This window comes from Streptomyces sp. NPDC005281 (assembly GCF_040607495.1).
Classification (GTDB): Bacteria; Actinomycetota; Actinomycetes; order Streptomycetales; family Streptomycetaceae; genus Streptomyces.
In genome coordinates this window covers 115,344-169,988 of record NZ_JBEXGX010000015.1, presented here as the reverse complement: position 1 = coordinate 169,988, position 54,645 = coordinate 115,344, and the positions used below count along the sequence as shown (strand labels likewise).

Here is a 54,645-nt window from a genome sequence, read left to right as displayed (position 1 = left end):
GCCCTGGTCGAAGAGCCAGGCGGTGACGAAGAGCAGCAGACCCGAGAGCAGATAGGTCGAGGAGATCATCACCCGGCGGCCCAGGGTGTCGAAGAGTTTGCCGAGCAGCAGCGGGCCGAGGAAGTTGCCGGCCGCGATGACGGCGAAGTAGTAGCCGGTGCCGCCGGTGGGCACGTCGAAGAACGTGGTGAGGATGGAGCCGAAGCCGAAGGTGATCGCGTTGTAGAGGAAGGCCTGGCCGACGAAGAGGGCGAGGCCGAGCACGGCGCGTTTCGGGTACCGGCCGAAGACCGTCTTCGCGATCACGCCGAAGCCGATGCTCTTGCGCTGCTCGATGGTGATCTCGCCCTCCGCCGGTGGCAGCGGTTCACCCCGTTCCTCCTCGATCTCCTCCTCGACGGAGGCGACCAGTTCCTCCGCCTGCCCACCGCGGCCGTGGATGAACTGCCAGCGCGGACTTTCCGGCACATGCCGCCTGACCAGCAGGATCACCAGACCGAGGACCACACCGAGGCCGAAGGTCAGCCGCCAGCCGAGGTCCTTGGGGAAGATGTCCGTGTTCAGCATGACGATCGACAGCAGCGCACCGCCGATCGCTCCGAGCCAGTAGGTGCCGTTGATGATCAGGTCGACGCGGCCGCGGAACCGGGCCGGGATGAGCTCGTCGATCGCCGAGTTGATCGCCGCGTACTCGCCGCCGATGCCGAAGCCGGTGAGGAAGCGGAAGGTGAAGAACCACCAGGCGTCGAAGGACAGGGCGGTGAGGGCCGTCGCCGAGAGGTAGACGACCAGCGTGATCATGAAGAGCTTCTTGCGGCCGTGCCGGTCGGTCAGCCAGCCGAAGAACAGGGCGCCCGCGCAGGCACCCGCCACATAGAGCGCCGCCGCGATACCGGTGACCTGCGCCGAGGAGATGGACAGGCCGCTGCCCGGCTCGGAGAGCCGGCCCGCGATGTTGCCGACGGTCGTGACCTCCAGGCCGTCCAGGATCCAGACGGTCCCCAGGCCGATCACGATCATCCAGTGCCAGCGGGACCAGGGCAGCCGGTCCAGGCGGGAGGGCACGTTCGTGGTGACCGTGCCGGTGGCAGCGGGGACGGGGGCCGATGCGGCCGGGTCGGACATGGGGTTCCCTCTCCGTCGGGCGAACCCCGTCCGTGTTCCCGCAGTTCGGCCGGTCAAGCCCCCAGGGCCCGCGACACCACGTAGATGAGCAGTCCGGCCAGCGAGCCGACCACCGTGCCGTTGATGCGGATGAACTGGAGGTCGCGGCCGATGTGCGCCTCGATCTTCCGTGTGGTGTGCTCGGCGTCCCAGCCCGCGACCGTGTCCGTGATGAGCGAGGTGATCTCCTTGCGATACGTCGTCACGACATACACCGCGGCGCCCTCCACCCAGCTGTCGACCTTGGCCTGGAGCTTGGGTTCGGTGGCCATCCGGGCGCCCAGGGACAGCAGGGACGCCCGTACGCGCAGCCGCAGTTCACTGCGCTCGTCCTCGGCCGCGGACACGATCATCGACCGTACGGCCGTCCAGGCGGAGGCGATCAGGTCCTGGACCTCGCCGCGGCCCAGCACCTCGCCCTTGAGGCGCTCCACGCGCGCGCGGGTGTCGGTGTCGGACTGGAGATCGGAGGCGAAGTCGGTGAGGAACCGGTCGAGGGCGCCGCGGGCCGGGTGGGACGGGGAGTCGCGCATCTCGGTGACGAAGCGGAGCAGCTCGCGGTAGACGCGTTCGCCGACCTTCTTGTCGACGAAACGGGGGGTCCAGCCGGGCGCGCCGCCCTGGACGGCGTCCATCACCTGGGCGTCGTGGAAGACCAGCCAGTCGTGGGCGCGGGCGACCACCAGGTCGACGAAGCGTCTGTGGCCGCCGTCCACGACGATCTTCTCCAGCATCTTCCCCATGCCGGGCGCGATCTCCTGGGCGTCCGCGCGGCGGGTGATCGCCTCGCCGACGACGGCCTGGACGTCGGAGTCGCGGAGCACGGTCAGCGCGCCCCTGAGCGCGGCGGCCAGTTCGGCCGTGACCCGGTCCGCGTGATCGGGGTCGGCGAGCCAGGCTCCCAGTCTGCTGCCGATGCCCACCGCGCGCAGCCGCTGGCGGACGACCTCCTCGGAGAGGAAGTTCTCGCCGACGAACTCGCCCAGCGAGACGCCCAGCTGGTCCTTCTTGGTGGGGATGATCGCCGTGTGCGGGATGGGCAGGCCGAGCGGGTGCCGGAAGAGGGCCGTGACCGCGAACCAGTCGGCCAGCGCGCCGACCATGCCCGCCTCGGCGGCCGCCGCGACATAGCCGGCCCAGGCGCCCGCGCCCTCGTTGGAGGCCCACTTGGCCAGGACGTAGACGAGGGCGACGAAGAGCAGCAGGCCGGTCGCGGTCGCCTTCATCCGGCGCACTCCGCGGCGCTTCTCCTCGTCGGCGGGGCTGAAGGTGTTCATCGCCCGCCCCGGCGGCCCGGAGGCCGTCCGGCCGGTCACCGGGTCCGAAGCGGTTCCGGCATCCCCGGTGCGCCCGGCGTGCCCAACCTGTCCGGAAACTCCGGCGTCCGCCGAGTCCCCGGTGTTGCCGCCGGAGGCGCCTGCGTTCGTCGTGGTGTCGGGGTGGGCATGCTGCTCCGTGCCGTCCGCTTCACCCGAATTCGTGCGTTCCATTCACTCCACCCGTTCGCAGGCCACGTCGCACCCCGTACACATTGTCCCTTTCTCCCTTTCTCCCTCTCTTCCTCACCGACTCCTGGAACGGCGCAGGAGTTCCCGGCGTCTGTTCGGATGGGGAATCGACCAGGGGGCCCAGGGGGCGCGTCGAGGTCCTCCCACCCCATGACGCATCATGGAGTGATCACATCGGAGCCTCGGGCTCCCTCGTCCGAGGAGAAACGCACCGCATGACCAAGCGTCACGGTTATGCCCTGCTCGCCGCGATCCTTGCCGCGGTCGTGGTCCTTTCCGCAGCCATATACATCGGCGTCGCGGCCGACGACGGCCACGCCGCCAAGGCAGCCGTCGCCGGTGGCCGTACGTCGCACGACGCCGCACCCGCCTCCACCGGCACCTGGGTCGGCGCCTGGTCCGCCTCCCCGGCCGGAGCCGAGCCCGGCACGGAGCCGGACGGACTGGCGGGCCGCTCCGTACGCAACGTCGTGCACACGGCCGCCGGGGGTACGAGTGCCCGCATCACGCTGTCCAATCTCTACGGACAGACTCCCTTGGTCGTCACGCACGCCACGATCGCCGTCGCCGCCACCGCGAACGACGCCGCCGCCGCGGCCGGCACCATGCGCCGCCTCACGTTCGACGGCGCCACGACGGCCGTCGTCGCGGCCGGCGGACAGGTCATGAGCGACGCCGTACGCGTGCGCATCCCGCACGGCGTGGACGTCCTCGTCACGACGTACTCGCCGACCCCGTCGGGACCGGTCACCTACCACCCGCGCGCCCAGCAGATCTCGTACGTGGCCGAAGGCGACCGCACGGAGGACGTGAGCGCCGGCCCGTACACCCAACAGAGCCCGTACTGGCGCTATCTGACCGCGCTCGACGTGCTCAGCGACGAGTCCGTGGGCACCGTCGTCGCCCTCGGCGACTCGCTCACCGACGGCATCACCTCCACCGTGGGAGCCGACCGCCGCTGGACCGACGTCCTCGCGGAGCGGCTGCGCGCCTCGGCCGGATCCGGTGACACGCCCCGCTACAGCGTCGTCAACCAGGGCATCAGCGGGAACCAGATCCTCGCCGCGGGGTCCGGCCGGCCGGCCGACAACCCCAGCGGGCTGAGCCGGTTCGGACGTGACGTGCTCGACCGTACGAACGTCAAGGCCGTCGTCATCGACCTCGGCGTCAACGACATCCTGCGCAACCCGAACCAGGTCGACCCGAGCACCGTGACCGACGGACTACGGACCCTGGTGCGACAGGCGCACGCCCGTGGACTGCGGGTCGTCGGCGCCACCCTGATGCCCTTCCAGGGGCACCGCGGCTCCACGGACGCGCGGGAGGCCGTACGCCAGGCCGTGAACGCGGAGATCCGGGCCGGGAAGGTGTACGACGCCTACGTCGACTTCGACGCGGCGCTGCGGGACCCGTACAACCCGCGCAGGCTGCGGCCCGACTACGACTCGGGCGATCATCTGCACCCCAGCGACAAGGGGTTCAGGCGGATGGCCGAGGTGTTCGACCTGAAGGCCCTGAAGGGATCGGTTCCGGCGGAACTGTGATCCGCGAGGAGGGCAACTGTTCCGGCGGAACTGTGATCCGCGAGAAGGCCGCACCACCGTAACCGCCTCCGCACTCACGGGAGTTCAACAGCCGCCGGCGCGAGAGTTTCAGTAGTCGTCGCGCCGCCGGTGGCGGTCCTCCCGGCGTTCGCGGTGCCGCTCCCTGCGCTCCTCGTGACGATCACGGCGCTCGTCGTGGTGCTCGCGCATCAGGTCACGGGCCTCGTCGAGCGCGTCGTACATGTCACCGAGGCCACCGTCCCGCGAGCCCTGCAACTCCTTGCGGGCCTCGCGGCGCTCCAGCTTCTCCTGGCGGCGCTCGTCCTTGAGACGCTGGCGCTCGGCACGGGTGACCTTGCGCTCGACGCCCACACCACCCCAGAAGGCGAAGCCCGTGACGACCACCCGAGGCGCGCCCGGGTCGCCCGGCCGGCCCTCCTCACGATGGTCGAAGCCGCCCATGATGCCGATACCGCGGACGACGACCTCGACCCCGGGCGGCACGACGACGTTCAACCCGCCCATGAAAGCGACACAGTTGATGACGACCTCACGGTCCGCGAAGTTCGCCTCGCGCAGGTCGATCTCACCACCGCCCATGAAGGCGAAGCAGTTGAAACGCCTCGGCACCGTCCAGCGGCCCTTGCGCTCGAACCCGGAAAGAACCGCCACGCCCCACGAGGACGAACCCTCACCACCGACGATACGAGAGCCCCAACTACCGTCGTCCAAAGGCTCCTTGACCATGGAGACCCGAGGGGCCGGCACCGCCCCCGGCAGATCACGGGTGATCGGCGCCAACTCCCCGTAGGTACGGGCCGCGTACGTCGCCTCCAGCCGCTCCTCGAACTCCTCCATGTCAAGACGGCCCTCCGCGAGGGCGTCCCTCAGCTGCTCGGAGACTCGTTCACGATCGGCGTCGGAGGCACGCAGCTCCGGGAGTTCGTCGGCCATGGACAGCAGCCTACGAGGTCCCCCGCCCTCGCAACCGCCCCCTACAGCACCGTCTTCCCCGCGTACATACGGCTGATGACCGCCTCGATGTCCGGCTCCCGCACCGAGAGGTCCACCAGCGGATACTCCGCCGCGATCCGTGCCACCAGCGGAGCGGCCGACATCGAGGCCGGGAACGCGAGCCACTGGCGCGGCCCCTCCACCTTCACCACGCGCGCCGACTCCGCCTCGATCGGGGGCAGTTCCCGCTCCAGATCCACGACCAGGGTCCGCTCGCTCTCCCCCACCTCGTGCAGCCCGCTCAGCGCGCCGTCGTACATCAGCCGCCCGTGGTCGATGACCATCACCCGTCGGCACAGCTGCTCGATGTCGGTCAGATCGTGCGTGGTGAGCAGGACGGTCGTGCCGCGCTCGGCGTTCAGGTCCCGCAGGAACTCCCGGACCCGCACCTTGCTGACCACGTCCAGCCCGATCGTCGGCTCGTCGAGATAGAGCACCTCGGGATCGTGCAGCAGGGCCGCCGCGATGTCACCGCGCATCCGCTGCCCCAGCGACAGCTGGCGCACGGGCACGTCCAACAGGGGCCCCAGCTCAAGGAGTTCGACACAGCGGTCGAGATTCTCCCGGAACCGCGCGTCCGGCACCCGGTACATCCGGTGCATGAGCCGGTAGGAGTCGATCAGCGGAAGGTCCCACCACAGCGTCGTACGCTGCCCGAACACGACCCCGATCCGGCGCGCGACCCGGGTGCGCTCCCGCGACGGGTCGAGACCGGCGACCCGCAGCCGGCCGGCGGACGGGGTGAGGATGCCGGTGAGCATCTTGATCGTGGTCGACTTGCCGGCACCGTTCGGGCCGATGTAACCGACCATCTCGCCGCGCGCGACGGAGAACGAGATCGAGTCGACGGCCCGCACCTGCCGCCGCTCGCCGCGCAGGAACCCCGTCTTCTTGCGCACGTCGAAGACCTTCTCGACCCCGTCCAGTTCGATGAACCCGGGCCGCGGCCCCGGCTCCCCGCCCGGACCGGCCGACTGACTGTCTGTGGCGATGGCCACGCCCAATTCTCCTAACTTCCCGTACTCCGGTAGGCGCGCAGCCCCGCGCGCCAGGCGATCCCGGCGAGCGCGCAGCACAGCGCCGCCACTAGCGGTGGCGCGAACGCGACCCACTCCGGCAGGTCGAGCGGATAGGGCCGCCCCAGCACGTACAGCGCGGGCAGCCAGTTGACGAAGGCGAGCGGGAGGACGAACGTCACCCCGCGCAGCATGTCCTTGGCGAAGACGGTCGGCGGGTACTGAAGGAGCGTATTGCCGCCGTACGTGAAGGAGTTCTGCACCTCGGAGGCGTCCTGGGCGACGAACTGGAAGGCCGCGCCCGCCACGAACACCGCCGAGAAGATCGCCGCGCCGCTGAGCAGCATCATCGGCATCATCAGCACCTTCAGCGGTGTCCAGTGGATGTCGAGGACGGTGAGCGCGTACCCGAGGACGAGCAGTCCCTGGGTGATGCGGCCGAGGCGGCGCAGCGCGAAACGGTCCGCGGCGACCTGCGCGAGCACGGGCACGGGACGCACCAGCAGGGTGTCCAGCGTGCCGTCGCGCACCCGGCGCCCGAGCCTGTCCATCGAGCCGAGCGCGAGGTCCGCGAACCCGAACGCCACACCGGACACCCCGTAGAGCAGGGCGACCTCGGGCAGGCTGTAACCGCCGAGCCGCTCGACCCGCGAGAACATCAGCAGGATCGCCGCGAAATCGAGGGCGGTCGCCGCGAAGTTCCCGAAGGCGGTCATCACGAAGGAGGCCCGGTAGGCCATCGTGGAGCGGATCCACATCGCGGTGATCAGCCGGTAGGCACGCAGCCCGTCCCGCAACCGCTCGTACGCGCCCTGCCGCTCGAACGGGTGGGGGTCCACCGCCCGGACCGCTGCCTCACGACCAGCCGTCTCGCGGACCGCTGCCTCACGACCTGGCGTCTCATGGACCGCTGCCTCACGAACCGACGTCTCATGGACCGCCGTCTCATGGACCTCCGCCGGACCTTTCACGACTCCCGTCCCTCGATCCTCCGCCGGACCTGTCACGACTCCCGCCCCCCGATCCTCCGCCGGACCCGTCACGACCCCCGTCCCCCGATCCACCGGGTCAGCCACCCTGGACCACCACCCTTCGCGTCGCCACCGACTGCACCAGCCGTCCGGCCGCCAGCAGTCCGACCGCCCAGGCGGCCTGCGCCGCGTACGTGCTCAGCGGATCCGCCGTGCCGAGCAGGACGTCCACCGGTGCCTGGATCAGCGACGACCAGGGCAGCGCCCGTACGACCTCGCCGAGCGCGCCCGGAAAGACGTTCAGCGGCAGCAGCATCCCCGAGCAGAAGATGCCCGCGATGGAGGTCAGCTGAGCGACCCCCGCACCGTCCAGCAGCCAGAACGCGGACAGGGCCACCAGGAAACGGATCGCGAACCCGACGACCACCCCGAGCGCAACCGCGACCAGGAAGGCGAGCCACGTCAGCGGGTCCGAGGGCAGCGCGAGGTCGAAGACGAGCGCCCCGAACAGGAGCGGGACCACTCCGCGGCCCAGCAGATGGAACAGCGCCCGGCCCATGTCCTGCGCGAGCCACCACAGCTGGAGGTCGGCCGGCCGGTACAGGTCGATCGCGATGTCACCCGTACGGATGCGCTCGATCAGTTCGTCCTCGAAGCCGCCGCCCATCATCGCGACGACCATCAGCAGACCCTGGCTGACCCACACATAGGTGAGCGCCTGCGCCTGGTCGTAGCCGCCGAGGTGCGGCTTGCTGTCCCACAGGGCCATGAACAGATACGCCAGGATCAGGCCGAAAACCGTGTTGGTGAAGACGCCCGCGGCGGTGGCGACCCGATAGGTGGCGTACCGCCGGAACCCGCTGCCCGCGACAGCCGCGTACAACCGCGCCGTGCCCACAACCCGTCCCTTTCGTCGGCGTTGAGCCAAAACGCAGGAGCCTAGTCCCGGCCGGACACGGCCCGCCAGGCATTTTCCGGCGCGACGCGTGCCGGATCGGGGAACAGAACACATGGTGCGAGAGTCTTCAATACGGGGCGCACCAGACATACGAGGGCGTACGGGACCGTACGACGCGAAACAGGAGTCCGGCGATCAGATGAGCGACGAGCCGCAGCAGCGCAGCCAGGGCTGGGCGCCCAGGGAACCGGAGGCGGGCGCCCGCCCGGACCCGGCCCCCGCGGCGGGACCGCAGACAGGCCCGCGGCCGGGGTCGGGAGCCGGACCGGGCAGCCCCGGCACGAAGCAGAAGCCGAAAGGAAAGCCGAAAGGGAAAGGGAAGGGGAAACAGCGGCCGAAGCGGACCGGGCTGCGCCGGCTCCTCCCGACCTGGCGCATGGTGCTCGGCACGATCCTCGGCACGGCACTGCTCCTGACCGGCCTCTTCGCGCTCGGCTACTTCCTCGTCCGCATCCCCTCCGCGAACGCCGCCGCGGTCAAGCAGAGCAACGTCTTCCTGTACGCCGACGGCAGCCAGCTCGCCCGCGACGGCGACGTCAACCGCGAGAACGTCGCACTCGAGCACATCTCCAAGGACGCCCAGCACGCCACCCTCGCCGCCGAGGACCGCGACTTCTACAGCGAGTCCGCCATCGACCCCAAGGCGATGCTCCGCGCCGGCTGGAACACCGTCACCGGCAAGGGCAGACAGTCCGGCTCGACCATCACCCAGCAGTACGTCAAGAACTACTACCTGGGCCAGGAACAGACCGTCACCCGGAAGGTGAAGGAGTTCTTCATCTCCGTCAAGCTCGACCGGGAGAAGAGCAAGGACGAGATCCTGGAGGGCTACCTCAACACCAGCTACTACGGCCGCAACGCCTACGGCATCCAGGCCGCGGCCCAGGCCTACTACGGCGTGAACGCCCGGGACCTCACCGTCGGCCAGGGCGCCTATCTCGCCGCCCTGCTCAACGCGCCCAGCGAGTACGACGTGATCGCACACCCCGAGAACAGGGCCGGGGCCCTCGCCCGCTGGAACTACGTCCTCGACGGCATGGTCAAACAGAAGTGGCTGACCCGGGCCGCGCGCGACCGGGTCTCCTTCCCGATGCCCCGGCAGGCCAAGGGATCGGCGGGTCTGTCGGGCCAGCGCGGCTACCTCGTCCAGGCCGTGACCGCCTATCTGACCTCGAACGGGATTCTCGACGAGGACACCCTCACCCGCGGCGGCTACCGCATCACCACCACCCTCCAGAAGCCCAAGCAGGACGCCTTCGTACAGGCCGTGAACGACCAGGTGATGGACCGGCTCGACAAGAAGAACCGCAAGGTGGACACCTACGTCCGCGCCGGCGGCGTCGCCATCGACCCCTCAAGCGGCAAGGTCCGCGCGATGTACGGCGGCATCGACTACACCAAGCAGTACGTCAACAACGCCACCCGCCGCGACTACCAGGTCGGCTCCACCTTCAAGCCGTTCGTCTTCGCCTCGGCCGTCCAGAACGGCTCACAGACCGAGGACGGCCGCCCCATCAACCCGAACACCGTCTACGACGGCACCGACCGGCGTCCCGTGCGGGGCTGGAACGGCGGCGCCTACGCACCGGAGAACGAAGACGGCGAGTCCTACGGCGACATCTCCGTACGCACCGCCACCGACAGGTCGGTCAACTCGGTGTACGCGCAGATGGCCGTCGACGTCGGCCCCGTGAACGTGGAGCACACCGCCGTGGCCCTGGGCCTGCCCGCCGACACCCCCGACCTGACCGCCTCCCCCTCCATCGCGCTCGGCCCGGCCACCGCCAGCGTCCTCGACATGGCGGAGGCGTACGCCACGCTCGCCAACCACGGCAGGCACGGGGCGTACACCCTCGTCGAGAAGATCACCAAGGAGGGGTCGGAGAACGTGAAACTGCCGGCCCAGGGCCCGGCCGACCGGCAGGCCGTGAGCCGCGAGGCGGCCGACACGACGACCTCCATGCTCCAGAGCGTCGTCGACGGCGGCACCGGACAGGCCGCGCAGAACGCGGGCCGGCCCGCCGCCGGCAAGACCGGCACGGCGGAGGAGGACACGGCCGCGTGGTTCGCCGGCTACACCCCCGACCTCGCCACCGTCGTCGCCGTCATGGGCCAGGACCCCGGCACCGGCGCCCACAAGTCCCTGTACGGCGCGCTCGGCCAGGCCCGCGTCAACGGCGGCGGCTACCCCGCGCAGATCTGGGCCCAGTTCACCCAGGAAGCCCTGAGCGGGACCGAGGCCGCGGACTTCGACCTCCAGCTCCAGCCGGGCGCGGAGGAACCGGACGACTCGTTCTACGACCCCGGCACGACCGACACCACCGGCGGCCAGGACAGCGGCGGCACCGCCGACGGCGGCCAGGGCCTGGACGGAACCCAGGGAGGGGCCAACGGCAGCAGGCCGGCGCCGCCGAACGGACGGACACCGGGCCACGGCCCGACGCGGGGACAGACCCACGGCCGGACCACAGGCGACACCGACACCTCGGGCGGCTCGACCGGCACGACCGGCGCCGCGGGTGGCACGCACACGGGCGGCACTCGCACCGGTGGCACCACCACGGGCGGCGGTGCCACCGGATCAACCACGACCGGCGGCACCAAGCAGGGCGGCGCCACCGGCACGACAGCGGGCCGGGAACCGGGGAGCGGGCTCACACCGGGGCATCCGAGGCACTGAACCGGCCCGCACCCCGCGAAGCCGTCAGATCCCCAGATCCTTGATGATCTTCGCCACGTGACCGGTCGCCTTCACGTTGTACAGCGCCCGCTCGACCTTGCCCTCCTCGTCCACGACCACCGTGGAACGGATGACACCGACGACCGTCTTGCCGTACAGCTTCTTCTCGCCGAAGGCCCCGTACGCCTCCAGGACCGTCTTGTCCGGGTCGCCGACCAGGGTGACCTTCAGGGACTCCTTCTCACGGAACTTGGCCAGCTTCTCGGGCTTGTCCGGGGAGACACCGATCACGTCGTAACCGGCGCCCGCCAGCAGCTCCAGGTTGTCCGTGAAGTCGCAGGCCTGCTTCGTGCAGCCGGGAGTCAGGGCCGCCGGGTAGAAGTAGACGATGACCTTGCGGCCCTTGTGGTCGGCCAGGGAGACCTCGTTGCCGTCGGCGTCGGGCAGGCTGAAGGCGGGGGCGGTGTCGCCGGGCTGAAGTCGCTCACTCATCGGAACCTCACGTGGCCGGGAAGATGAAATGGATACGGACGAGCGTAATGGGGGGTGCCGAGGGGTGCGGTCCGGTACGAACTGACAGACTGTCCGAATCAGGGAGTCACAACACGACCACGGAGGCAGCGCGGTGTCGGATACGTCGAGAACGCCGGATACCAGGACTCCGGCGCAGATCGAGGCGGACATCAAGCACCGCCGCACAACGCTCGCCGACACGCTCGACGAGATCGGCGTACGGGTGCACCCGAAGACGATCGTCGGAGACGCCAGGGCGAAGGTCGCCTCGAACATCGACCACACCCTGGGACGCGCCTACGTCGGTGTCAACCGTGTCGTCGGCGACGTGAAGGGGCAGTTCGTCACGGAGGAGGGCGCGCCCCGGCTGGAGCGCATCGTGCCGGTGGCCCTGGCCGCGGCCGGACTCGTCGGACTGCTCGTGGTGGGCGCGCGGCGCCGCAAGGGCTGACCCGCGCGCGTACGAAAGCGGCCGGGACAGGTAGGTTCAGGGCGTGAGCGCCAACCGTGAAACGCACAGCACCCATGACGACAAGCTGCCCATCCGGATGCTGCACGACCGCGTGCTGGTGCGGCAGGACGCCGCCGAGGGCGAGCGGCGCTCGGGCGGCGGCATCCTGATCCCCGCGACGGCGGCCGTGGGCCGCCGCCTCGCCTGGGCCGACGTCGTCGCGGTCGGGCAGAACGTCCGTACGGTCGAGCCGGGCGACCGGGTCCTGTACGACCCCGAGGACCGGGCCGAGGTCGAGGTGCGCGGGATCGCCTACGTGCTGATGCGCGAGCGGGATCTGCACGCCGTGGCCGCGGACCGCTTCGAGGGCTCCGAGGACTCGACGGGCCTGTATTTGTAGGGCGCAGAACGCCTGGAGGGGCTGGTGACCATGGTCACCGGCCCCTTTTGCCATTCTTTTGCTACCATGGAAGGACCCCGACGAGACGCGCCGTACCGGGCCTGGCAAAGACGACGCACCCCGCCGCCCGTCTCTCGGAGGTATGCGTCATGGCCTGGGTTCTGCTGATCGTCGCCGGTCTCCTCGAAGTGGGCTGGTCGATCGGGATGAAGTACACCGACGGCTTCACCCGCCCGGTCCCGAGCATCCTCACCGGCGCGGGCATCGTGGCGAGCATGGTCCTTCTCTCGTACGCCGCCAAGTCCCTCCCCATCGGCACGGCCTACGGCGTCTGGGTAGGCATCGGCGCGGCGGGCGCGGCGATCCTGGGCATGACCATCCTCGGCGAACCCATGACGGCGGCCCGCATCTTCTTCATCTGCCTGCTCCTGGTGTCGGTAGTGGGCCTGAAGGCGACATCGGGGCACTGATCCCACCCCGAACACCCCTCACAGGGCGTAACCGTCCGATAAACGGTTCGTCAGCCCGTACGAGGCCGCGAACGCGCGGCCGAGAACGGAGGGGTGCATGAGCGGGCGGAGAACAGCGGAACGGGCGACGAAGACCGCTCCTGGCCATGTCGTGCCGGAACCGGACCCGTACGACAGGGAACGCCTCGCGCCGGTCGTCGCAGAGGCGCGCAACTGGACCGATCTGATGCGGCGGCTCGATCTCAGGCCGAGTGGAGGCCAACGCCGCGTGCTCCAGGAGAAGGTGGCGTTCCACGGACTCGACACACGCCACTTCGCCAAGCAGCCCGTGGCGCAAGTACCCGGATGCGGCCATCTCGGAAGCCGCCGCCTCGTCGTCCTCGCTGCGCGAAGTGGCCCTGAAACTGGGTGCCACCCCGGCCACAGGAACGCTTTCCCACATTCGACGCCGCATCAGCGCGGCAGGCATCGACATCAGGCACTTCCCGGGCATGGATCGGCCCGAGTTGGACCTGCCCTTCACTTCGGAGGAACTCAGGACAGCCGCGGCCACGGCTGCGAGCGTGCGGGGCGTGGCTCGCGCTCTGGGCGTTCCGGACGACAGCCGGTCGCGCGCGACTCTGAGCCGGATGCCGGCAGTCCACGGTGTCGAAATCGGGCACTTCTCCTACCGGCGTACACCGATTCCCGAGGACAGGTTGCGCAGTGCCGTGCGGGGCTCCACCAGCTATGCCGATGTCATGCGCGATCTCGGTATGGACGTCAACGACACGAATCACCGGCGCGTCCGGCGCGCAGCCTCCCGTCTCCGTATCGACACCAGCCATTTCAAGCGTCGTGCCTGGGGGAGGCCGGAGCGCCCGCCTTCCTCGCCAACTGCGCATCGGGTACTGGTTGTCCTGCCGGACCAGGCCGGACGGACCAACAGGACCCGGCTCCACCGAGCCATGAGCGAAGTGGGGGTGCCCTACGCGTGCACGGGGTGCGGCAATACCGGTGAATGGCTGGGCCGCCCGATCACCTTGCAGATCGACCATGTCAATGGGGACTGGCGTGACAACCGCAGGGAGAATCTGCGATACCTGTGTCCCAACTGTCATTCGCTGACGGAGACGTGGTGCCGTCAGAAGGGAAAGGCACCTCTCGCCGGGTGACCTGTCGTCCCCGTACACTGAATGCCACCGGTCGAGCGCGATGACCGTTTTTGAGCGGCCGTGGCGAAATTGGCAGCACGCGCGGGCCTTAGGAGCCCGTGGGCGAAAGCCCGTGTGGGTTCAAGTCCCACCGGCCGCACGCGCAGAGGGGCCGCCCCGCAAGGCGGCCCCTCTCCGTATCTCAGCCCAACAGCTCCCGCACCACCGGCACCAGTGCCCGGAACGCCTTGCCCCGGTGGCTGATCGCGTTCTTTTCCTCGGGGGTCAGTTCCGCGCAGGTGCGGGTGTCGCCCTCGGGCTGGAGAATCGGGTCGTAGCCGAAGCCGTTCTTGCCTGCGGGGGTGTGGCGGAGGGTACCCAGGAGCTGGCCCTCGACCACGCGTTCCGTGCCGTCCGGCAGGGCGAGCGCCGCCGCGCAGGCGAAGTGGGCGCCCCGGTGGGGGGCGTCGATGTCGGAGAGCTGGGCGAGGAGCAGGTCCAGGTTGGCCCGGTCGTCGCCGTGCCGGCCGGTCCAGCGGGCGGAGAAGATGCCGGGGGCGCCGTTCAGGACGTCGACGCACAGGCCCGAGTCGTCGGCGACGGCGGGCAGTCCGGTGGCCTGGGCGAGGGCGTGGGCCTTGAGCAGTGCGTTCTCGGCGAAGGTGACGCCGGTTTCCTTGACGTCGGGGATGTCGGGGTAGGCGTCCGCGCCGACGAGGTCATGGGTGAGCCCTGCGTCGGCGAGGATCGCCTTCAACTCGGTGAGCTTTCCGGCGTTGCGGGTGGCGAGGATCAGGCGGGTCATGGTCGCCAGTATCTCCGAACCGGGCCCGGGCCCGGTTCCTGACGGACCCACAGACCACCCCGGGACCCCCGCCCGGGACTGGTTCCTGACGGACCCGCAGTCCGCCCCGGGACTCCCGCCCGAAACCGGTACCTGACGGCCTCGCAGACAGCCCCAGGCCCCCGCCCGAAACTGGCGCGCCGACGGCCCCGCAACCCGCCCCGGGCCCCGCCCGGAACCGGTACCCGACGGCGCCACCGCTCGTCTCAGGCCAGGGGCCCGGTCGGCCGCTACGGCGTGCACACCTTCGTCAGTTCGCCCGCCGCTGCCGTGACGGGGCTGATGTCGGGGGCGGTGTCGCCGTTCTTGACGGCGGTGCGGACGTTCGCGACGGCCTTGTTCAGGTCGTCGACCGCCTTGTTGACGTCGGCGTTGTCGGTCTTGTCGCCGATCTTGCCGAGGTTGTTCTCTATGGCGTTGAGGGACGCGTCGGTCTGCGTCGGGTCGTTCGCCGCGTTCTCGACGGCCTGCTGGAGCGCGGTGACGCTGTCGGCTATGGAGTCGGCGGTCTGCACGCAGTCGAGCGCCTTGTTGACCGCGTCGCAGCCGACGGTCGCCGGCAGGACGGCGAGTACGGCGACGACGGCGAGTGCGGCGGTGCGGCGGCGGTTGCGGTGGCGCGCGGCCATGGAACGGTCCCTCCCCGTGGGCGTATGTGGTGCGGCCACGACGGCGCACCGCACCGGTCCGCTGTGCGGTCGGCCCGATCCGCCCGAAGGGGCCGGCGGGCGCACGGCTGGACCGTACGCCCGTACCCATAAGAACGCGAAGGGTTAACCCGCGGTTGCCTCGCCGGTCTCTTCGAGTACCGCGCGCTGGATGGCGGCGAGTTCGTCGCAGCCCGCGACGGCGAGGTCGAGGAGGGCGTTGAGCTCCTTGCGGTCGAAGGGCTCGGCCTCGGCGGTGCCCTGGACCTCGACGAAGCGGCCGTCGCCGGTGCAGACGACGTTCATGTCGGTGTCGGCCTTGACGTCCTCCTCGTAGCGGAGGTCGAGGAGGGGGACGCCGCCGACGATGCCGACGGAGACGGCGGAGACGGTGCCGGTGAGCGGCTTGCGGCCGGGCTTGATGAGCTTCTTGCCCTGGGCCCAGGTGACGGCGTCGGCGAGGGCGACGTAGGCGCCGGTGATGGCGGCTGTGCGGGTGCCGCCGTCGGCCTGGAGGACGTCGCAGTCGAGGACGATGGTGTTCTCGCCGAGTGCCTTGTAGTCGATGACGGCGCGCAGGGAGCGGCCGATGAGGCGGCTGATCTCGTGGGTGCGGCCGCCGATCTTGCCGCGGACGGATTCGCGGTCGCCGCGGGTGTTGGTGGCGCGGGGGAGCATGGAGTATTCGGCGGTGACCCAGCCTTCGCCGCTGCCCTTGCGCCAGCGCGGGACGCCTTCGGTGACGGAGGCCGTGCAGAAGACCTTGGTGTCGCCGAAGGAGACGAGGACGGAGCCCTCGGCATGCTTGCTCCAGCCACGCTGGATGGTGATGGGGCGCAGCTGTTCGGGGGTGCGGCCGTCGATTCGAGACATGGCGTCGAGCCTATCGGCACATGCGTGAGGGGCTGTCCGCCGGTGGCGGAAACAGCCCCTCACGGGTGAGCCGGGGTTCCTGAAGCGGTGTGCGGCGCGCGTGGGGCCGGGTGGCTTCAGTGGGTCCCCTCGCTCACATCAGGTCTTCGATGTCGGCGGCGATCGGGTCGGCGTCGGTGCCGATGACGACCTGGATGGCGGTGCCCATCTTGACGACTCCGTGGGCGCCTGCGGCCTTGAGTGCGGCTTCGTCGACCAGTGAGGGGTCCTTGACCTCGGTGCGCAGGCGGGTGATGCAGCCTTCGACCTCTTCGATGTTGTCGATGCCGCCGAGCCCGGCGACGATCTTCTCAGCCTTGGTGGCCATGTCCTTACTCCCTGATCAGAACCGCTTTTTCGCAGTAACCCACAGTTGGCCCAACTTCGCGAGCGGTCATGTCGTAGGTGCCGAAGGATGGCGATCACGACAGAGCGACCCGTCGTCAACTGGTCTACACCAGTCGGCGGGCAGTCGCCAAACCGGCCCGCCCGGAGGACGCCCATGAGTGCCGTGAGTGATGTGTCGCCAGCGCGCGCCCGCTGGCACAAGGCTTTCCAGGGGCTTCAGAAGATGGGCCGCAGCCTCCAGTTGCCGATCGCGGTGCTGCCGGCCGCGGGCATCCTCAACCGGCTGGGTCAGCCGGACGTGTTCGGTGCGGAGGGGCTCGGCTGGGACAACCTGTCCAGGGTGATCGGCGCGGCGGGTGGCGCGCTGCTGGACGGTTCTCTGGGGCTGCCGATGCTGTTCTGTGTCGGTGTGGCCATCGGTATGGCGAAGAAGTCGGACGGTTCCACGGCGCTGGCGGCGGTGGTGGGTTTCCTCGTCTACTACAACGTGCTGCGCGCGTTTCCGAAGACCTGTCCGGGCGGGAGCGCCAAGATCGCGCTGGGCTGTCAGCTGGAGGACAACTCGGTCGTCGAGTTCACTTACCAGAATCCCGGGGTCTTCGGCGGCATCGTGATCGGGCTGCTGTCGGCGTACTTCTGGCAGCGCTACCACCGTACGAAGCTGGTGGACTGGCTGGGCTTCTTCAACGGGCGGCGTCTGGTGCCGATCATCATGGCGTTCGTCTCCATCCTGTTCGCCTCGTTGTGTCTGTGGGTCTGGCCGCCGATCGGTACCGCGCTGGAGAACTTCAGCGACTGGCTCGTCGGGCTGGGGGCGTGGGGTTCGGGTGTGTTCGGTCTGGCCAACCGGGCCCTGCTGGTGATCGGTCTGCACCAGTTCCTGAACGTGCCCATCTGGTTCCAGTTCGGCAGTTTCACGAAGCCCGACGGGCAGGTGGTGCACGGTGACATCAACATGTTCCTGGCGGGCGACCCGAACGCCGGGCAGTTCCTCACGGGCTTCTTCCCGATCATGATGTTCGCGCTGCCGGCGGCGGCGCTGGCGATGACGCACACCGCGAAGCCGCACCGGCGCAAGGAGGTCGGCGGTCTGATGCTCTCGGTGGCGCTGACGTCGTTCGTCACGGGCATCACCGAGCCGATCGAGTACTCGTTCCTGTTCATCGCGCCGCTGCTGTACGCGGTGCACGCGGTGCTCACCGGTGTGTCGATGGCGGTGAGTTGGGGGCTGGGTGTGCACGACGGCTTCAGTTTCTCCGCGGGTCTGATCGACTACGTCATCAACTGGAACCTGGCGACGAAGCCGTGGTTGATCATTCCGATCGGGTTGTGCTTCGCCGCGGTGTACTACGCGATCTTCCGGTTCGCGATCACGAAGTTCGATCTGAAGACTCCGGGGCGGGAGCCGGAGGAGGACGTCGAGGACACGACGAAGGCGTAGTCCTTCGCGCCGGTGACCGCGCGGATCGTCCCCGCGCGTTCCCCGCTCACGGTGGAGGCCCCCGGACCTTTCGGTCCGGGGGTCTCCGGCATGAACGGAATCAGTTGTTCCCGTTATGGCCGAGGCCACAAAATTCGTGCCTTCCTTATCCAGCCTTCACCGTGCTACAAAACAGGTCTACACCACTGGTGGTGTAGACCACAGGTCGCTGCCGACCCCTGTCGTACCTCTCCCGTCCCCCGGCAGCACCAGCGCATGGAGGAACCTATGAGCACCGCCACCGCAACGGCGGCACCCGCGAAGAAGCGGGGATCCGGCCTGTTCCAGGGCCTGCAGAAGATCGGCCGCAGCCTTCAGCTGCCGATCGCCGTGCTTCCGGCGGCGGGCATCCTGCTGCGTCTGGGAGTGCCGGACATCGCACAGAAGCTGCACCTGCCCGACAAGGTCACGCTGGTGTTCGCCACCGCCGGTCACGCGATCTTCGACAACCTGGCGATGCTGTTCTGCATCGGTGTGGCGATCGGCTTCGCCAAGAAGGCGGACGGCTCCACCGCGCTCGCGGCCCTGGTCGGCTTCCTGGTCTACAGCAAGGTGCTCGAGGCCTTCCCGGTCACCGAGGCGAAGATCCAGAAGGGCGCCGACATAGCGGCGACCTACAACAACCCCGGTGTCCTCGGCGGCATCATCATGGGTCTGCTGTCCGCCGTGCTGTGGCAGCGCTACCACCGCAAGAAGCTGGTGGACTGGCTCGGCTTCTTCAACGGCCGCCGTCTGGTGCCGATCGTCATGGCGTTCGTCGGCACGGCCATGGGCGTCTTCTTTGGTCTCGTGTGGGAGCCGATCGGTACCGGCATCTCCAACTTCGGCGAGTGGATCACCGGTCTCGGCACGGTCGGCGCGGGCCTGTTCGGTCTCATCAACCGCGCGCTGATCCCGGTCGGCATGCACCAGTTCGTGAACGCCGTGTCCTGGTTCCAGATCGGCGACTTCAAGAACTCCGCGGGCACGGTGGTCCACGGTGACCTCAACCGGTTCTTCGCCGGTGACCCGAGCGCCGGAATGTTCATGTCGGGCTTCTTCCCCATCATGATGTTCGGTCTGCCGGCCGCCGCGATCGCCATCGCGCACTCCGCCCGCCCCGAGCGCCGCAAGGCCGTGATGGGCATGATGATCTCGCTGGCGCTGACCTCGTTCGTGACGGGTGTGACGGAGCCGATCGAGTTCTCGTTCATGTTCATCGCCCCGCTCCTGTACGCGATCCACGCGGTGCTGACCGCCCTGTCCCTGGCGGTCACCTGGGCGCTCGGCGTCCACGCGGGCTTCACGTTCTCCGCGGGCTTCATCGACTACGCGCTGAACTGGAACCTGGCCACCAAGCCCTGGCTGATCATTCCGATCGGTCTGGTCTTCGCGGCGATCTACTACACGGTCTTCCGCTTCGCGATCACCAAGTTCAACCTCCCCACCCCGGGCCGTGAGCCCGAGGAGGAACTCGAGGACCTCACCAAGGCGTGAGCCCTCCCCCACTGCACGCGAAGGCCCCCGGAACCACCTGGCTCCGGGGGCCTTCGCGCACGCCGTGGGCGTCAGATCTCGTACGTCGCCCCCGGTGCCGCCAGTTCCACCGGGCCCCGGTACGCCGAGCGGGCGTCCGTCAGGTTGGTGTCGGCGTCCGTCCACGGGGGGATGTGGGTGAGGACCAGTCGGCGGGCGCCCGCGCGGGCGGCGGTCTCGCCGGCCTCCAGGCCGTTGAGGTGCAGGCCGGGGATGTTCTCCTTGCCGTGGGTGAACGCGGCCTCGCACAGGAACAGGTCCGTGTCGCGGGCGAGTTCGTCCAGGGCGCCGGTCACCCCGCTGTCACCGGAGTACGTCAACGACCGTCCGCCGTGTTCCACCCGGATGCCGTACGCCTCCACCGGGTGCGCCACCCGTTCGGTGTGCACGGTGAAGGGCCCGACCTCGAAGGTGGACGGCTTGACCGTGTGGAAGTCGAAGACCTCGCTCATGGACGAGGCGGTGGGGGTGTCGGCGTAGGCCGTGGTGAGGCGGTGCTCGGTTCCCTCGGGGCCGTACACCGGGAGCGGGTCGCAGCGGCCGCCGTCGTGCCGGTAGTAGCGCGCGACGAAGTAGGCGCACATGTCGATGCAGTGGTCGGCGTGCAGATGACTCAGGAAGATCGCGTCGAGGTCGTAGAGACCGCAGTGGCGCTGCAACTCGCCGAGGGCACCGTTGCCCATGTCGAGAAGCAGCCGGAAGCCGTCGGCCTCTACGAGGTAGCTCGAGCAGGCCGATTCCGCGGACGGGAACGACCCCGAGCAGCCGACGACGGTGAGCTTCATAAAGCAGAAACCTCCGCTGGCGGGTAACAGCTGGAAACGGGGAGACGGGGGTCGTGCGGGTCCGTCGAGCGTAAGGCGCAAAACGGCGGGTCGCTCCTCCGCCAGGGGCTGTTGTGGGCGAACTCACCTGTGCTGTCACCGGTTCGGATGGACCTGAGGGGCGGCGTTTGGATCAGTTCGTACAGCGGCCCTGGGTGCCGGGGGTGTCGCAGGGCGGGCAGGGGTGCACGCGCGCCGGTACCTTCTTTGCTGTGGACACGTCCTGGTGGCTCGCGTTGGCGGCGGTGGTTCTGCTCGCGCTGGTCGCGACGCTGGTGGACGGCTGGGGGCGCCGCGGGCGCCGGCCGGCCGCTCGGAGGCGTCCGCCGGGCCGGGGCCGGGGACCGCGCCGGGAGGGAACCGGGCGCGGCGGGCCGCTTCCGCGGGCGGCGGAGATCTGGTGGGCGAACGTCCCCTACGAGGACGGGCCCGGGGCCAAGGACCGGCCGTGCCTGGTGCTGGGGGTGCGCGGGAGGCGGGTGACCGTCGCGAAGATCACCAGCAAGTACCACGACGAGCGGCCTGGGGTGATCCCGCTGCCTCCGGGCGCCGTGGGGGACGCTCGGGGGCGGCCGAGTTTCCTGGAGACGGACGAGCTGCGCGAGATGTCCGTCGGTGACTTCCGGCGGCGGGTCGGTGTGGTGGATCCGGTCCTGTGGGACCAGGTCAGGTACCTGGCACGCTGAGCCGCGAGGACCAGCTCCGGTATCCGGCACGCTGAGCCGCGAGGACCAGGTCAGGTACCTGGCACGCTGAGCCGCTTCGCCGTCCCGCCCGGAAATCCCGACGGAGCGCGGGGCCCCTGGGTGGAGACTCCGGAGGGCCGGGCGCCGCGGTCCGTGGATACGGCGAAGGGCGCGTGGACCGTCGATCGGTCCGCGCGCCCCTCGGTGCGGCGGTACGGCCTGTGGCGGCCGGTGCCGGGTCCGGGCTACGCCCAGAGCTGGCCCTGGAGTGCCTCGATGGCCTCTTCCGTGGTCGCCGCCGTGTAGACGCCCGTCGACAGGTACTTCCAGCCGCCGTCCGCGACGACGAAGGCGATGTCGGCGGGCTCTCCTGCCTTGACGGCCTTGTTGCCGACGCCGATCGCGGCGTGCAGCGCGGCTCCGGTGGAGACGCCCGCGAAGATGCCCTCCTGCTGGAGGAGTTCCCGGGTGCGGGTGACCGCGTCCGCCGAGCCGACGGAGAAGCGGGTGGTGAGGACGGAGGCGTCGTACAGCTCCGGTACGAAGCCCTCGTCCAGGTTCCTGAGGCCGTAGACGAGGTCGTCGTAGCGCGGCTCCGCGGCGACGATCTTGACGTCCGGCTTGTGCTCGCGCAGGTAGCGGCCGACGCCCATGAGGGTGCCGGTGGTGCCGAGGCCCGCAACGAAGTGGGTGATGGACGGGAGGTCGGCGAGGATCTCCGGGCCCGTCGTGGCGTAGTGGGCGCCGGCGTTGTCCGGGTTGCCGTACTGGTAGAGCATCACCCAGTCCGGGTGCTGCGCCGAGAGTTCCTTGGCGACACGGACGGCGGTGTTGGAACCGCCGGCGGCCGGGCTGGGGATGATCTCGGCGCCCCACATGCCGAGCAGGTCACGGCGTTCCTGCGAGGTGTTCTCGGGCATCACGCAGACCATGCGGTAGCCCTTGAGCTTCGCCGCCATGGCCAGGGAGATGCCGGTGTTGCCGCTGGTCGGCTCAAGGATCGTGCAGCCCGGTGTCAGCCTGCCGTCCTTCTCGGCCTGCTCGATCATGTGGAGGGCGGGCCGGTCCTTGACCGAACCGGTCGGGTTGCGGTCCTCCAGCTTCGCCCAGATTCGGACGTTCGCGGACGGCGAGAGCCGCGGCAGGCGCACCAGAGGGGTGTTGCCCACCGCCGCGAGCGGGGAGTCGTAGCGCATCGGGAACCGTGTCCGATCAGGCCATGCCGCCGGCGACGGCCGGCAGGATGGTGACGTTGTCGCCGTCGGTCAGCTTGGTGTTGATGCCGTCGAGGAAGCGGACGTCCTCGTCGTTGAGGTAGACGTTGACGAAGCGGCGCAGCTCGCCGCCGTCCACGATCCGGGCCCGGATGCCCGCGTGACGGGTTTCGAGGTCGGCGAACAGGTCGGCAATGGTCGCCCCGCCGCCCTCGACGGCCTTCTCGCCGTTGGTGTAGGTGCGAAGGATGGTGGGGATGCGGACCTCGATGGCCATGGTTGCGGGCTCCTGTCGGAAGGAAAGTCAGGTCGGAAGACGCGCGGCAGCGCGGGCGGGGCAGGGGGTACGCCGGTTGCGGAGCCGCGGCTCTCCGGCCGTACGACGGCGGGTCAGCGCGTACAGATGGCGCTTTTCAGCCTGCACAGGTCGACGTGCAGCCGCGCCACGAGCAGCATGCCCGGCGTCTTGTCGCTCACGTCGTTCAGAACCATGCGCTCATCGTATCGATTCCCGGTACGGGCCCCGGAGTGTGATCTCACGTTCCGGACGCTTTTCGGCCGATGGGTGAGATCAGTAGCTCTCTACGACCTTGACCTCCTCCTCCGTGACCTCGCCTTCCACGATCCGGTAGGAGCGGAACTGGAAGGGTCCGGCGTCGTCGGTGTCCGCCGTGGAGACGAGGACGTAGTGCGCGCCGGGCTCGTTCGCGTAGGCGAGGTCGGTGCGGGAGGGGTAGGCCTCGGTCGCGGTGTGCGAGTGGTAGATGACGACGGGTTCCTCGTCGCGGTCGTCCATCTCGCGGTAGAGCTTGAGCAGGTCGCCGGAGTCGAACTCGTAGAACGTGGGCGAGCGGGCCGCGTTGAGCATCGGGATGAAGCGCTCGGGGCGGTCACTGCCGGCGGGGCCCGCGACGACGCCGCACGCCTCGTCGGGGTGGTCCTGGCGGGCGTGGGCGACGATCTGGTCGAACAGGGCCTCGGTGATGGTCAGCATGCTGGTCAGGATAGACAGAAGGGCCGTCCCGTACCGAGGTGTGGTACGGGACGGCCCGTATGCCGGACATCCTGAGCGGTGGCCCTGTCGGCCGGACGTCCGTGGTGGCGGTCAGCCGACCTTTTCGAGCTCCGGCTCGCGGCGTTCGGTGACCTGGGGGTTGCGCGCCTTGAGGATCGCCCAGCCGATGGCCAGGGCGGCGGCCCAGACGGCCATGACGTACAGGCAGATGCGGGAGTCCCGGTCGTACGCGATCAGTCCGGTGACGAAGAGGAGGAACGCGACCGCGACATAGCTGCACTTCGCGCCGCCCGGGGCGGGGAAGGACGAGGCGGGCAGTCGGCCGGCGTCGACGGCGCGGCGGTAGCGGATGTGGCTGACCAGGATCATCAGCCAGGTCCAGATGCCGGCCGCGGTGGCCACCGAGGTGACGTAGCCGAAGGCCTTCCCGGGGGCGACGTAGTTGAGGATCACGCCGATGCCCATGAAGAGCACGGAGACCGTGACGCCGAACGCGGGCGTCTTGGTCGAGGACAGCCTGTTGAAGACCTTGGGGGCCTCGCCGCTCTCGGCCAGGTTCCGCAGCATGCGGCCCGTGGAGTACATGCCCGAGTTGCAGGAGGACAGGGCGGCGGTGAGGACGACGAAGTTGACGATGCCCGCGCCGGCCGGGATGCCGATCTTCGCGAACGCCTCGACGAAGGGGCTCACGCCCGGCGCGAACTCCGTCCACTTCACGACGCAGAGGATGACGGTGAGGGCGCCGACGTAGAAGAGGGCGATGCGCCACGGGAGGGTGTTGATGGCCTTGGGGAGGGTCTTCTCGGGGTCCTCGGACTCGCCCGCGGTGACGCCGACGAGCTCGACGGCGAGGTAGGCGAACATGACGCCCTGGAGGGTCATCAGGGACGAGCCGATGCCGTTCGGGAAGAAGCCGTCGAACTGCCAGAGGTTGGAGACGGAGGCGGTGTCACCGGCGGAGCTGAAGCCGAAGGTCAGGACGCCGAGGCCGATGATGATCATGCCGATCAGCGCGGTGACCTTGACCATCGAGAACCAGAACTCGATCTCGCCGAAGAGCTTCACGGAGATCAGGTTCGCCACGAACAGGACGACCAGGAACACGAGTGCCGTCACCCATTGGTGGATGCCGGGGAACCAGTAGTGGACGTAGATCGCGGCGGCCGTGAGCTCGGCCATGCCGGTGACCACCCACATCAGCCAGTACGTCCAGCCGGTGAAGTAGCCGAAGAACGGGCCGAGGAACTCGCGGGAGTACTCCGCGAAGGAGCCCGAGACCGGGCGGTAGAGCAGGAGCTCGCCGAGCGCCCGCATGATGAAGAAGATGATCACGCCGGCGAGGGCGTACATCATGATCAGGCTGGGGCCGGCCTTGGCGATGTTCGCCCCGGCTCCCAGGAAGAGGCCTACGCCGACGGCGCCGCCGATCGCGATCATCTGGACCTGACGGCTGCCGAGCCCGCGCTCGTACCCCTCTTCGGGGGCTTCGCCGCCCACGGCCTCACTGCCGTCGTGACTCTTGCCGACCTGCGATGAGGTCATGTCTGGTGCGCCTTTCTCCAAACCGGTCCGAGCCAGTGCTGGCTTCGAATCGGCTTCCGATCCCCCCGGACAGGTGGAGCTTGTGCCTGGCCGGCGGTCCGCCGGCTCGGTGGCGCACCCGGCGGGACATGGGTGGTGTCCTGCCGGGCGGTCGTGAAGATCTATCACGGCGGCGGCGTTGATCGATTGAGGGTGTTGTTGCGCAGGCCACAGGAAGAACCGGACAAACGTCGAACCGCGCCCCAAAGGGCGCGGTTACGGTGACGTGATCGTTATTCGGATTTGAGCGTCCCCTGAGCGAACACTCAGGTTGACGTGCGCGGCGACAGAACCGGATGGATCAGGGCATAAGGGTGGTGACCAGGGTTTCCTGGAGGCCGCCCAGCCAGAGGTACGCCATCACCATCGGCTTGCGCGGGTCCTCGTCGGGGAGGCGGTAGAGGAGGTCGGTGTCCTCCTCGTCGACGACGTCGAGCCGCGATCCGATGGCGAGGCGCAGGTCGTTCAGGGCGCGCAGCCACTGCTCGGACTGGGCGGTGGTCAGCTCGAGGACCGCTCCGCCGTCGCCGCCGGGTGTCAGCGCGTCGAGCGAGCGGATCACCGTGAGGGCGTTCTCACGCTTGCCCGCGCGCAGGTCGTTCTCGGTGAAGCGGCGGAACTCGGCGGAGTGGGCCTGCTGCTCGTCGGCCCGCTCGGGCGTGTCGGCCTCGACTCCGGGGCCGCTGTAGGCGTCGGGGAACAGACGCCTGAGCACCGGGTCGCTCGGCGGCTCGCTGGGGCCCTCGGCGAACAGCTCGGCGAGCGGGTCGGCGGAGGTGTTCTCCGCGGGACCGGGACCGATGAGCTCCAGGAGCTGGACGGCGAGGGAGCGGATGATGGAGATCTCGATCTCGTCGAGCGCGACGGCCGCGCCGCCGCCGGGGAGCGGTTCGAAGTGTCCGGGCATGGAGTGAGTTCGCTACTTCCGGTCCTGCGGGCGGTCGGTTGACAGGGGGCCGCGGCTACTTCCGGTCCTGCTGAAGGGTGGCCCACAGACCGTAACCGTGCATGGCCTGTACGTCGCGCTCCATCTCCTCGCGCGTGCCGCTGGAGACGACGGCCCGGCCCTTGTGGTGGACATCCATCATCAGCTTGGTGGCCTTGTCCTTGGGATAGCCGAAGTACGACTGGAAGACATACGTCACATAGCTCATGAGGTTGACCGGGTCGTTGTGGACGATCGTGACCCAGGGGACGTCCGGCTCGGGTACGGCGAAGACCTCCTCCGCCGACTCGGTCTTCTCGATCTCTAGAGGTGCGGGAGCCGTCACATCGCCCATGCTCCCACCAGAGGGGGTCACCCGCATAAACGGACCCCGGAACCGGGCCCGGGCGCCTTGGAAGTCGCCGCCCCGACAGAAATCGTCAAAGTGACGAAATGGGGGTACGATCCCTGCCATGAACACAGCGGACCTTGGGTTGCCGGTGGCTGTTCCCTCTACGGCGCTCTTCACGGATCAGTACGAGCTGACGATGCTCCGGGCCGCGCTCGCGGCCGGGACCGCCGAGCGGCGCTCGGTCTTCGAGGTCTTCACCCGGCGGCTGCCCGAGGGGCGGCGCTACGGAGTCGTCGCGGGCACCGGGCGCGTCCTGGACGCCGTCGAGAACTTCCGCTTCGACGCGGACGTCATCGGGTTCCTGCGGGAGCGCGGGATCGTGGACGAGCCGACCCTCGAGTGGCTCGCCTCCTACCGCTTCGGCGGGGACATCTGGGGCTACCCCGAGGGCGAGGTGTACTTCCCCGGCTCGCCCCTGCTGCGGGTCGAGGGCAGCTTCGCCGAGTGCGTGCTCCTGGAGACGGTGATCCTCTCGATCCTCAACCACGACTCCGCCATCGCGGCGGCCGCCTCGCGGATGTCCTCCGCCGCGGGCAGCCGGCCGCTGATCGAGATGGGCGCCCGGCGCACCCACGAGCTGGCGGCGGTGGCCGCCTCGCGCGCCGCGTACATCGGCGGGTTCACCAGCACCTCCGACCTGGCCGCCGGTTTCCGCTACGGCATCCCGACCGTGGGCACCTCCGCACACGCCTTCACCCTCCTGCACGACCGTGAGCGGGACGCCTTCCGGGCCCAGGTGGACTCGCTGGGCGCGGGCACCACGCTGCTCGTGGACACCTACGACGTCGCCGAGGCGGTCCGCACGGCCGTCGAGGTCGCCGGGACCGGACTGGGCGCGGTGCGCATCGACTCCGGCGACCTGCTGCTCGTCGCCCACCGGGTGCGCAGGCAGCTGGACGAGCTGGGCGCGACCGGGACGAAGATCGTCGTGACCTCGGACCTCGACGAATACGCCATCGCCTCGCTCGCGGCGGCGCCCGTGGACGCGTACGGCGTCGGCACCCAGCTGGTGACGGGATCCGGCCATCCGACGTGCTCGATGGTCTACAAGCTGGTCGCCCGCGCCGAGTCGGCCGACCCGAAGGCGCCGCTGGAGCCGGTGGCCAAGAAGTCCACGGGCGGCAAGACGTCCATCGGCGGCCGCAAGTGGGCCGCCCGGCGCCTGGACGGTCAGGGGGTCGCCGAGGCCGAGGTCATCGGCGTCGGGCCGGTTCCCGGCGACCTTGCCGACGAGCAGATCCTGGTCCAGCTGGTCAAGGGCGGACAGGTCCTGTCCCGCGAGGCCCTGGACGTCGTACGCGACCGGCACGCGGCGGCCCGCGCCCGGCTGCCGCTGTCGGCGACGCAGCTGTCGCGCGGCGAGCCGGTGATCCCCACCGAATACGTCTGAGACGCCCGGGGCGGATGGTGCGGGTGTTACCGGGGTGGCACCGCGCATGAACCCTCGGTGAGCGGGAATGCAACGGCAGCGTGCCCGCGTGGGCCGCGGAAGCCGAATACGCCCTCCCGTACCGCCCCGGAATTCTCTAGGCTCGGAAGTTCAACGGCCGGGCCCGCACCCTTGTCTGCCGCACCCATAGCCGAAGGACACAGCCCATGCGCCGCGCCTTGATCGTCGTAGACGTGCAGAACGACTTCTGCGAGGGAGGCAGCCTCGCGGTGGCCGGGGGCGCCGACGTGGCCGCCGCCGTCACGGAGCTGATCGGCCAGGCCCCCGCCGGCTACCGGCACGTGGTCGCCACCCGCGACCTGCACATCGCTCCCGGGGGCCACTTCGCCGACAACCCCGACTACGTCCACTCCTGGCCCGCGCACTGCGTGGCCGGCACCGAGGGGGTGGGCTTCCACCCGAACTTCGCCCCGGCCGTCGCCTCGGGCGCGATCGACGCGGTCTTCGACAAGGGCGCCTACGCGGCGGCGTACAGCGGCTTCGAGGGCGCGGACGAGAACGGGGTGCCGCTGGGCGACTGGCTGCGCGCCCGCGGGATCGGCGAGGTGGACGTGGTCGGCATCGCGACCGACCACTGCGTGAAGGCCACCGCCCTGGACGCGGCCCGGCAGGGCTTTCGCACGACCGTCCTGCTGGATCTGACCGCCGGGGTTGCGGAGGAGACGACGCAGCGGGCGCTGGAGGAGCTGCGCACCGCCGGGGTCGAGCTCACGGGCAAGCCCGTCGTGTGACCGGGCCACCACACCCGTCACACCCGTCACGCGAGTCGCACTCGGTCACGTTCGGCCACACCTGGTTGCTGACGGAGGCGCTCACGGCTGTGGTGCCGGGCGTCTGAGCAGCGTTCTGACCGGATGCCACAGCTCCTGGGTGAGCTCGGGGACGCCGCTCCCGGGGGCCGTACGCCAGATGAGCCCGTCGGGATGGTGCAGGACCGCGGTGATCTCGTCGGGAGTGGGCGGGGCGGAGTTTCCCCGGAGGTAGACGGCGCGCAACCCCAGGTTGCGCAGCCGCGTCAGGGCGCGGGCACGGTTCGGGGCGATCACCAGGAACCGCAGGCAGCCGCCCGCCGGACCTGCCGGAGCGGGCAGGTTCAGCGCCACTACGACGCTGCCGTTCGGCAGTCTGCAGAAACCTCCTGCGGCCATGCGGTCACACCCCCGTGCGAGTCGATGTCGGTGTCGGTGTCAATAAGCCGGGCACAGGAGGCACCTAAACACGATCGGCGGCAACCCGCCAGGGGTTGCCGCCGATACGCTTTTGACCTGCGGAAATACTGATTACTTCACTGCGGGGCCGACCTTGAGGGAGATCGTCGAGCCATCCTTGGCCTGCTTGACGATCTCGATCTTGGTGTTGGTGTCAGTGATCTTGACGCCGCCGGTCGGGTTCCGGTTGTCGTAGTAGTCGCTGGTGTGGTCGTTGAAGACCGACACCCCCTTCGACGACGCGATCTTCGTGGCGGCGTCGGCGCTGTGCAGCGTGAGACCGCCCGTGCGGTACAGGCTGAACGGGGAGTCGTAGGCCTGGATGCGGTTGCGCATCAGCGTGCCGTTGTCCCACCACAGGGCCTTCGGGTGCGAGTCGACGGGAAGCGCGAGGCCGACGCCGGGGTGCTCGCTGGTGTTGTTGTCCGCCTGCGAGGTGTCCCACTTCCAGATCAACAGGCCGGTCTGGTACGGGTAGTGCTCCACCCAGTCCGGACGGGTCGTCGAGAAGCCGAAGTTGTACGGGCCGACCTTGAGGGTCTTGTCGTACGAGACGTACTGGCGGTTCTCCGCGAGGTAGTACTGCGCGTAGCTCTTGGTGAACGAGGCGCCGATGCGGGAGAAGCCGTTGGCGGTCCAAGCGGGGTCGGCCGTCTCGGCGTTGTCCGAGAAGAGCGCGGCGCCGTCGGCGGTGACGCTGATCTCGTCGGCCGCGAAGCCCTTGAGCGCCACGCCGCCGTCGCTCTGGTAGCGGAAGCGGACGTCGATCTTCTTGCCCGCGTAGGCGTCGAGCGGGTACACGAGCTTCTTGTACGCGTCGACCGTGCCGGTGAGGACGGGCTTGTCGCTGCCGTCACGCGGGATGGCGGCGCCGTCCACCGTGCCGTCCAGGGCGGTCCAGTTGGCGCCGCCGTCGGTCGAGACCTCGGTGTAGAGGTAGTCGTAGTTCGCCTCGATGTCGTACCAGCCGTCGAGTGTCAGCTTCGCCGAGGTCTTGCCCGTGAGGTCCACGGACCGGGTCAGCGTGTTCTTCAGGTTGTCACCGCTGCCGCTCCACCACTGGGACGAGCCCTGCGCGGGGTTGACGACCGTGGTCGTGACCGCCTTGTCCGGCAGGTTGACGACGAGTGCCTGCTTGTTCCAGGTGTTGTACTCGGCGACGCCCAGCTTGTGCGTGGACTGCTTGCCGGCCTTGGCGGTGTCGTAGTTCAGCCAGCCGAGCTGGAGCTTGTCCCAGGCGTTGAAGTCGCCGGGGAGGTCGCCGATGGAGTCCTTGCCCCTGCCGAGCCAGGAGCCCGAGGACATCAGGGTCCAGAAACCGGTGGAGTTGTCGCCGCCGGCGGTGTCGTAGTGGTCCGGCAGACCGAGGTCGTGACCGTACTCGTGGGCGAAGACGCCGAGTCCGCCGTTCTCCGGCTGGATGGTGTAGTCGCCGACCCAGATGCCGGTGCCGCCGATCTGGGCGCCGCCGAGCTTGTTGTCGGCCGGACCCGTGGCGCCCGCGTCGGTGCCGAACGCGTACCAGCGGTGGGCCCAGATCGCGTCGGTGCCCTGGGCGCCGCCGCCCGCGGACTCGTCCTCACCGGCGTGCACGATCTGGAAGTGGTCGATGTAACCGTCGGGCTCGTTGAAGTTGCCGTCGCCGTCGTAGTCGTAGCGGTCCCACTGGTCGAACTGGGCCAGGTCCGCCTTGATGGCCGCGTCGGTCTTGCCGGCCGCCTTCTGCTGGGCGACCCAGGCGGTGACACCGTCGCTGACGACGTTCCACACGCTCGGGCAGTTCTTGCTGCCACAGGCGTTGTTGCCGTAACGCGCCTCGTTGTAGGGGACCTTGACCCAGTCGGCGACCTTGCCGTCCACCGAGTAGCGGCCCGAGGACTGCGTCTCGTAGAACTTCTTCATCGACTCGGTGTTCTTGCCGGTGCCGAAGTAGAGGTCCTGGAAGTGCTTCTGGTTGTAATCCGCCTGCCAGGCCGTGCTGTTGTCCTTCGCACGGTCCGGCGCGGCTATCTGGTTGTGCGAAGGCCCGGCGGTACCACCGAACTTGGGGTCCGTCTTGTCGCCGAAGTCGACCAGGATCGTGAAGATCTGGTCGGTCTTCTCGCGGCCCAGCTCGACGTACTTCGAGCTGCCCTTCCTGCTCTTCAGCTGGACGACCTTCGAACCGTGACGGTTCTGCACCTTGGCGTCGCCGGATATGACCTGGTTCAGCGCCTCCTGGCGCTGGGCGTTCTGGGTCTTGCTCAGCGGGCCGTCGAGGTCGTGGTCGACCGTGTTCCTGACCGGCTGCGGGTCGTGGCGTTCCACGACCGGCGACGCGTGGGCCGCATCGGCCTGCGCGACGGCGTACGTCGAGAACGTGGCGGTGGCCGCCGCGAGGGCGACGCCCACCGCGGTTGCTCTGAACGTCCATGGTCTGTTGGTCACTTGATGTCCTCCCCCGCGCACGTTCACGCGGAGGGGGTTCCGGGTCATGGAGGTCCGCGAGCGTCTGCGCGATTCAAGTGACGACATTTGACCGGAGTTACCAAAGAAAAAACAGATCTTGACTTGAACCTGGCAAGTGCATTATGCGGAGCCTGCGTTCGGTATCCGGACGACCCCAAAACGCCCCGACGGGCGCGCTCCCACGTCCACTTGGTGGACTTGATGACTCCGTGCGCCCCCTGTGCATCGGCACCGTGGGTAAGGTCACGCTTACCGGACGTTCCACTCGGGCATGCAGGCGAATAGAGTCGATTGGCGAAGCGTCGGAAGCCGGCGGAACAGCCACGTCGACACCGTTGTCCCACCCCCGACATCTATCCGCACCCTCCCCCATCGCGAGAGGCACCGGGGGGAGAACCCCATCCGAGGACACGATTGCCATGCCTCGTCCGACCGCCGCACAGCTCGCCTACGGTTCCTGCACCGTGATCTTCTCCACCCTCGCCATGCTGCTGCTGTCACAGACGAGTTCGAGTCTGGGGATCGTGCTGATCACCCTCTCGGCGCTCGCTCTCGGACTGCTGGTGGCCATGACGGTCCCGCTGCCGAAGCCCGCGCCGGCCACCGCCGCGCCCGTCGTCCACGAGCGAGTGCCGGCGCGGCGCGAGACCGCGTCGGTGTCCGTCTCCGCGTCGTCCGCTCCCGAGCCGGTACGCGAACCCGCGGGGCCCTGAAGCGGCGTACGCGAGCCCGCGCGCTCCGGTCCCCTCGCGGACCGGCGGAGCGCCGGCACCCCGGACGCTCGGACCTCGTACCGAAACGGCGGGCCCGTGAACCTCGGGCCCGCCGTTTCGGTGTACTCCCCCGCCGCCGGGCCCGTCGTCCGGCCGTCCCGTGCGGCGATGTCCACCGGAAGCCGTCAGCCGGTGTCGACCACCACCGTCTTGGCCGCCTTGTCGTGCAGGCCCTGCTTGTAGGGCTTGTCGAAGAAGCTCCAGCCGCCCGCGATCGCCGTCCAGATGCAGGCGCAGCAGAACGCGAACGGGATCCACAGGACCAGCGCGCGGATCAGGGAGGTCTGCACCGAAGGCGTCGAGCCGTCGCCGAGGTTGGCGACCCGGTGGTTGAACAGGCGCTTGCCGAGGGTCTGGCCCGTCTTGCTGATCATCACGGTGTCGTAGGCGACGTAGAGCACCGCGGCCACCAGGGACTGCCCGAGCGACTTGCTGTACTCGATCTTGTTCGAGTTCATGTTGTACTCGGTGACCCCGAACGCCCATGACAGCAGCCACACCACGATGCCCACCAGGATCATGTCCAGGATCCTGGCCAGCACCCGCTTCCCGCTGTCCGCGAGCGGCGGCATGCCGGCGAGCGGATCGCCGCCGTAGGGGCCGCCACCGCCGTAGGGGTCGCCGCCTCCCGGGTGCGGTCCGCCGCCCTCGCCGTAGGGACCGCCGCTGAACGGGGGCGGCTCGCTGCCGTACGGCGGGGTCCGGTCGCCGGACGGGGGCGGCGGGTCGTAGGGAGAACCGCCGCCGGACGGAGGCGGCGGGTCGTACGGGGAGCCCGTGCCCTCACCTGGCGGGGGCTGCTTCTTGAACGGGTCGTCGTCCGGTGGCCGGCCGGGGCCCGGGGGCGGCGGTTCGCTGCTCATGGCCCGAGTCGACCGCGAACCCCCGGGCTCCGCATCCGGCGAAGGGCCGTCCGGGGGACGGGATTACCGGGCCGGTCCCGCCACGAAGGTGTGCGCCGCCTTGTCGTGCCAGCACTGGCTCCAGGGCTTGTCGAACAGGCACCACAGGACGCCCGCGAAACCGACGAGCAGCAGACACGGCACGCAAAGGACGAGCCAGCGGGCCAGGGCCCGTCCGAAGCCCGGCGGTTCGTGGCCCTCGATGTCACGCACCTCGATGCCGCACAGCTTCTTGCCCAGTGTGCGGCCCCACTTGGCGGTGGGCAGGACTTCGTAGAGGACACCGAAGACGAGCAGTACGGCGAGGACGGCGCCGAGGCAGGAGGCGGTCGTGCCGTCGAGGAGCCAGACGGTGACCTTCTCCCCCGACAGCTTGGCAGCGTCGATCTTCTCGTTGATGTGGTCGACCGCCCTGGTTCCCAGCGGCACGGCCGCGGCCGCGGTGACACCGGCGATGACGACGGTGTCCACCAGCCGGGCGGTCAGCCGTCTGCCGAGGCCGGAGGGGCGGGACTCCGCCTGCCGGCGCGCTGCCGCCTGGAACACGTCGTCGACCGGCGGTTTCCACGGCGTCACCCGCTGCCCGTCCTCGGCCGGGTCGCCCGCGAGCTGGTGCACCTGCTGGGCCCAGGAGGGCTGGCCCTCGCCCTCCCCGGAGGCCATGGGGGTGGAACCGCCGGCCTGCTGGGGAACGGCGGGCGCGGGCGCCTGGGCGGCGGTGCCCGGTGCGGGGCTCTGGGCTGCTGCCCCCGGAGCGGGGCTCTGGGCTGCTGGTCCTGCTCCTAGGCCGACGGGCCCGGCTACGGAGGCGCCTCCGGCGGAAGCGGTGGGCACGGCGGACGCGGCCTGCCGGGCGGGCGTCCGCGCGGCGGACCCCGGGGCGGGGCTCTGGGCGGGGCTCTGGGCGGCCGGACCGGCGCCGAAGCCGCCTCCGGCCGACGCGGCGGACGCGGCGGACGCGGCGGACGCGGCGGACGGAACGGCCGGGCCGGACGCGGGCGTCGGGCCGGACCCGGCGGACGGGCCTGACCCGGCGGACACGCCCGGCGCACCCGCCGGACCCGTGCCCCCGCTCTGCCGCTCCGTACGCGGGGAGGGCGCACGCGACACCGTGGCGCCCTCGGCGGGAACGGAGTCCGGCGCGCCCGGAATCACGGTGGGGCGTGCGGCTCCGGACTGCCCGGCGCCCGCCGCGGCCCCGGTCCCCGGCCCGCTCCAGGCGTCGGCTCCGCCCGAACTCGCCTCACCCGTAAGGCTCGTACCGCCTGCGCCTTGCGGCCCGTCCGGTTCCGCGGACGGCGCCTGCCCCGCGGGGCGGCGGAAGACCACGGGACCCGCGGTCGCCGGGGGCCGGGGGGCGCCGCCGGAGTCGGCGGGCGGGATCGTCGTCGTGCCGTCCGCGCGCGTCGACGCCCCGTCGGGCCGGCTCACGGGGTCGGCGGGTCCCTCGGCACGCGGGTCGGAGCCCTTGGGCGCGCCCCAGGACACCCGGCGGTCCTGGTCGCCGCCGAAGCCGGACTGCCGGGCGCGGTCGGCGCCCCAGGAGGCGGCGGGCTCGGGCCGGCTGCCGTGCTGGGACTCGGCGGGAGCGGCGCGACGGGGCTCGGCGGGAACGGCGAGGTCGGGCTCGGCGGGAGCGGCGCCGTGGGGCTGCGGGTCCTCGTCGAAGAAGTGCGGACCCGTCTCCTCCGCGGCGGGGGTGACCGTCTGCCCGCGTGCGGCCGAGAACTCGGGCGAGGACGCCGGAGCGGGCACGTGCGCGGAACGCATGACGGCCGGCGGAGCGAGCGCCTCGCCGCCCGACGGCGCCGGGCGGCTCGTGCCCGGCACCCAGGCGGCGCCGTTCCAGTACCGGACATATCCGGGGATGGAGGGGTCCGGGTAATAGCCTTCGCGGGGCCTGTCGTCACCGGGGGCCGGGGTTGGGGCGCTCATGTCCGTCGTCCCGTATCTGCTCGGGGGTCGTGTGGGAGGTCCACATCTACCAGACCGGCGCACGCGTCACGGCCTGTCCCGCGGTACCCACTCCTTTAGGGCATGGATCCGCCCCGTCCCGCGGCCGGACGTCCGAGGCTGTACGCGGCGCACCCGAAGGGGGCCGGAGCGGGGGCCGAAAGATTTCCCCGAACCCGCGTAATGGCCGCGGCACGAGGCGCTCTCCACTCGTACGGGCCCGCCCGCAGGAGCCCGTACGACGAAAGGGAGCGCATCGACATGCACACCGTGGTGGAACGCGAACTCGAGCTTCATCTCGTCCTGTCGCCCGAACACAGCATCCCGGTGCCGGCGCGCCTCAGTTACCGCGCCGACGACCCGTACGCCGTCCGCATCGTCTTCCACATCGGCACCGACCATCCCGTCAGCTGGACGTTCGCCCGTGAGCTGCTCGTCGAGGGGGTGTTCCGGCCGTGCGGCCACGGCGATGTGCGGGTGTGGCCGACGAAGGTCGGCGGCCGGAGCGTCGTCCTGATGGCACTGAGCTCGCCGGACGGCGACGCGCTGCTCGAAGCGTCCGCCGCGCAGATCAGCGCCTGGCTGGAGCGCACTCTCAGGGTGGTCCCACCGGGTACCGAGGCCGGGCAGCTCGGCATCGAGGCCGGTCTGGCCGAGCTGCTCGCGCCGTCCCCGCGGCTCTCGGCCTCGCTCGACCAGGCGGGAGCCCCGTCGCCCGACGATCTGTGGCTGCGCGACCCGTGGCCGTCGGACGAGTCGACGGACGGCGAGCAGTCCTGACGGGCGGCCGGACGAGTCCGCCCACGATGAGCGGTGCCGGTCCGGCAGGCCGGCGGTCCCGGGTCTCACGTCCCAGGTCTCAGGCGTCAGGTCCCAGGCCTCAGGTCACAGGTCACAGGTCACAGGTCACAGGTCACAGGTCACAGGTCACAGGTCACAAGCGTCAGGCCTCAGGCCTCAGGCCTCAGAACAGCTTGCCGGGGTTCAGCAGGCCCAGCGGGTCGAACGCCGCCTTGATCGCCCGCTGCATCTCCACGCCCACCGGGCCGATCTCGCGGGCCAGCCACTCCTTCTTCAGCACGCCCACGCCGTGTTCCCCGGTGATCGTGCCGCCGAGTTCCAGACCGAGGGCCATGATCTCGTCGAAGGACTCGCGGGCGCGCCGGGACTCGTCGGGGTCGGCGGCGTCGAAGCAGACGGTCGGATGCGTGTTGCCGTCGCCCGCGTGCGCGCAGACGCCGATGGTCAGGGCGTACTTCTCGGCCACGCGCTCGATGCCGTCGAGCATGTCTCCGAGCCGGGAGCGGGGTACGCACACGTCGTCGATCATCGTGGTGCCCTTGACCGCTTCGAGCGCGGTGAGTGCCAATCGCCTTGCCTGGAGCAGGAGTTCGGACTCGGCAGCGTCCTCGGCAGGGACGACCTGCGTCGCGCCGGCGGCCTCGCAGAGGGCACCCACCAGGGCGAGGTCGGCCGCCGGGTCGTGGGTGTCGAAGGCGGCGAGCAGCAGTGCCTCGGTGGTCTCCGGGAGGCCCATGTGCGCGAGGTCGTTGACGGCCTTGACGGTCGTACGGTCCATCAGTTCGAGCAGGGACGGGACATGGCCGCCCTCCATGATCCGGCAGACGGCGTCGCAGGCGGCCCGCGCGGAGCCGAACTCGGCCGCCAGGACCAGTTGCTGGGGAGGCTGAGGCTTCAGTGCCAGGATCGCCCGTACGACGATGCCGAGCGAGCCCTCGGAGCCCACGAAGAGGCGGGTGAGGTCGTAGCCGGCGACGCCCTTGGCGGTCCGGCGCCCGGTGGACATCAGCCGCCCGTCGGCGAGGACGACGTCCAGGCCGAGGACGTACTCGGCCGTCACCCCGTACTTCACACAGCACAGGCCGCCGGAGGCCGTGCCGATGTTGCCGCCGATGGTGCAGGTCTCCCAGCTGGAGGGGTCCGGCGGGTAGTACAGCCCGTGTTCGCCCACGGCGCGGGAGAGGGCGGCGTTGACGACTCCGGGTTCGACGACGGCGATGCGGTCGACCGGGTTGATCTCCAGGATGCGGTCCATCTTCACGAGGGACAGCACCACACACCCCTCGGTCGCGTTGGCCGCCCCGGACAGGCCGGTGCGGGCGCCCTGCGGGACGACGGGGACGCGCAGCTCGGTCGCGACACGCATGACGTGCTGGACCTGCTCGACCGTGCGCGGCAGGACGACCACGGCGGGTGTGCCCGCCTCGCAGAAGCTCGCCATGTCGTTGGCGTACGAGGCCGTGACGTCCGGGTCGGTGAGGATGGCCTCGGCCGGCAGACCGCTCAGCAGACGGTCGAGCAGGCTTCCGGGCGCTGCCGTGTCCTCATCGCGCGGGGCTTCGATACGGCTCATGATCACAGGGTCGCACCCGGGGCCATCGGTGTGAACCCCATCCGCGCGGGGCTTCGCATGCCCGGGTCAGGTCTTCGTATTGACGCACAGTGAGCGGCATGGAGATCGAAGAGCGTGAGCCGGTGTCCGCCGGGCCGGGTCGCGCGGTGCCCCCCGGTCACCGGCCCGAGGAGCCCGTCGGCGAGCAGTCCCCGGAGTCCTCCGGCCCGCGCCGCTCCCCGCTCACCCGGCGTTCGCTGATCGCGGCGGTCGCCGGCTGTGCCGTGCTCGGCGGCGTGCTGGTGCTGCTGCCCTCACCGGACCGGGGCGGGGCACCGCGGCCCGCCCCGGGTCCGGTGGCGCGGGCGGCGAGCGCGGTGGGAGCCGGAGTGCCCGCGGCGCTGCCCGATCTCGACGCGCTCGTCCAGGACCGCGAGGCGCGGGTGCGGGCCCGTCCGCGCGACGACGTGTCGTGGGCGGTGCTCGGCGTGGCCTACACGGAGCGGGCGCGGCGGACGGCGGCGGCCGCGTACTACCCGAAGGCGGAGAAGGCGCTGCGCACGTCGCTGACTCTGCGGCCCGGGGACAATGTGGCGGCGCTGGAGGGGCTCGCCTCCCTCGCCGGCGCGCGGGGTGACTTCCGGGCCGCGAAGCAGTGGGGCGAGGCGGCGGTGAAGCTGGCGCCGAAGCGGTGGACGGCGTATGCGGGGCTCGTCGACGCGTACACCGGGCTCGGTGACTACAAGGCCGTGGGCAGGGCTCTCGACAAGCTGCTGGCCCTGCCTTCCGGACCGGCGGCGCAGGCCGTCGCGGCGCGCGTGTACCGGGACCGGGGCCGGCGCGAGGACGCGGCGGCGGTGGTCTCGGACGCGGCGGCGGGCGCGGCCACCCCGTCCGGACAGGCTGCCTTTCTCACGCTGGCGGGAGATCTCGCGTGGGAACGCGGTGACCGGCAGGAGTCCCTGGACCACTACCGGGCGGCGGTGAACACGGACGCCGACGCGTACGACGCGCTGGCCGGGCAGGGGCGCGCGCTGGCGGCGCTGGGGCGCACTTCGGAGGCGCTGCGGGCGTACAGGGCGGCGCTCGCCAGGCGGCCCGTGCCGCGTTACGCGCTGGAGCTGGGCGAGCTGTACGACAAGCTCGGGCTCGGCGCGGCGGCGCGCGTTCAGTACGACCTGTTGCGGGAGCTGGTGCGGCGGGACGCCGCGGCGGGCGTGGACGACGAACCGGTCCTCGGGCTCTTCGAGGCGGACCACGGCGACCCGCAGGCGGCGGTGAAGGCGCTGCGCGCGGAGTGGGAGCGGCAGCCCGGCATCGCGGTGGCGGACGCGCTGGGCTGGGCGCTGCACCGCGCCGGGAACAAGGAGGCGCTCGGTTTCGCCGTACGGGCCACGGACCAGGAGCACGGGGGCGGTGTGCGCAGTGCGCTGTACGCGTATCACCGGGGGCAGATCGAGCGTGATCTGGGGCTGTCGGGGCCGGCCCGCCGGCACCTCGCCGAGGCGTTGCGGATCAACCCGTACTTCTCGCCGCTGCTGGCGCCCGCGGCCCGGGAGGGCCTGACGGCGCTGGGAGAGCCGCCCGCGGGGGGACCGCCGGAGGAATCGGGGACGTCGGAGGACCCGGGCGGGCCCGCCGACTCCGAACAGCCCGGCCGGTCCCAGGGGTCCGGCCCGTCCCGGCAGCCCGACGCCCCGGCGGGGGCGGCGGGCTCCGACGGTGCTTCGGGAGCCGAGGGGCCGGCGCCGGTTTCCGCGGCTCCGTCGCCCTCGGCACGGTGAACCCTGGGCCACTGGTCCCGGACACCCCGATACCCGGCCCCGTACGTTCGTCGGGGCCCGGGGCCCGGGTTCCACGGGTCAGAGGTTGCCGCGCTTCTCCTGCTCGCGCTCGATCGCCTCGAAGAGGGCCTTGAAGTTGCCCTTGCCGAAGCCCATCGAGCCGTGCCGCTCGATCATCTCGAAGAAGACGGTCGGACGGTCCTGAACCGGCTTGGTGAAGATCTGGAGCAGATAGCCGTCCTCGTCGCGGTCGACGAGGATCTTCAGCTCGCGCAGGGTGTCGACGGGGACCCGGGTGTCGCCGGCCCACTCACCGAGCGTGTCGTAGTACGAGTCGGGGGTGTCGAGGAACTGGACGCCGGCCGCGCGCATGGTGCGTACGGTCGCGACGATGTCGTTCGTGTTCAGCGCGATGTGCTGGACGCCGGCGCCGCCGTAGAACTCCAGGTACTCGTCGATCTGGGACTTCTTCTTGGCGATGGCGGGCTCGTTGATCGGGAACTTGACCTTGAGCGTGCCGTCGGCGACGACCTTGGACATCAGCGCGCTGTACTCGGTCGCGATGTCGTCGCCCACGAACTCCTTCATGTTCGTGAAGCCCATGACCTTGTTGTAGAAGCCGACCCAGTCGTTCATCCTGCCGAGCTCGACGTTGCCCACGCAGTGGTCGATGGCCTGGAAGGTGCGCCGGGCGGGCGGCTCGACGATCGGCGCGGCGGCCACGTACCCGGGCAGGTAGGGGCCGTCGTAGCCCGTCCGCTCGACGAGGGTGTGGCGGGTCTCGCCGTACGTGGCGATGGCGGCGAGGACGACGGTGCCGTTCTCGTCCTTCATCTCGTAGGGCTCGGCGAGCGAGCGGGCGCCGTGCTCGACGGCGTAGGCGTACGCGGCGCGCGCGTCCGGGACCTCGATGGCGAGGTCGACAACGCCGTCGCCGTGCTCCGCCACGTGCTCGGCCAGGAAGTGGCCCCAGGTGGTGGCGGGCTTGATCACCGAGGTGAACACGAAGCGCGCCGAGCCGTTCTCGAGGACGTACGACGCCGTCTCGCGGCTGCCGTTCTCCGGTCCGGAGTACGCGACGAGCCGCATGCCGAAGGCCGTGGAGTAGTAGTGCGCGGCCTGCTTGGCGTTGCCGACGGCGAAGACGACCGCGTCCATTCCCTTGACCGGGAAGGGATCGGCCTGCCGGGCGGTGTCGGGAGTGTGGTGTGTGGTCTGCGTCATGCCCGCAGGCTCCCTCCGTTCCGCAAGGTGCGCAATAGTTCGCCTGTCGACTGAACAATATGTGCGGCAGGAGCCCCGGACCGCCGGGCTTTCTGTACATGATGACCATCCCGGAGGCAGGCATGGCGATCGATCATCTGGACGGGCGGCTGCTCGTGCTGCTGGCGAAGGAGCCGCGCATCGGGGTCCTGGAGATGTCGCGGCGGCTCGGGGTGGCGCGGGGGACGGTGCAGGCCCGGCTGGACCGTCTTCAGTCGAACGGAGTCATCCGGGGTTTCGGTCCGCAGGTCGATCCGACCGCCCTCGGTTATCCGGTCACGGCGTTCGCCACGCTCCAGATCAGGCAGGGGCAAGGCGCGGACGTACGCGCCCACTTGACGACCGTGCCCGAGGTGCTGGAGCTGCACACGACGACCGGCAGCGGGGACATGCTGTGCCGGCTCGTGGCCCGCTCGAACGCCGATCTCCAACGTGTGATCGACCGGGTTGTCGGTTTTGATGGCATCGTCCGGGCCTCCACGGCGATCGTCATGGAGAACCCGGTTCCCCTGCGGATCATCCCGCTCGTGGAGCAGGCGGCGACCGAGCACTGAACCGAGGAGCGGGGTGAGCCGGCGTGAACTTCTGGCAGTACCTGAGCAGCCGGCACGAGCAGCTCCTCACGGACGCCTACCAACACGCCAGCGCGGTCTTCCAGTGCATGGTCGTGGCGACCTTCATCGGCGTGCTGATCGGCGTCGTCACCTACCGCACCGAGTGGGCGGGCAACCTCGCCACCACCACGACGTCCGCCATCCTGACCATTCCCTCGCTGGCCATGATCGGTCTGCTGATCCCGATCGTGGGCCTGGGCGTCCCGCCGACCGTGATCGCGCTGACGCTGTACGGGCTGCTGCCGATCGTGCGCAACTCGATCGTCGGCCTGCGCGGGGTCGATCCGGCGCTGGTCGACGCGGCCACAGGCATCGGCATGTCACGGACGGCCCGGCTGATGCGGGTCGAACTCCCGCTGGCCTGGCCGCCGATCCTGACCGGCATCCGGATCGCCACCCAGATGCTGATGGGCATCGCGGCCATCGCCGCCTACGCCTCCGGGCCCGGGCTCGGCAACGAGATCTTCCGCGGCATCAGCTCGCTGGGCAGCAAGAACGCGCTCAACCAGGTGCTCGCGGGCACGGTCGGGATCATCATCCTCGCGCTGCTCTTCGACGCCGCGTACGTCCTGCTCGGCAGGCTGACCATCCCGAGGGGGATCCGTGCCTGAGACCGCAGAGACCGCCGAGGGCCCCGCGGACGCCGAGGGCTCCGCGGGCACGGCAGGGAGCGCGCAGACCACGAGCGGGGGGACGTCCTCCACCACGGGCGCCACCATCGAGCTGGAGAACCTCACCAAGCGCTACCCCGGCAGCCGGGACGCCGCCGTCGACAGCGTCAACATGGAGATCAAGGCAGGTGAGCTCGTCGTCTTCGTCGGCCCTTCCGGGTGCGGCAAGTCGACCACCCTGAAGATGATCAACCGGCTGATCGAGCCGAGCGGCGGCCGTATCCGGATCGGCGGCGAGGACGTCACCGACATGGACCCGGTGAAGCTGCGCCGCAAGGTCGGCTACGCGATCCAGTCGTCCGGGCTCTTCCCGCACATGACGGTCGCCCAGAACATCGCCCTCGTGCCGAGGATGACCGGCTGGTCGAAGGCGCGGATCAAGGCGCGGGTCGAGGAGATGCTGGACCTGGTCGGGCTCGACCCCGGCGAGTTCCAGGGCCGCTATCCGCGCCAGCTCTCCGGCGGTCAGCAGCAGCGTGTGGGTGTGGCGCGGGCGCTGGCCGCGGACCCGCCGGTCCTGCTCATGGACGAGCCGTTCGGAGCGGTGGACCCGATCACCCGCGACCACCTCCAGGACGAGCTGATCCGGCTCCAGCACGAGCTGCACAAGACGATCGTGTTCGTGACGCACGACTTCGACGAGGCCATCAAGCTGGGCGACCGGATCGCGGTGCTGCGCGAGCACTCGCACATCGCGCAGTTCGACACCCCGGAGGCGATCCTCACCAACCCGGCCGACGACTTCGTGTCGGGGTTCGTGGGCGCGGGCGCCGCGCTGAAGCGGCTCAACCTCAGCCGGGTACGGGATGTGGAGATCACCGACTATCCGACGGTCACCGTCGACGATCCGCTCCAGGAGATCTTCGGCAAGCTGCGTTCCAGCGGTACGAACGAGATCCTGCTGCTCGACAGACGGGGCCGCCCCTACAAGTGGCTGCGGCGCGGCGATCTGATGCGGGCCAAGGGTTCGCTCGCTCGGGCGGGGACGCTGGTGCACGACACGGTGACCCGTGACGCCACCCTGCGGGACGCCCTGGAGGCGGTGCTCACCGACAACTCGGGCCGGGTCCCGGTCACCGGGCGGCGCGGGGAGTACACCGGGGTCGTCGACATGGAGACCCTCATGAACTCCGTGCACGAACTCCTGGAGGCCGACCGGCTCGAGGCCTTGGAGCACCAGCACGAACTGAAGGAGGCACGCGCCCATCAGACCCAGTTCGAGCAGGAGGGCGTCGACGAAGGGGAGGCGAAGGCGTGAGCACACCGCCCGCGTCCCGGCGTCCCGAGGGCGAGCACGAGGTCAAGGGGGTGGCCTTCCGCGACGACAGCGAGGGTGAGGGCACCGGCGAGCGGGAGGCGCCGCCGCCGGCTCCGACGGCCCCGAGGCGGCGGATCAGCTGGAAGAAGCTGACCTTCCTGCCGGCCGTCCTCATCGCTCTGCTGCTGGCCACCTGGATCTGGTTCCAGCAGGCCGACCTCGACGCGATCTCCCGGAACGCCCTGTCGAACGGCCAGGTGTCCAAGGCCCTGTGGCAGCACATCCAGCTGACCGTGATCTCCACGTTCTTCGTGCTGATCATCGCGATTCCGCTGGGGATCCTGCTGACCCGCAAGGCGTTCCGCAAGTTCACCCCGATCGCGATGACGTTCGCCAACATGGGGCAGGCGACCCCGGCGATCGGCCTGCTGGCCCTGCTCGTGATCTGGCTCGGCACCGGCGAGAAGTCGGCCCTGATCGGCATCACGATCTACGCGATCCTGCCGGTCCTGTCCAACACGATCACCGGTCTGAAGGGCAACGACCCGACCCTGCTGGAGGCGGCGCGCGGCATCGGCATGTCACCGCTGGGCGTGCTGACCCGGGTCGAACTGCCGCTGGCCGTACCGCTGATCCTCGCGGGCGTCCGTACGGCGCTGGTCCTGAACGTGGGCACCGCGACCCTCGCCACGTTCGGCGGAGGCGGCGGCCTCGGCGTCCTCATCACCACCGGCATCACCACCCAGCGCATGCCGGTCCTGGTCCTCGGCGCGATCCTCACCGTCGCCCTCGCGCTCCTTGTCGACTGGCTGGCGTCGCTGGCGGAACTGCTGCTGCGGCCGCGCGGTCTCGAGGTGGGGACATGAGGCGGGTGCGCGCCCACGCGGTGCTGGCCGCCGTCCTCGTCCTCGCCTCCGCGTGCGGGCTGACCAGCGGCTCCCCCATGACCGACAACGTCAAGCCGGGGACCATCGGGCAGGGCGAGCCCCTCAAGGGCGCGAACCTCACGGTGGCGTCGAAGGAGTTCACCGAGCAGCTGATCCTCGGCGCGATCATGGGCATCGCGTTCCAGGCGGCGGGCGCGAAGGTGGTCGACCGCACCGGCATCCAGGGGTCGATCGGCGCCCGCGAGGCCATCAAGAACGGTGACGCGGACGCCATGTACGAGTACACGGGCACGGCGTGGATCACGTATCTCGGCAACAGCGAGCCGATCCCGGACCCGCAGAAGCAGTGGCAGGCCGTGCACGACGCCGACCCGAAGAACGGGGTCACCTGGCTGCCGCCGTCCGCGCTCAACAACACCTACGCGCTCGCCATGAACCAGGCCAACTTCAAGAAGTACGGCACGACCACGCTGTCCGGCGTGGCCGCGCTGTCGAAGTCGGACCCGAGCGCCGTCACCCTGTGCGTGGAGAGCGAGTTCGCCAACCGGGCCGACGGACTGCCGGGCATGGAGAAGGCGTACGGGATGGACATCCCCGCGAAGAACATCACGCAGATGGACACCGGGATCATCTACACCCAGGTGGCGAAGGGGAGTTGTACGTACGGGGAGGTGTTCACCACCGACGGGCGCATCAAGTCGATGAACCTGGAGGTGATGAAGGACGACAAGAAGTTCTTCCCCAACTACAACGCGGCCCCGGTGATCAACTCCAAGGCCCTGAAGAAGTATCCGCAGATCGCCCAGGTCATCGAGCCGGTGACGAAGAAGCTGAACAACACGGTGGCGCAGGACCTGAACGCGAAGGTGGACGTACAGGGCCAGGACCCGCACGAGGTGGCGCTGGACTGGATGACGCAGGAGGGCTTCGTCAAGCAGGACTGATCCGGGGTGACCCGGGCTGGCCGGGCTGACCCGGCCGACCCGATGGCGTGATCCAAAGAAGTGGTTGCAAAGAAATAGTTGCAAGGATTTCTTTGCAACGCTATGTTTGTACACATGACGGACCAGCCCCCGCTTCCCCCTGAGGCCCCGCTCCCGCCGGAGCCGCCCCTGCCGCCCGAACCTCCACAGCACCACCGCCTCGACGCCCGCTCGCTGCGCGGGATCGCGCATCCGCTGCGCATGGAACTGCTGAGCAGCCTGCGCCAGAGGGGGCCGGCCACCGCGTCGATGCTCGCCGAGCGGCTGGGCGAGTCCAGCGGGGCGACCAGCTACCACCTGCGCCAGCTCGCCGCGCACGGTTTCGTCGAGGACGCCCCGGAGCGGGGCAAGGGGCGAGAGCGGTGGTGGCAGGCGGTCCACCAGGGGCTGGACTTCGGCGAGGACCTGCTCAGCGACCCTGACCCGGCGGTGCGCGGAGCCGCCGACATGTTCCTGCACGAGGTGGCCAGTACCCACGCCCGTGAGCTGTCGACCTGGCTCGGCACCCGCGGTGACTGGGGGGACGGATGGACCCCCGCCACCGACATGAGCGACTTCACGATGCGGCTGACCCCGGCGCAGTCCAAGGAACTCATCCGGAAGATGCACGACCTGCTCGACAGCTACCGCGCCCTCGAACGTCCCGAGGACGACCACGAGGCGGAGCAAGTGCGCTTCCACACGCACGTGTTCCCGCAGTCCTCGGACTGATTCGCCCGATCCGGGCCGGCCCCAACCGGCCGGCCCGCCCGAAGGCGCTCGACTCGCACGATCACCCAGGCTCGATCACACCGACGAGAGGTCATTCCGATGCATCCCGAGACCCACCTCCAGTTGCAGCACGTTCGCGCCGCCGACCTGCGTGCGGAAGCGGACGCGTACCGGCTCGGCGCCGAGGCCGTGAGTCCCCGCCGGCTGCGTGCCCGCGTCGGCTGGACGCTGGTGGAGGTCGGCCTGCGGCTGGCCTCCGCGCCGAGGACGGCCGTCGCCGCCTTCTGACGGGCGGCGCCGCCCCGGCCGACAGACCTGCCGCGGCACTAGCAGCTCGGAACCGAGCCCTTGTCCTTCTCCAGGGACACCAGCGCGTTCACCGCTCCGTCGAGGTCCGTCACCGGGACGAGCCGGAGATTCTTCGGCAGCTCCGCCTTGGCGTCCGAGCACTCCGCCTTCGGAACCAGGAACACGGTCGCGCCGTCACGGTGGGCCGCCTGTGTCTTGAGGCTGACACCGCCGACCGCACCGACCTTGCCGTCGGCGTCGATCGTCCCCGTACCCGCGACGACCCGGCCGCCCGTGAGGTCGCCGCCGCTGCCGTCGCCGTCCAGCTTGTCGATGATCCCGAGCGAGAAGAGCAGTCCGGCGCTCGGTCCGCCGACGTCGGCGAGCTTGAGCGTGACCTTCACGTCGCCCTTCTCGTGCAGATACCCCAGGGCCGCCTCGGTGGCGCTGTCCTGGGACTGCTTCATCTCGTTCGCGTTGTGCTGCTCGATCTCCTTGACGCTGCCGCCGCCCGGGTAGACCGAGTCACGGGGCATCACGGCCTTGTCGGTGGCGAACCAGGCGCTGAGCACATCACCGAGGGAGACACTCGCCTCCGGGCCGGTGGCCTCGATCGTCGTCATCCGGAGCTGGCCGCTGGTGTTCCGGGTGGGCGCACCGGTGATGGTGATCACCGGGTCGCCCTTGTTCTCGCCGAGGACGTTGGCCGTCAGGCCGGGCTGCGCCAGGGAGAACGGCAGCGGCGCGAACACCGCCGTGGCGAGCAGAGCCACGACGGGGAGGGCGCAGACAGCGACGGCTTTGGGGCGCGTGAGGCGAGAGAGCACGGGGTCAATCTAACGTCACCGCCCGGCGGAACCTCCGTACAGGTCCCACGGTCCAGATCCGGTCCCGTCAGCGCAGGGCGTCCGCCACCTCTCGGGCCGCGTCGACCACGCGCGGGCCGACCCGCTCCGGTACGGCGTCGGCCAGCATCACCACGCCCACGCTGCCCTCGACCCCCGTCACCCCGATCAGCGCCGCCGCGGCCCCGCAGGCGCCCGCCTCCAGTTCGCCGTGGGTGAGCGTGTATCCGGGCTCCCCCACCGGCGCCTGCCGGGCGGCGAGGATCGCGCGGCCGGCGGCACCCCGGTCCAGGGCGTGCCGGAACCCGGCGCGGTAGGCCACGTGATAGTCCGTCCACGTCGGTTCGACGACCGCGACGGCGAGCGCCTCCGTCCCGTCGACCAGCGTCAGATGGGCTGTCGCCCCTATGTCCTCGGCGAGCGCTCGCAGTGCGGGCAGCGCGGCCTCCCGTACCAGCGGGTGCACTTGGCGGCCCAGGCGCAGCACACCGAGCCCGACCCGGGCACGGCCGCCCAGATCGCGGCGTACGAGAGCGTGCTGCTCCAGGGTGGCGAGCAACCGGTACACCACGGTCCGGTTGACGCCCAGTTTGTTCGAGAGTTCGGTGACGGTCAGCCCGTGATCGGTGTCGGCGAGCAGCTTGAGGACACGCAGTCCCCGGTCGAGCGTCTGAGAGGTCTCCGCGGTCACGACGCCCACTCCTTAGTGGTGAGGTCGACGGCCCCTTCACGGCGGGTGCGCCACCGAGTCCCGTCGGCGACGCGCTTCAGAGGCCGCCGGTCGGCAGGCGCCCCGGGCTCTTCCCGGGCCGCAGTCGCTTCACGGCTGCGCTCCGCGGCGGCGCTGCCACGGGGCGTGTGCGTAGCGGGACAGTAGCGAGCCGGTCCGCTCAGCGGAAGCCTCCGTCCAGAATCCGGGCACCCCCTGGTGCGAACTGATTCCGTTTGTCCCAGAACGCGGGGCGCGCACCACTCGGCGTACACCGCCCGTGCACGCAGCGCACGGGCCGCGGCGCACGCCTGTCCGGACACAACACGCCCCCTCGATACGGTTTTCCGCACTCGGCGCCAGGGGTTCCGGATACCGCCGGCCGCGGAGGTCACCGGTTCCCCATGTCACTGCGATCACTCCGAGGAAGGGACGCCCCGGGCATGTGCCCCGGTTCCCCGCGGACGCCGTCGCGTCCGCGGACGCCGTCGCCCGGACGTCATCGCATCCGGGTGGCCCACTCCTGGACCTTGGTGATCCGCTGCCGGAGCTGCCCGGCCGTGGCCTCCGCGCTCGGCGGGCCGCCGCACACGCGGCGCAGCTCGGTGTGGATCACGCCGTGCGGCTTGCCGCTCTGGTGGACGTACGCGCCGACCATGGTGTTGAGCTGCTTGCGCAGTTCCAGCATCTCCTTGTGGGAGACCACGGGGCGCCGCTCGGCGGGCAGTTCGAGGAGGTCCGCCTCCTCGTCCGGCTTCTTGCGGCTGTGCGCGATCTGCCGGGCCTGGCGCTTCTGGAGCAGCAGCTGGACCTGGTCGGGTTCGAGGAGCCCGGGGATGCCGAGGTAGTCCTGCTCCTCCGCGCTTCCGGGGTGGGCCTGCATGCCGAACTCGGCGCCGTCGTACAGGACCCGGTCGAAGACGGCCTCGGACTCCAGCGCCTCGAAGGAGAACTGCTCCTGCTCGCCGGTGTCCTCGTCCTGCTCCTTGTTCGCCTCCTCCATCTCCTTCTCGGACTCGGCGTAGGGGTCCTCCTCGCCCTCCTTCTTCGGCTTGTCGAGGGCGTGGTCGCGCTCGACCTCCATCTCGTTGGCGAAGGTGAGGAGGTCCGGGATGGTCGGCAGGAACACGGACGCCGTCTCGCCGCGCCTGCGGGACCGTACGAAACGGCCGACGGCCTGGGCGAAGAAGAGGGGGGTCGAGATGGTGGTGGCGTACACGCCGACGGCCAGGCGGGGCACGTCGACGCCCTCGGACACCATGCGGACGGCGACCATCCAGCGGTCGTTGCTCGCCGCGAAGTCGTCGATCCGCTTCGAGGCGCCGGTGTCGTCGGACAGGACGACGGTCGCCTTGGTGCCGGTGATCTCGCGGATCAGCTTGGCGTAGGCACGGGCCGAGTCCTGGTCGGCGGCGATGACGAGGGCCCCCGCGTCCGGGATGCCCTTGCGCACCTCGGTGAGGCGCTGGTCGGCGGCGCGCAGCACGCTCGGCATCCATTCGCCGCGCGGGTCGAGCGCGGTGCGCCAGGCCTGGCTGATGGCGTCCTTGGTCATCGGCTCGCCGAGCCGGGCGGCGATCTCGTCGCCCGCCTTGGTGCGCCAGCGCATGTTGCCGCTGTAGGAGAGGAAGATGACGGGCCGCACGACGTGGTCGGCCAGCGCGTTGCCGTAGCCGTACGTGTAGTCGGCCGAGGACCGCCGGATGCCGTCGTTGCCCTCTTCGTACGTCACGAAGGGGATGGGGTTGGTGTCGGAACGGAACGGCGTACCCGTGAGCGCGAGCCGGCGGGTGGCGGGCTCGAACGCCTCCAGGCAGGCCTCGCCCCACGACTTGCTGTCACCGGCGTGGTGGATCTCGTCGAGGATGACGAGGGTCTTGCGCTGCTCGGAGCGGTTGCGGTGGAGCATGGGGCGCACCCCGACACCGGCGTACGTCACGGCGACGCCGTGGTACTCCTTGCTGAGGGGTCCGGCGCTGTACTCGGGATCGAGCTTGATCCCTATCCGCGCGGCCGCCTCGGCCCACTGCTTCTTCAGGTGCTCGGTCGGCGCGACGACGGTCACCTGCTGCACGACATGGTGGTGCAGCAGCCAGGACGCGAGGGTCAGTGCGAACGTCGTCTTGCCGGCGCCAGGGGTGGCTACGGCGAGGAAGTCGCGCGGCTGCTCCTGGACGTACCTCTCCATCGCCCCCTGCTGCCAGGCACGCAGCTTGTTGGCGGTGCCCCAGGGGGCTCGTCCGGGGAAGGCGGGCGAGAGATGGTGGGTGTGCGAGGAGGCGCTGGCGGCGGTGGTAGTCACGGTCTCCGGTCTGGGTGTCGATTGGGAGCGTCCGGGGCCGCGTGCGGCGCGTCGGATGGGACGCGCGGGCGGCTGGGCTACGTATGACAACCGGGCCACCCTACCGGCGCCCGGCTGACGACGATGTGCGTACCGGGCCGGGGCGGCGATGGATGGGACTGAGGTCACATGGCCTCGTGCAGCGCCCTCAAGCGCGATGCGATGAGGGCCACATCCGCCAGATGTCCGGCCGCCACCTCGATGACGAGCTTATAGGCCTCGTCCTGGTCGACGTCGAGCATCTCGGTGCCGTTGAAGTCGAGGAAGACGACGGTGCACATCCACGCCATGCGCTTGTTGCCGTCCACCAGGGGGTGGTTCGCGGCAAGCGACTGGAACAGCGCAGCGGCCTTCTCGAAGGGGTCGGTGTACGCCTCGATGCCGAACATCTGCGACTGCGGACGGTGCAGTGCCGAGCTGAGCAGACCCAGGTCACGCACAGCAACCGGCGTCCGCTCCCCGCACGCCAGTTCCGCGAGGTCCAGGGCCTCCTGAACCGTGAGGTACTTCATCTACTCCCCCAGCCTCCGCAGCAGGTCGGCCTGGCCCGTCGCGTACTTGGCCCCGAGACGGCGAACCGTGGCACGGTCCGCCTCCTGCTCCAGATACCGGTCGATCGCCTGAAGCACTACGGCGTGCATACTGCGCCCCTCTTCCTCGGCTCGCAGCTTGAGCGCCTCCTGCTGGTCGTCGCGCAGACGAAGGTTCATAGCCATACCGCGACGGTACCGGAAGTGGGGTCAAAGCAGTACCACTATCGCTCCCGCAGCCGGGTCGTCACCCAGGCCCCCAGCAGCGCCACCCCTGCCATCGGCAGGAACACCGCGGCGAACGCGGCCGGGTGGGAGTTGTGGGCGGCGGATGCCGTGGCCGTGGCCGCGTCGGCCAGCGCGCCGCCGCCCAGGGCCGCGAAGGCGGCGCCGCCGACGGCGAGCAGCAGCACGTTGGACAGGGCGTCGGAGATCTGGAGGGCGGCCGAGTTGGCGCCGGCCTCCTCGGGGGCCGAGAGCTGGAGCAGCAGCACGCTGGTCGAGGCGATCACCAGGCCCATCCCGAAGCAGCCGAACGCCCAGGCGACGGCGAGGGTCCACACCGGCACGGCGGGGATCAGCACACTCGGCGCGGCGACGACGGCTGCCGCGACCAGCAGCATGCCCAGGTACATCAGGCGTTCCCGGTACGGCTCCACGCGCGGCCGCGCCTGCACCCAGGAGCCCAGGGCCCAGGTCCCGCCGCCGGCCGCGAGGGAGAGCCCGGCGAGCGTCGGGGACAGCCCTCTCTGGGTGACCAGCATCAGCGGCACGAAGGACTCGGCGGCGATGAAGGCACCGGCGGAGACCCCGCGCAGCAGCACCACGGACGGCAGTCCGCGCGCCGCCCGGCAGGTGCCGCGGGGCAGCAGCCCGCGTACGGCCGGAACGAGCAGGGCGGCACCGGTCGCGGCGGGTACGAGGGAGAGCGGGCGAAGGTCCTGGGCGGCGTACTGGAGCAGCCCCGCGCCCAGCGCGATCCCGAAGGCGAGCCGGATGCGCCGGCGGTCCAGCGGCGGGCGGCCGGCGGTCCTGGCGGGCCCGGACGCCCGCCTGCGTATCTGCGGCAGCGCGAGCGCGAGCGGAACGCCGACCAGCGCCGGAATCCCGATGAACACCCAGCGCCAGCCGAGATGCTCGGTGACCGCGCCCGCGGCGAGCGGTCCGACCACGGACGGCACCACCCAGGCCGCCGCGAACGCCGCCATGATCGCGGGGCGCAGCCGCTGTGGGTAGGCCCTCCCGACGACGACGTAGAGCGCGACGATGACGAGTCCTCCGCCGAGCCCCTGGACGGCGCGCCCGAGGATGAACGTCCACATGCCGCCGGCCGTCCCGGACAGCAGCAGCCCGGCGGCGAACGCGCCGATGCCCGAGGCGAGCGAGGTCAGCGGCCCGTCGCGGTCGGACAACTGCCCGGCGAGCACCATCCCGAACAGGCTCGTCGTGAAGTAGCTGGAGAACGCGAACGCGTACAGGGCGACCCCGTCGAGCTCCCGCGCGGCGACGGGCATCGCCGTTCCGACGGCCGTCGCCTCGAACGCGATGACCAGCACCACGGACACGATCCCGATGGTGAGCGCGCGGTAGGCCCGGCTCAGTACCCCGCCCGCGCCGTCCCCCGCGGCCCCGCCCTCGGGGGGAACGGTCACGACCTCGCCCACTTCCACTGCTGTCATGCCGGTCAGCGTAAGGTGCGCAGTCTTCCTTGACTCCTGTCGATAGACGGTGATCAAGCAGTCCTTTGGACCTAGGACCTGTCGTTTGGATCAGTTCGCAGACGCGGGGTCTGGCACGCACATCTGCCGCGTTGTCGTCGGTCGCCAACGCTCCGCGTTGACTCCCTCCTCCGCCTTGCAGCTGCACGCACCAGACCCTGCTCACCGGAACAGACCAGTCCCGTCGATGCCCTGCAACCTGATCCAAACAACAGGCCCAGTACCACTTCCCCGGCAGCCCGCCGGTTTCGTGACAGCCTCCGCGGACGACTTCGCGGACGGCCTTCGTCAACGGCCTTCGTGAACGGCGTGTGGCAGTCGCGTTGCGGCCGCCCCGGAACCCTTGAGCCCGCTGCCGCACCCCGCCTACGGTCGTCCCATCAGGTTCGGAACGAGTGAGCCGTGCCGCACCTGAGAACGGCCGTGTGCCCGAGTGGTTCAGGGGCTCGACTGCAACTCGAGTTACGTGGGTTCGAATCCCGCCACGGCCTCAACTGCCTGAACAGGCACGGCAGTCGGAAAGGGCGGCACCCCCGGGGTGCCGCCCTTTCCGATGATGGTCAGCCGGTGTTCGTCGTCGGCGCGCGGATCTCGCTGTACGGCGAGTAGTCGCCCGCCTCGTCGTAGGAGCGGGCGCGGTACCAGGGGGTCGGTGAAGGCACGGGCCGTGGTCGTGGCGACCTTGGCCCACGTGCCGGAGCAGACGAGGCGCCGGTAGAGCCGGTGCCCGTGGACCCGCGGGTACGGCGTTTGCGCGTGGGCCTACGCGTACAGCGTTCCGCCCGCCCGGTTCTCGAATATCTCCGGCCAGTGGCGGCGGCCGTCGTCGCCCGGCAGGGACGGGGTCCGGTCGCAGGCGGTGGGGTCGACGGTGGCGAGGGTCTGGGTCAGGGTGGCGGCGAGCTGTCCGTAGGAGTCGCTGAGGTGATGGGCCGCGTCGACGGCCTTCTCGCGGTGGAGGAGCCAGAGGGTGAACGCCAGCGTGGAGATGTCCGCGTTGAGCGGGCGCAGGGTGAGGTCGGGCTCGCTCCAGGCGAGAACGGCGCCCGTGGTGCCGTCCAGCACCAGGCTCGTGTCCTCCAGGAGATGGCCGAGGCGTATCAGGCGGTCGGCGGAGGCCGGGAGCAGGCCGGCGGAGAACTCCTCGGGGCGCTCGTCCGCGTAGTACTCGGTGAGGGCCGGCAGCGGCACCTCGGTGTCCAGCTGGAACAGGAAGCCGTCCTCGGGCAGGCCCGACTCCCGCAGGAAGCGGCGGGTCGGCTCGTGCGTCAGGGCGGGCGGGAAGTCGACGTCCTCGAAGCGCATGATCCCGCCCGCTCCGAACTCCTCGTCGAGCAGCCGCTTCGGGAGCCCGAGGACGAGTCCTTCACCGGGCCCGGCGATCCGCGCGAGCGGGCGGATCAGAGCGGCCATCCGCCAGTACGGCGGCACGTCCTCGCCCGCGGCGTCCGCGAAGACGGCGCTCAGCCGGTCCGTCACGTGCGCGACCGCCTTCGGGCCGAACGGCCCGGGACGGCCACGGGACAGGGTCAGCTCCTCGGTGGCCGCCGCGAAGCTCAGCAGGGCGTCCAGGGAGGGCGCCAGGGGCGCGAGGTCCAGCTGGACGGGGTCCGGCCGGACGTACGCCGAGGAGACCTCGCCCGTCGTCCCGTCCAGCAGGATCGACTCCAGGTCCCGGTCGAGGCTGCGCAGCGCCCCGATGACGAGATGGTCGCGCAGTTCCTCGGCGAGTTTGTCGGCGTCGCCCGCCAGGTCGGCGACCGTGCGCAGGCCGTGCTCCCGCAGGGCCCCGAACCCGAGCAGCTCGCTGCCGCAGGGCAGCCCCGGGCCGGTGAGCCGGTCCCGGGTGCCCGCGTGCGTGACGAACGGATCCAGCTCGTCGACGGTCAGTGTGATCACGCCGCCGATCTCGGTGTCAGTCGTACTCATGGCTCCCCCGCGCATGTGAACGCTCCGTGCTTCCCCCGAAAGGGAACGGCCGGTGGTTCCACGGCAGTTCCCCGTCGATCCAGAACCATACGCCGCCCCACTGACAACGCCGAAGAGGCGCGGGAACAGTCTGTGCGCGGAAGGAGAACCTCGGGGGACGGGTCGCCCACGGCGCGGGAACGGCGTCGGGACGGCGTGGAAACCGTCGGAATCCGGCCGTCCGCGGTGGCGTACGACGGGTCGGCGGCCGGGTCGGGCGACGGACCCTGTGACCGGTCTGGCGGCGGACCCGGTGACCGGTGACCTGTCAGGCGGCGGACCCTGTGGCCGGTCGGGGCGAGCCGCGTGCCGGGCCGCGCGGTGCGGGTCCGGCGGCGGTCGTCAGGTGAAGTAGACGCCGCCCAGGACGACGACCACGGCCGCCAGCACGAACAGCAGCACCCAGATCAGCAGCTTGCCCACGCTGGGCGGGGGTTCGTAGCGCGGCTGCCCGTCCTCGGCGCCGGGGAGCGAGGGGTCGAAGCCGTGCTGCGAGGGTTCGCCGGCCGCCGGCTCCGGCGCGCTCACGGGGCCGTCACCACGGCCGCCTGCGGGCGGATCGGCAGCCGGTTGACCGGCCGTCCGGTGGCCGCCCGTACGGCGGAGGCGATGGCCGCCGGCGAGGTCACCACCGGCACCGCGCTGGCCGCCTTGGCGCCGAAGGGGGCGACGACGTCGCGCTCCTCGACCAGCTTGACGATGTGGATGTCGGGCGCGTCCAGGGCGGTCGGCAGGGCGTAGCCGGTGAGGTCCGGGTGGCGGA

At 70.3% G+C, this 54,645-nt stretch carries 55 protein-coding genes, 2 tRNA genes and 1 riboswitch (2 of these 58 running past the window's edge); of the genes, 23 read left to right on the top strand and 34 right to left on the bottom strand.

All coding sequences use genetic code 11. The annotated features are described in order from the left end of the window. Together ABZV42_RS22200 and ABZV42_RS22195 are read right to left on the bottom strand one after the other, a co-directional pair. Positions 1-1,125: the 5' portion of an MFS transporter gene (locus ABZV42_RS22200; RefSeq protein ID WP_356053219.1), read on the bottom strand. 390 nt of this gene lie to the left of the window's left edge; only the first 1,125 of its 1,515 coding nucleotides appear in the window; the start codon lies at positions 1,123-1,125; the stop codon falls past the left edge of the window. A 53-nt stretch (positions 1,126-1,178) separates the two neighbouring features. Further along, positions 1,179-2,654: a DUF445 domain-containing protein gene (locus tag ABZV42_RS22195; RefSeq protein ID WP_355980709.1), complete on the bottom strand. Its 1,476-nt coding sequence runs from the start codon at positions 2,652-2,654 to the stop codon at positions 1,179-1,181. 233 nt (positions 2,655-2,887) lie between these two features. Between ABZV42_RS22195 and ABZV42_RS22190 the strand changes: the two genes are divergently transcribed. Further along, positions 2,888-4,216, top strand: coding sequence for an SGNH/GDSL hydrolase family protein (locus ABZV42_RS22190; protein WP_355980706.1), 1,329 nt, complete (start codon positions 2,888-2,890; stop codon positions 4,214-4,216). Between the two features lie 108 nt (positions 4,217-4,324). Here the strand turns inward: ABZV42_RS22190 and ABZV42_RS22185 are convergent, their stop codons facing one another. From ABZV42_RS22185 to ABZV42_RS22170, 4 genes are all read right to left on the bottom strand, one after another. Beyond that, complete coding sequence (locus ABZV42_RS22185; protein ID WP_356053217.1) at positions 4,325-5,170, bottom strand: DUF1707 domain-containing protein; 846 nt, start codon at positions 5,168-5,170, stop codon at positions 4,325-4,327. Positions 5,171-5,211: 41 nt separating this feature from the next. Next, the gene (locus ABZV42_RS22180) at positions 5,212-6,222 is read right to left on the bottom strand and encodes an ABC transporter ATP-binding protein (RefSeq protein WP_355980902.1); all 1,011 of its coding nucleotides are present in this window, start codon (positions 6,220-6,222) and stop codon (positions 5,212-5,214) included. A 17-nt stretch (positions 6,223-6,239) separates the two neighbouring features. After that, positions 6,240-7,085, bottom strand: coding sequence for an ABC transporter permease (locus ABZV42_RS22175; protein WP_355980700.1), 846 nt, complete (start codon positions 7,083-7,085; stop codon positions 6,240-6,242). 229 nt (positions 7,086-7,314) lie between these two features. Next, positions 7,315-8,115 carry an ABC-2 family transporter protein gene (locus tag ABZV42_RS22170; protein ID WP_355980697.1) on the bottom strand — a complete coding sequence of 267 codons (801 nt, stop codon included), beginning with the start codon at positions 8,113-8,115 and terminating at the stop codon, positions 7,315-7,317. Between the two features lie 199 nt (positions 8,116-8,314). Between ABZV42_RS22170 and ABZV42_RS22165 the strand changes: the two genes are divergently transcribed. Further along, on the top strand, positions 8,315-10,855 hold the full coding sequence (locus ABZV42_RS22165) for a transglycosylase domain-containing protein (protein ID WP_356053215.1): 2,541 nt from the start codon (positions 8,315-8,317) through the stop codon (positions 10,853-10,855). A gap of 24 nt (positions 10,856-10,879) precedes the next feature. Here ABZV42_RS22165 and bcp read toward each other — a convergent pair whose 3' ends face one another. Then, the gene (gene bcp / locus ABZV42_RS22160; protein WP_355980691.1) at positions 10,880-11,347 is read right to left on the bottom strand and encodes a thioredoxin-dependent thiol peroxidase; all 468 of its coding nucleotides are present in this window, start codon (positions 11,345-11,347) and stop codon (positions 10,880-10,882) included. A 133-nt stretch (positions 11,348-11,480) separates the two neighbouring features. On the opposite strand from bcp, the gene ABZV42_RS22155 reads away from it, so the two are divergent. The 5 genes from ABZV42_RS22155 (at position 11,481) to ABZV42_RS22135 (ending at position 13,982) form a co-directional block, all read left to right on the top strand. Next, positions 11,481-11,819: a DUF3618 domain-containing protein gene (locus ABZV42_RS22155; protein WP_355980688.1), complete on the top strand. Its 339-nt coding sequence runs from the start codon at positions 11,481-11,483 to the stop codon at positions 11,817-11,819. A gap of 97 nt (positions 11,820-11,916) precedes the next feature. After that, the gene (locus ABZV42_RS22150) at positions 11,917-12,219 is read left to right on the top strand and encodes a co-chaperone GroES (RefSeq protein ID WP_103554526.1); all 303 of its coding nucleotides are present in this window, start codon (positions 11,917-11,919) and stop codon (positions 12,217-12,219) included. Positions 12,220-12,269: 50 nt separating this feature from the next. Continuing rightward, a riboswitch (guanidine-III (ykkC-III) riboswitch) is annotated at positions 12,270-12,339 on the top strand. A gap of 29 nt (positions 12,340-12,368) precedes the next feature. Next, positions 12,369-12,689 (top strand): multidrug efflux SMR transporter, encoded by a 321-nt coding sequence (locus ABZV42_RS22145; RefSeq protein WP_355980686.1) that lies wholly within the window; start codon positions 12,369-12,371, stop codon positions 12,687-12,689. 392 nt (positions 12,690-13,081) lie between these two features. Beyond that, positions 13,082-13,843 carry an HNH endonuclease gene (locus tag ABZV42_RS22140; protein WP_356053213.1) on the top strand — a complete coding sequence of 254 codons (762 nt, stop codon included), beginning with the start codon at positions 13,082-13,084 and terminating at the stop codon, positions 13,841-13,843. 54 nt (positions 13,844-13,897) lie between these two features. Then, a tRNA-Leu gene (locus tag ABZV42_RS22135) sits at positions 13,898-13,982 on the top strand. A 42-nt stretch (positions 13,983-14,024) separates the two neighbouring features. On the opposite strand, the gene rdgB is transcribed toward ABZV42_RS22135, so the two are convergent. The 4 genes from rdgB to ABZV42_RS22115 form a co-directional block, all read right to left on the bottom strand. Beyond that, positions 14,025-14,627 (bottom strand): RdgB/HAM1 family non-canonical purine NTP pyrophosphatase, encoded by a 603-nt coding sequence (gene rdgB / locus ABZV42_RS22130; protein WP_356053211.1) that lies wholly within the window; start codon positions 14,625-14,627, stop codon positions 14,025-14,027. 269 nt (positions 14,628-14,896) lie between these two features. Further along, the gene (locus ABZV42_RS22125; RefSeq protein WP_355980680.1) at positions 14,897-15,295 is read right to left on the bottom strand and encodes a hypothetical protein; all 399 of its coding nucleotides are present in this window, start codon (positions 15,293-15,295) and stop codon (positions 14,897-14,899) included. Between the two features lie 144 nt (positions 15,296-15,439). Then, positions 15,440-16,186 (bottom strand): ribonuclease PH, encoded by a 747-nt coding sequence (rph, locus tag ABZV42_RS22120; protein ID WP_355980678.1) that lies wholly within the window; start codon positions 16,184-16,186, stop codon positions 15,440-15,442. Positions 16,187-16,319: 133 nt separating this feature from the next. Continuing rightward, on the bottom strand, positions 16,320-16,553 hold the full coding sequence (locus tag ABZV42_RS22115; protein WP_019065908.1) for a PTS glucose/sucrose transporter subunit IIB: 234 nt from the start codon (positions 16,551-16,553) through the stop codon (positions 16,320-16,322). Between the two features lie 174 nt (positions 16,554-16,727). Here ABZV42_RS22115 and ABZV42_RS22110 point away from each other — a divergent pair, with 174 nt between their 5' ends. Both ABZV42_RS22110 and ABZV42_RS22105 read left to right on the top strand, forming a co-directional pair. Beyond that, positions 16,728-18,014 (top strand): PTS transporter subunit EIIC, encoded by a 1,287-nt coding sequence (locus tag ABZV42_RS22110; RefSeq protein ID WP_355980676.1) that lies wholly within the window; start codon positions 16,728-16,730, stop codon positions 18,012-18,014. Between the two features lie 267 nt (positions 18,015-18,281). After that, entirely contained in the window at positions 18,282-19,529 is a 1,248-nt protein-coding gene (locus ABZV42_RS22105; RefSeq protein ID WP_355980673.1) for a PTS transporter subunit EIIC, read from the top strand. A 71-nt stretch (positions 19,530-19,600) separates the two neighbouring features. Here the strand turns inward: ABZV42_RS22105 and ABZV42_RS22100 are convergent, their stop codons facing one another. After that, a complete protein-coding gene (locus ABZV42_RS22100) occupies positions 19,601-20,353 on the bottom strand; it encodes an MBL fold metallo-hydrolase (protein ID WP_355980670.1) in 753 nt (250 codons plus the stop codon). Between the two features lie 251 nt (positions 20,354-20,604). On the opposite strand from ABZV42_RS22100, the gene ABZV42_RS22095 reads away from it, so the two are divergent. Continuing rightward, positions 20,605-21,078, top strand: a complete 474-nt coding sequence (locus ABZV42_RS22095; RefSeq protein WP_355980667.1) for a type II toxin-antitoxin system PemK/MazF family toxin — start codon at positions 20,605-20,607, stop codon at positions 21,076-21,078. 245 nt (positions 21,079-21,323) lie between these two features. On the opposite strand, the gene ABZV42_RS22090 is transcribed toward ABZV42_RS22095, so the two are convergent. The 7 genes from ABZV42_RS22090 to clpS form a co-directional block, all read right to left on the bottom strand. Then, positions 21,324-22,274 (bottom strand): cysteine synthase, encoded by a 951-nt coding sequence (locus ABZV42_RS22090; protein WP_356053209.1) that lies wholly within the window; start codon positions 22,272-22,274, stop codon positions 21,324-21,326. 16 nt (positions 22,275-22,290) lie between these two features. Next, positions 22,291-22,569, bottom strand: a complete 279-nt coding sequence (locus ABZV42_RS22085) for a MoaD/ThiS family protein (RefSeq protein WP_355980661.1) — start codon at positions 22,567-22,569, stop codon at positions 22,291-22,293. A gap of 113 nt (positions 22,570-22,682) precedes the next feature. Continuing rightward, positions 22,683-22,784 carry a putative leader peptide gene (locus tag ABZV42_RS22080; RefSeq protein WP_355980658.1) on the bottom strand — a complete coding sequence of 34 codons (102 nt, stop codon included), beginning with the start codon at positions 22,782-22,784 and terminating at the stop codon, positions 22,683-22,685. Between the two features lie 79 nt (positions 22,785-22,863). Then, a complete protein-coding gene (locus tag ABZV42_RS22075; RefSeq protein ID WP_355980655.1) occupies positions 22,864-23,286 on the bottom strand; it encodes a M67 family metallopeptidase in 423 nt (140 codons plus the stop codon). Positions 23,287-23,397: 111 nt separating this feature from the next. Beyond that, the gene (locus tag ABZV42_RS22070; RefSeq protein WP_355980652.1) at positions 23,398-24,849 is read right to left on the bottom strand and encodes an amino acid permease; all 1,452 of its coding nucleotides are present in this window, start codon (positions 24,847-24,849) and stop codon (positions 23,398-23,400) included. 340 nt (positions 24,850-25,189) lie between these two features. Then, a complete protein-coding gene (locus tag ABZV42_RS22065) occupies positions 25,190-25,795 on the bottom strand; it encodes a DUF2017 domain-containing protein (protein WP_355980649.1) in 606 nt (201 codons plus the stop codon). A 55-nt stretch (positions 25,796-25,850) separates the two neighbouring features. Then, complete coding sequence (gene clpS, locus ABZV42_RS22060) at positions 25,851-26,168, bottom strand: ATP-dependent Clp protease adapter ClpS (RefSeq protein ID WP_355980646.1); 318 nt, start codon at positions 26,166-26,168, stop codon at positions 25,851-25,853. Positions 26,169-26,286: 118 nt separating this feature from the next. Here clpS and ABZV42_RS22055 point away from each other — a divergent pair, with 118 nt between their 5' ends. Then, a complete protein-coding gene (locus ABZV42_RS22055) occupies positions 26,287-27,615 on the top strand; it encodes a nicotinate phosphoribosyltransferase (RefSeq protein ID WP_355980643.1) in 1,329 nt (442 codons plus the stop codon). 206 nt (positions 27,616-27,821) lie between these two features. Continuing rightward, positions 27,822-28,406, top strand: a complete 585-nt coding sequence (locus tag ABZV42_RS22050; RefSeq protein WP_355980640.1) for an isochorismatase family protein — start codon at positions 27,822-27,824, stop codon at positions 28,404-28,406. A gap of 81 nt (positions 28,407-28,487) precedes the next feature. Here ABZV42_RS22050 and ABZV42_RS22045 read toward each other — a convergent pair whose 3' ends face one another. Together ABZV42_RS22045 and ABZV42_RS22040 are read right to left on the bottom strand one after the other, a co-directional pair. Then, positions 28,488-28,823, bottom strand: a complete 336-nt coding sequence (locus tag ABZV42_RS22045) for a hypothetical protein (protein WP_355980638.1) — start codon at positions 28,821-28,823, stop codon at positions 28,488-28,490. 132 nt (positions 28,824-28,955) lie between these two features. After that, complete coding sequence (locus tag ABZV42_RS22040) at positions 28,956-31,310, bottom strand: immune inhibitor A domain-containing protein (protein WP_356053207.1); 2,355 nt, start codon at positions 31,308-31,310, stop codon at positions 28,956-28,958. Positions 31,311-31,750: 440 nt separating this feature from the next. On the opposite strand from ABZV42_RS22040, the gene ABZV42_RS22035 reads away from it, so the two are divergent. Continuing rightward, positions 31,751-32,044, top strand: coding sequence for a hypothetical protein (locus ABZV42_RS22035; RefSeq protein WP_355980632.1), 294 nt, complete (start codon positions 31,751-31,753; stop codon positions 32,042-32,044). 185 nt (positions 32,045-32,229) lie between these two features. Here ABZV42_RS22035 and ABZV42_RS22030 read toward each other — a convergent pair whose 3' ends face one another. Both ABZV42_RS22030 and ABZV42_RS22025 read right to left on the bottom strand, forming a co-directional pair. Then, on the bottom strand, positions 32,230-32,967 hold the full coding sequence (locus ABZV42_RS22030) for an RDD family protein (protein WP_355980629.1): 738 nt from the start codon (positions 32,965-32,967) through the stop codon (positions 32,230-32,232). A gap of 63 nt (positions 32,968-33,030) precedes the next feature. Beyond that, positions 33,031-34,941, bottom strand: a complete 1,911-nt coding sequence (locus tag ABZV42_RS22025) for an RDD family protein (RefSeq protein WP_356053205.1) — start codon at positions 34,939-34,941, stop codon at positions 33,031-33,033. Between the two features lie 279 nt (positions 34,942-35,220). Here ABZV42_RS22025 and ABZV42_RS22020 point away from each other — a divergent pair, with 279 nt between their 5' ends. Further along, positions 35,221-35,739, top strand: a complete 519-nt coding sequence (locus ABZV42_RS22020; protein WP_355980624.1) for an SsgA family sporulation/cell division regulator — start codon at positions 35,221-35,223, stop codon at positions 35,737-35,739. A gap of 184 nt (positions 35,740-35,923) precedes the next feature. On the opposite strand, the gene ABZV42_RS22015 is transcribed toward ABZV42_RS22020, so the two are convergent. Continuing rightward, complete coding sequence (locus ABZV42_RS22015) at positions 35,924-37,339, bottom strand: FAD-linked oxidase C-terminal domain-containing protein (RefSeq protein WP_356053203.1); 1,416 nt, start codon at positions 37,337-37,339, stop codon at positions 35,924-35,926. 92 nt (positions 37,340-37,431) lie between these two features. Here ABZV42_RS22015 and ABZV42_RS22010 point away from each other — a divergent pair, with 92 nt between their 5' ends. Then, positions 37,432-39,096 (top strand): hypothetical protein, encoded by a 1,665-nt coding sequence (locus ABZV42_RS22010; protein WP_356053201.1) that lies wholly within the window; start codon positions 37,432-37,434, stop codon positions 39,094-39,096. Between the two features lie 78 nt (positions 39,097-39,174). On the opposite strand, the gene hppD is transcribed toward ABZV42_RS22010, so the two are convergent. After that, complete coding sequence (gene hppD, locus ABZV42_RS22005; RefSeq protein WP_355980615.1) at positions 39,175-40,320, bottom strand: 4-hydroxyphenylpyruvate dioxygenase; 1,146 nt, start codon at positions 40,318-40,320, stop codon at positions 39,175-39,177. 122 nt (positions 40,321-40,442) lie between these two features. On the opposite strand from hppD, the gene ABZV42_RS22000 reads away from it, so the two are divergent. The 7 genes from ABZV42_RS22000 to ABZV42_RS21970 all read left to right on the top strand — a co-directional run bounded on the left by ABZV42_RS22000 (position 40,443) and on the right by ABZV42_RS21970 (position 45,771). Next, a complete protein-coding gene (locus ABZV42_RS22000) occupies positions 40,443-40,913 on the top strand; it encodes an Lrp/AsnC family transcriptional regulator (RefSeq protein WP_355980612.1) in 471 nt (156 codons plus the stop codon). A gap of 23 nt (positions 40,914-40,936) precedes the next feature. After that, on the top strand, positions 40,937-41,584 hold the full coding sequence (locus ABZV42_RS21995) for an ABC transporter permease (RefSeq protein ID WP_355980609.1): 648 nt from the start codon (positions 40,937-40,939) through the stop codon (positions 41,582-41,584). Beyond that, entirely contained in the window at positions 41,577-42,902 is a 1,326-nt protein-coding gene (locus ABZV42_RS21990; RefSeq protein WP_355980606.1) for a betaine/proline/choline family ABC transporter ATP-binding protein, read from the top strand. Before ABZV42_RS21995 ends, ABZV42_RS21990 begins: the two co-directional genes overlap by 8 nt. Positions 42,903-42,952: 50 nt before the next feature. Then, positions 42,953-43,768 (top strand): ABC transporter permease, encoded by an 816-nt coding sequence (locus ABZV42_RS21985; RefSeq protein WP_355980899.1) that lies wholly within the window; start codon positions 42,953-42,955, stop codon positions 43,766-43,768. Further along, positions 43,765-44,733 carry a glycine betaine ABC transporter substrate-binding protein gene (locus ABZV42_RS21980; RefSeq protein WP_355980604.1) on the top strand — a complete coding sequence of 323 codons (969 nt, stop codon included), beginning with the start codon at positions 43,765-43,767 and terminating at the stop codon, positions 44,731-44,733. Before ABZV42_RS21985 ends, ABZV42_RS21980 begins: the two co-directional genes overlap by 4 nt. A 114-nt stretch (positions 44,734-44,847) precedes the next feature. Further along, the gene (locus ABZV42_RS21975; RefSeq protein WP_355980602.1) at positions 44,848-45,483 is read left to right on the top strand and encodes a helix-turn-helix domain-containing protein; all 636 of its coding nucleotides are present in this window, start codon (positions 44,848-44,850) and stop codon (positions 45,481-45,483) included. 99 nt (positions 45,484-45,582) lie between these two features. Beyond that, positions 45,583-45,771: a hypothetical protein gene (locus tag ABZV42_RS21970; RefSeq protein ID WP_355980600.1), complete on the top strand. Its 189-nt coding sequence runs from the start codon at positions 45,583-45,585 to the stop codon at positions 45,769-45,771. A gap of 38 nt (positions 45,772-45,809) precedes the next feature. Here ABZV42_RS21970 and ABZV42_RS21965 read toward each other — a convergent pair whose 3' ends face one another. The 6 genes from ABZV42_RS21965 to ABZV42_RS21940 form a co-directional block, all read right to left on the bottom strand. Beyond that, a complete protein-coding gene (locus ABZV42_RS21965; RefSeq protein WP_356053199.1) occupies positions 45,810-46,598 on the bottom strand; it encodes a S16 family serine protease in 789 nt (262 codons plus the stop codon). Between the two features lie 67 nt (positions 46,599-46,665). After that, complete coding sequence (locus ABZV42_RS21960) at positions 46,666-47,307, bottom strand: helix-turn-helix domain-containing protein (protein WP_355980595.1); 642 nt, start codon at positions 47,305-47,307, stop codon at positions 46,666-46,668. Positions 47,308-47,824: 517 nt separating this feature from the next. After that, positions 47,825-49,627: a DEAD/DEAH box helicase gene (locus tag ABZV42_RS21955; RefSeq protein ID WP_355980592.1), complete on the bottom strand. Its 1,803-nt coding sequence runs from the start codon at positions 49,625-49,627 to the stop codon at positions 47,825-47,827. 164 nt (positions 49,628-49,791) lie between these two features. Continuing rightward, a complete protein-coding gene (locus tag ABZV42_RS21950) occupies positions 49,792-50,178 on the bottom strand; it encodes a type II toxin-antitoxin system death-on-curing family toxin (protein WP_355980589.1) in 387 nt (128 codons plus the stop codon). Beyond that, positions 50,179-50,376 (bottom strand): Arc family DNA-binding protein, encoded by a 198-nt coding sequence (locus ABZV42_RS21945; protein WP_261708974.1) that lies wholly within the window; start codon positions 50,374-50,376, stop codon positions 50,179-50,181. A gap of 44 nt (positions 50,377-50,420) precedes the next feature. Beyond that, complete coding sequence (locus ABZV42_RS21940; RefSeq protein WP_356053197.1) at positions 50,421-51,875, bottom strand: MFS transporter; 1,455 nt, start codon at positions 51,873-51,875, stop codon at positions 50,421-50,423. 458 nt (positions 51,876-52,333) lie between these two features. Here ABZV42_RS21940 and ABZV42_RS21935 point away from each other — a divergent pair. Then, positions 52,334-52,405: transfer RNA gene (locus tag ABZV42_RS21935), tRNA-Cys, on the top strand. 271 nt (positions 52,406-52,676) lie between these two features. Here the strand turns inward: ABZV42_RS21935 and ABZV42_RS21930 are convergent. From ABZV42_RS21930 to ABZV42_RS21920, 3 genes are all read right to left on the bottom strand, one after another. Further along, the gene (locus ABZV42_RS21930) at positions 52,677-53,843 is read right to left on the bottom strand and encodes an SUKH-4 family immunity protein (protein WP_355980583.1); all 1,167 of its coding nucleotides are present in this window, start codon (positions 53,841-53,843) and stop codon (positions 52,677-52,679) included. A gap of 381 nt (positions 53,844-54,224) precedes the next feature. Further along, a complete protein-coding gene (locus tag ABZV42_RS21925) occupies positions 54,225-54,410 on the bottom strand; it encodes a hypothetical protein (protein WP_355980580.1) in 186 nt (61 codons plus the stop codon). Further along, a protein-coding gene (locus tag ABZV42_RS21920) for a molybdopterin cofactor-binding domain-containing protein (protein ID WP_355980578.1) crosses the window boundary here: on the bottom strand, positions 54,407-54,645 show its end. It continues 2,068 nt past the right edge of the window; the window shows 239 of its 2,307 coding nt (coding positions 2,069-2,307); its start codon lies beyond the right edge, outside the window — the gene reads right to left on this strand; it ends in the stop codon at positions 54,407-54,409. The genes ABZV42_RS21925 and ABZV42_RS21920 overlap by 4 nt, the downstream gene beginning before the upstream one ends.

What these genes read in the sequence shown, in the direction of transcription:
- ABZV42_RS22195 (WP_355980709.1), bottom strand. Translation starts at nt 2,654, where the DNA reads ATGGAACGCACGAATTCGGGTGAAGCGGACGGCACGGAGCAGCATGCC.
- ABZV42_RS22190 (WP_355980706.1), top strand. Translation starts at nt 2,888, where the DNA reads ATGACCAAGCGTCACGGTTATGCCCTGCTCGCCGCGATCCTTGCCGCG.
- ABZV42_RS22185 (WP_356053217.1), bottom strand. Translation starts at nt 5,170, where the DNA reads ATGGCCGACGAACTCCCGGAGCTGCGTGCCTCCGACGCCGATCGTGAA.
- ABZV42_RS22165 (WP_356053215.1), top strand. Translation starts at nt 8,315, where the DNA reads ATGAGCGACGAGCCGCAGCAGCGCAGCCAGGGCTGGGCGCCCAGGGAA.
- bcp (WP_355980691.1), bottom strand. Translation starts at nt 11,347, where the DNA reads ATGAGTGAGCGACTTCAGCCCGGCGACACCGCCCCCGCCTTCAGCCTG.
- ABZV42_RS22150 (WP_103554526.1), top strand. Translation starts at nt 11,917, where the DNA reads ATGCTGCACGACCGCGTGCTGGTGCGGCAGGACGCCGCCGAGGGCGAG.
- ABZV42_RS22145 (WP_355980686.1), top strand. Translation starts at nt 12,369, where the DNA reads ATGGCCTGGGTTCTGCTGATCGTCGCCGGTCTCCTCGAAGTGGGCTGG.
- rdgB (WP_356053211.1), bottom strand. Translation starts at nt 14,627, where the DNA reads ATGACCCGCCTGATCCTCGCCACCCGCAACGCCGGAAAGCTCACCGAG.
- ABZV42_RS22125 (WP_355980680.1), bottom strand. Translation starts at nt 15,295, where the DNA reads ATGGCCGCGCGCCACCGCAACCGCCGCCGCACCGCCGCACTCGCCGTC.
- rph (WP_355980678.1), bottom strand. Translation starts at nt 16,186, where the DNA reads ATGTCTCGAATCGACGGCCGCACCCCCGAACAGCTGCGCCCCATCACC.
- ABZV42_RS22115 (WP_019065908.1), bottom strand. Translation starts at nt 16,553, where the DNA reads ATGGCCACCAAGGCTGAGAAGATCGTCGCCGGGCTCGGCGGCATCGAC.
- ABZV42_RS22110 (WP_355980676.1), top strand. Translation starts at nt 16,728, where the DNA reads ATGAGTGCCGTGAGTGATGTGTCGCCAGCGCGCGCCCGCTGGCACAAG.
- ABZV42_RS22105 (WP_355980673.1), top strand. Translation starts at nt 18,282, where the DNA reads ATGAGCACCGCCACCGCAACGGCGGCACCCGCGAAGAAGCGGGGATCC.
- ABZV42_RS22100 (WP_355980670.1), bottom strand. Translation starts at nt 20,353, where the DNA reads ATGAAGCTCACCGTCGTCGGCTGCTCGGGGTCGTTCCCGTCCGCGGAA.
- ABZV42_RS22090 (WP_356053209.1), bottom strand. Translation starts at nt 22,274, where the DNA reads ATGCGCTACGACTCCCCGCTCGCGGCGGTGGGCAACACCCCTCTGGTG.
- ABZV42_RS22085 (WP_355980661.1), bottom strand. Translation starts at nt 22,569, where the DNA reads ATGGCCATCGAGGTCCGCATCCCCACCATCCTTCGCACCTACACCAAC.
- ABZV42_RS22080 (WP_355980658.1), bottom strand. Translation starts at nt 22,784, where the DNA reads ATGGTTCTGAACGACGTGAGCGACAAGACGCCGGGCATGCTGCTCGTG.
- ABZV42_RS22075 (WP_355980655.1), bottom strand. Translation starts at nt 23,286, where the DNA reads ATGCTGACCATCACCGAGGCCCTGTTCGACCAGATCGTCGCCCACGCC.
- ABZV42_RS22070 (WP_355980652.1), bottom strand. Translation starts at nt 24,849, where the DNA reads ATGACCTCATCGCAGGTCGGCAAGAGTCACGACGGCAGTGAGGCCGTG.
- ABZV42_RS22065 (WP_355980649.1), bottom strand. Translation starts at nt 25,795, where the DNA reads ATGCCCGGACACTTCGAACCGCTCCCCGGCGGCGGCGCGGCCGTCGCG.
- clpS (WP_355980646.1), bottom strand. Translation starts at nt 26,168, where the DNA reads ATGGGCGATGTGACGGCTCCCGCACCTCTAGAGATCGAGAAGACCGAG.
- ABZV42_RS22055 (WP_355980643.1), top strand. Translation starts at nt 26,287, where the DNA reads ATGAACACAGCGGACCTTGGGTTGCCGGTGGCTGTTCCCTCTACGGCG.
- ABZV42_RS22050 (WP_355980640.1), top strand. Translation starts at nt 27,822, where the DNA reads ATGCGCCGCGCCTTGATCGTCGTAGACGTGCAGAACGACTTCTGCGAG.
- ABZV42_RS22045 (WP_355980638.1), bottom strand. Translation starts at nt 28,823, where the DNA reads ATGGCCGCAGGAGGTTTCTGCAGACTGCCGAACGGCAGCGTCGTAGTG.
- ABZV42_RS22035 (WP_355980632.1), top strand. Translation starts at nt 31,751, where the DNA reads ATGCCTCGTCCGACCGCCGCACAGCTCGCCTACGGTTCCTGCACCGTG.
- ABZV42_RS22030 (WP_355980629.1), bottom strand. Translation starts at nt 32,967, where the DNA reads ATGAGCAGCGAACCGCCGCCCCCGGGCCCCGGCCGGCCACCGGACGAC.
- ABZV42_RS22025 (WP_356053205.1), bottom strand. Translation starts at nt 34,941, where the DNA reads ATGAGCGCCCCAACCCCGGCCCCCGGTGACGACAGGCCCCGCGAAGGC.
- ABZV42_RS22020 (WP_355980624.1), top strand. Translation starts at nt 35,221, where the DNA reads ATGCACACCGTGGTGGAACGCGAACTCGAGCTTCATCTCGTCCTGTCG.
- ABZV42_RS22010 (WP_356053201.1), top strand. Translation starts at nt 37,432, where the DNA reads ATGGAGATCGAAGAGCGTGAGCCGGTGTCCGCCGGGCCGGGTCGCGCG.
- hppD (WP_355980615.1), bottom strand. Translation starts at nt 40,320, where the DNA reads ATGACGCAGACCACACACCACACTCCCGACACCGCCCGGCAGGCCGAT.
- ABZV42_RS22000 (WP_355980612.1), top strand. Translation starts at nt 40,443, where the DNA reads ATGGCGATCGATCATCTGGACGGGCGGCTGCTCGTGCTGCTGGCGAAG.
- ABZV42_RS21980 (WP_355980604.1), top strand. Translation starts at nt 43,765, where the DNA reads ATGAGGCGGGTGCGCGCCCACGCGGTGCTGGCCGCCGTCCTCGTCCTC.
- ABZV42_RS21975 (WP_355980602.1), top strand. Translation starts at nt 44,848, where the DNA reads ATGACGGACCAGCCCCCGCTTCCCCCTGAGGCCCCGCTCCCGCCGGAG.
- ABZV42_RS21970 (WP_355980600.1), top strand. Translation starts at nt 45,583, where the DNA reads ATGCATCCCGAGACCCACCTCCAGTTGCAGCACGTTCGCGCCGCCGAC.
- ABZV42_RS21950 (WP_355980589.1), bottom strand. Translation starts at nt 50,178, where the DNA reads ATGAAGTACCTCACGGTTCAGGAGGCCCTGGACCTCGCGGAACTGGCG.
- ABZV42_RS21945 (WP_261708974.1), bottom strand. Translation starts at nt 50,376, where the DNA reads ATGAACCTTCGTCTGCGCGACGACCAGCAGGAGGCGCTCAAGCTGCGA.
- ABZV42_RS21940 (WP_356053197.1), bottom strand. Translation starts at nt 51,875, where the DNA reads ATGACAGCAGTGGAAGTGGGCGAGGTCGTGACCGTTCCCCCCGAGGGC.
- ABZV42_RS21930 (WP_355980583.1), bottom strand. Translation starts at nt 53,843, where the DNA reads ATGAGTACGACTGACACCGAGATCGGCGGCGTGATCACACTGACCGTC.